Genomic DNA, 57,671 nt, shown 5'->3' with positions numbered 1-57,671 from the left:
GCAGATCACCTTCGGCAGCCAAGGCCACACTGCCCATCGCAGTGCAAATTACTAGAGGCAAAAAAGACTTCATGGATTTTCCCTTCAATGAATTAACCACCGATGTTACTGCCTTGCTTCTTGCAAGTGACCTTGCAACCATCCCCAACATCAACGGTGGAGCTGATGCACAGCGTAAACTGCACAATCGTTCCTGTCCGTCCAGGCGTCGCCAGCGTTTCCGCTTTTTCTTTGGGGAGTTTGCACTGATCCACCACAGCTTTGACGAAATCTTCTTTGGGATCAGCTGAGGCGGCCGAGCTGAGATACCAGCTCAAACCCACCAAGACAAGATACCGTTTCATAGAACCTCCATATGGATCACAGCGTCTACAACCGACACGGGTCGAGGACGGAAACCGGCTGAAAAAAGAGGCGTTTTCAAGGCATTTTCGGACTTTAGAGTTTTAAAAATTTTAAAGTACGCGGTTCACCGAAGCAAGCGAATTGCAACTGGCTGGAATAACTTTAGCTTTCAAATTCCTGGACATGGAGTCACGTTAGGGCGATTTGGAGTCACATAGGCTTTTCAGCAACGCTTTGGGTTGATGGACTCGAGCCGCGCGATGATCGCAAGGTGTTCAACCGAGCGGTGCAGTGGATTTTTACCGGAGTGAACTGTCAAAGCTTCGAACACAAACGTGATCAACGGGTGTAACCACAGACCTACACGAGTTTTGGCAGGCACCGATTTTCTGAATGAAACCGGCAGCCCATGCCCCGCCCTGCCTGAGCTAGGTCTCAACTTGTAAAACAATGGTAAAACCTGCGTGCAACCCGTGGGAAACACTGATGTCCTGACCTATACTAGCCGAAGAGTAGAGGAAGATTGAGTGCTGGAAGGAGAACCTATGCAAGTCGCCGCACAACAAATCGAGCAGACACAAGCCCCTGTCAGGCAGGTTGATTGGGTTGGATCGATACCGTTTATCGTTATGCACGTCGCTGGACTGTGCGCTTTTTTCTTTGAGTTTGATGCCAAGGCTTTTTGGCTGGTGTTCGCGTCGTACTATGTTCGCATGATTGCCGTGACCGCTGGCTATCATCGCTATTTTTCACATCGAACCTATAAGACATCACGCTTCATGCAGTTCGTGATCGCCTTCATGGCACAGACGTCTGCGCAGAAGGGGGCCCTGTGGTGGGCTGCGAATCATCGCCATCACCATAAGTATTCCGATACGGAAGAGGATCTGCATTCGCCCAAACAACACGGATTCTGGTGGGCCCAGATGGGTTGGATCATGAGTCCGAATTCAGTGACGACGCATTGGAAATGGATCCAGGATTTTGCCAAATACCCGGAACTCGTCTGGTTGAATAAGTATTTCCTCGTACCACCAACTGTCTATGCCGTGGGCATGTGGCTCGCATTTGGATGGTCCGGTTTGTTCTGGGGTTTCTTCTTTTCAACCATGCTCCTGTTCCACGGAACCTTTGTGATCAACTCCTTGACTCACCTGTTCGGTCGCGTGCGTTATCGCTCGGGTGATGGCAGCAGGAATAGCTTTCTCCTGGCTTTGATTACCTGTGGTGAAGGCTGGCATAACAACCACCACTACTACCAGTCGACAGCCAACCAGGGCTGGTTCTGGTGGGAGATCGACCTCTCGTATTACACATTGAAAGTGGCTTCCTGGTTCGGTTTGGTGTGGGATCTGCGTAAGCCGCCCGCTCATGTCAAGGCCAGGACCATTGCTTCGGAAAGCAAGGAAGTCGCGGCCTAAACCGTACGGAAAGCTTGCCCTCAGGGCTTTTGACCGCAAGCTGTCGCCCTATCTCCGGCCTTAAAAACATCAGCCGCTCGATATTGCGTCGAGCGGCTTTACTTTTGCTCAATTCAGCACCAGCCTCAACCAGATCCCAAATTACCTGACTCAATTGACTTTCCGCCGATCTTTGCTTTATAAACAAACAACTTTTCAAATTTGCACCAATCTTATGAGGAGTCTAAGGTGAGTAGACGTTTGTTGCGGTCTCATCGCTTGGCATTCGCTGTCTCAGGCGGACTGGCTTCAGGAACCTTGCTCATGCCTATGGCGCGTGCTCAGCAAGCTGACCCGGTCACCAAAGAAGCGGATTCGACCGCTGTCGAGAAGAAGGCAGAGAAAAAGTCCGAACGTATCCAGGTTACAGGCTCCCGTATCAAGCGTACCGATGTGGAAGGCGTATCATCCGTTATCCAGATCGATAGTGAGGCCATTCAAAAGTCAGGTGTATCCTCCGTTTCCGAACTCATGCAGAACCTGTCGGTTTCCATTGATGGCTCGTACAGCAGCTACTCCGTGGAAGACAAGCGCGGCACGGTCATGAACGTAAACCTGCGGGGCCTTGGCCCAGAGAACACTCTGGTCCTTCTCGACGGTCGTCGTCTGCCGGATGAAGGTGGCGAAGGGGTCGTGGATCTTTCAGTCATCCCGATGGCCGCGGTCGAGCGCATCGAAGTGCTGAAGGATTCAGCATCGGCGATTTACGGTTCGGACGCCACCGGCGGTGTGATCAACATCATCACCAAGAAAGATTTTGAAGGCAGCGCGGTTTATGCTCGTGGAAGCAAACCCCAGGCTGGTGACGGCGGCGTCGGCACGCAGTTTTCATATATGACGGGTGTGACGAAGGATAACTTCCGTAACCTCACTGTCTTGGGCTACCAGCATCAGGAGCCGATCTATTACCGGGATCGTGAGTGGACCGAACGCGGTTTGAGTATCTATGCATTCCCCGCCAACCTTCAGACCGTAGGGCTGCCTCTCCAGGCTCACCCCAACTGCGCGGATAATCCTGATAAGCTGTCGGAAGAGGGCCGGACCCTTTGCGCGTATAACTACGGCGAAACCAGTGCATTCTCGTCAGAATTCACGCAGGTCAGTATCCTGAACAACTTTGAATATCGCCTGAACGATAGCCTGAGTCTGTTCTCGAATCTGCGCGCGAACCGTAACACCAATTCCTGGAATCAGGCACCCAACGCCGGTGAATTCACTATTCCCCAGGCGATTGCGGCGGCCAGGGTCAACGAACTGAAGCTCGCCCAGTTGGGCCTGACGACGGTGGAAGGCCCGGTGGATGTTTATTATCGTGGCGTTCCTTGGGGCCTTCGACGCTTTGAAGAGGAAAACACGGTTTTCGGTGGCAGCATCGGTGTGCGTGGTGAACTCGCTGGCAGCTGGGAATGGCAAGCCGTTGCTGGTCGCACGGAAGGTAAAAAAGATCAGGTGAATCCCACCGGCTTTATGCTTAAGAGCGAACTCGTGAATGCCGTGGCCTCAGGTGAATTCAACCCGTTTGAAACCAACCTGGCCGATCCCAACCTGGCCAACGTGGTCAGTCGCGCCTCGTATCAACCGTTTGTGATCACCGAAACACAAATGATCACCTACGATGCCAACACCACAGGCGAGCTCTTCGATCTGCCAGGCGGATCGGCGGCACTGGCGCTGGGCGTGAACCGGATCGAGCAGGACTATAAAAAGACCATCGATACACAATCCGAAAATAACAACGTCTTCGGTATTGTGAATGACCAAGGCGATCAAGGCGACCGTCAGGTCAATGCGCTTTACGCCGAGCTTAGCCTGCCCGTCCTCAAGGAATTGGAACTGCAGGCTGCCGTGCGTCATGACCAGTACAGCGACTTCGGGGGCACAACCAATCCCAAGTTCGGTTTCAAATACCGTCCTGTGGATCGGCTCATGTTCCGGGGTAGTGCAGCCACAGGCTTTAAAGCGCCGACATTGCGTCAGATCTATAAGGGCAAATCCGTTGGTCTGGATAACCTGAAAGATACGATTCTCTATGCAGGCCAAGCTGATATTCCCACAACCACCGAAGTGGAAATTGAAACCTCAGGCAACCAGGATCTGCAGGAAGAAACGTCCACATCCTACAGTTTCGGCGTCGTTGCCGATCCTTTCGAAGGCTTCTCGGTCGGTGCTGACTACTGGTATATCGAAATCAACGACATCGTTCAGGATATGGATGCACAACGCGTTGTGGATTCGATCGCCTCGGGTCAGTCGTATGAAGGCGTTGAAATCATCCGCGCAGGCAACGCTGCCGATGGCCGATTGGAGCGCATTATCATCCCCACGATGAACCTCGGTGAGTCTGAAAACTCCGGTATCGACACCAATGCCGAGTACCGCTTCCGCGCCGGCACCACACGCGCGTCGGTGGGTTCGGAATACTCCAGGAAATTCTATTCCCGCAGTGTCCCCTTCCCAGGCCAGGCGCAGGAAGACCTTCTGGGCGAACGCGGCAGACCTCGCTGGCGCATGGTAAACACGGGTACTGTCGCATTCGGCAACCAAAGCGTCCTTCTGCGCAATAACATCATTGCCAAGCAGCAGTCGGCTCTGGATCCGGATCTGGACATCGGGAGTTTCACAACCTACGATGCTCAGTACGCGTGGAGTCATCCTTGGAACGGTTCCATCGCGCTGGGCGCATTGAACGTTTTCGATACCGATTTCCCTCGTGATAACAGCGAACGCGCGGGTGATGACACCCGTGTGAAAGAGCTGTTCTCTCCAGATGGTCGCGTCCTTTACGTGAACTTGAATCAGGTCTTCTAAGACGTCGCAAAATCGAAGGGGTCAGCTTCGGCTGGCCCCTTTAATTTTGCCTAAAAAAACCGGTTTTTCCCCCTATTTGTCACACCCTCCATTTTATGCCTTAAGACTCTTCATTCTTTCGTCCGAGAAAGAATAACAACATCACTTCTGGAGTCGATTGTGTTCAGGCATGATGTATTTATAGGCAGCCTCCTCGGAACTCTGGTGTGCACCCTCGGTTGCCAACCTCACAAGAAAAACATGCCACGGGATCTGTCTTCGCAGTTTCCCGATATGAAACGCGCTTTAGGACATTTTTCCATTCAGCTCGAAAAAAGCCATGAAGCTCACGTGCTGTCTCAGGCTCGCGTGAAACTGGAGCAAGGTCCCACCCATAAACATGTGACCTTGCAGTTCAAGATGATTCACATCCAGGAACAGGTGACTTTGAGCTTCCTGCATCAGAGCCAACCCAGGCCAAGGATAGGGGACGACCGCGAGAGCGCCCCGGGTGCCTCACGATGCATGCCGTCAACAGCCCATATTACGGACTCAGTTGCCCCGCAGCTGGAACACCGGGCGCCGCCTCTTGATCATGCTGCCCTCTTTCGCATGCCCCTGCCCCACTCCATTCAGCATGCTTCAGCCGTGAATGTTATAGGCGTGGGTGACGCCTGGAATATCGCACAGGGTTCACTGCTATGGCAGCCCAACCACGAAGGGTCCCCATCCATTACTTTGAATTGGACGCGGGACCAGGCCCCTGAAGTCCGCTATCCCTTGGCCTCAGAGCTGGCGCCACTTCATCTTCAGGCTCGGCGCATCGATGCGGCCGGTGAGCACAGAATTCCAATAACATGGCACGATGGATTTGTTTGGCTGGAAGAACAGCAAGAGGAAGGGAAAGCGGAAGCCTGGCTTGAATTGCAGTATGACGTGCCCGGCACCGAACCAGCTTTCGTACTGCCGCAGCTCCCGGCTTTCGACACCTTGAAAACCCTGGTTATGCTACCGAACTGCGACCGCGATCAATTTGTTCTGGAAAAAAATCACCTCGTCTGGACCTGCCCTCAGCAGGATGGACCGGTGTGGGCCGCTTCCTATTCCTTTCATCAGACTACGGGTCACATGTCTCGGGACGACTGGCCCGAACTCGCGACCCATATCCCCAACGCTGTGATCGCTTTTGGAGATGCGGGTGAAACGCTGGACGTTGCCACCTACGGACCCCATCACGTGTTGCACAATATTCCGGAAGAGGCGTCACATGTCTGTATGCAAGCCACCTGGACGTCAGACCCGGCGCACTAATCCATGCCCATTCCCATGGGGTAAATGCAGTTCCGCATGGCAAGCATGCCACGGGCTTTCCTGGGTCACACGCTCTTTGAAAAAGAAGGGCGTATCAAGATCCGCATAGGTAATCGCTTCCGTACCACAGGCCATTTGTAACGACAGGCCCATGGCCACCTCACTCTCCAGCATGCCACCGATCATCAGGGGACAACCCCCACGTTGAGCCAGCGCTATGATACGCAGGGAGTCTTCGATACCCGATTTCATGATCTTGATATTCACAATCGGTTTGAGCCCCAGTTCAAGCAAACGCTGCAGATCCTTGTGGGAGCGCACGGTTTCATCCGCGCAGATGGGAATCGGCAATTTTTGCGAAAGCCGAACGAACCCGGCAAAGTCGTCTTCAGGCAGTGGCTGTTCGAAAAACAGAGGCTGAATATCCATGCTTTGCAGCCGTGTCACCAGCATTTCCGCATGAGTCACCGAAAATCCCTGATTGCCATCCAAAATATAGCGAGTGTCCTTTGGAACGGTGCTTTGCAGGGCGCGAATCATATCAAGGTCCTGATCCACATGGCCTGAAACTTTCACCTTGATCGTGGAAAATGCAAAAGTCCGATACAGATCCCAAAAACTCGTCACGGAATGGGGATCCATGATAGGCAGCGTGATGTCGGTCATCAGCGTCCTTTGCTGACCGGTGCCCCAGATCTGGGATAAGGGCTGCTTCAGCTCGCGCGCCTGCAGGTCCCATAGGGCACCTTCCACACCAACATAACCCGTGATGGATTGGGCCACTGCCTCCTGCTTCAGCTTACGCAGGCGTTCAAAGGCTTTGTGTGTGGTGCAGCCGTGGATCTCATCCAGGAGGCCGCGCGCAACGTCCGCAGCTGATGCCATGGAATCACGGGTTAACGAAGGAAAGGGCGCGCACTCGCCCAGGCCGACGAGGCCATCCTCATTACGTATTTCCACCAGAATAATGTGTGCTGTGGCCAGGCTTTCCCTGGATATCGTAAAAGGCACATGAATAGGAATATTCAAAGGGTAAAGCGCGCTTGAATCAAGAGCAGCATGAACAGCATGTTCGGCAGGCACCAGGATCTCCGTTTCTGAGTCCAAATCATGGTCTTATTTTCCCACGTTGCTGTTCAAGCCGCCAGCAGGAACTTCGCGTCAGTTACCTGTCTTCGGAAAAATTTTCCAAAGGTCAGCCAGCGAAATGACCTTGTAGTTGGCAGGGGCCAGAGTGCCGTCAGGCTGGGTATTTTCATCATCGTGCACCACAAGAACACCTTCGGGATAGCGTTGGCCTAAGGCACCCGATTGAACAGCCAGCCCATCGGTGAACGTAATCGCGTCACTTGCCCCAAACGTGATCTTGAAATTGCCGAGCCATGTTAAGTTTGTGAGGTCGTAAAGGGTAAATTCCGAGATGCCCTGGCTTGAAAAGAGTAAATAGGAACGACCGTTGGCATGCAGAATATCCATGCCTTCAATATCGTCCGTCACACGAGGTACGCCTGGCTTTCCCCACTGTTCAATATCAGTCCATGAACCTTGGACAGGGATAACCAGCTTGGGTATAGGTTTGGCGGCTGCAGTCGAGAGAGACCAGATACCAAAATTTTCCATGCCCACATAGAGTTTTTGAGTGCGGGCATCAAAAACGCAACCTTCGAGGATAAATCGCTCATCTAAATTTTCTTGCAGCTCATCCATTTCCCCTTCCGCCTGGGTTTCTTTCGTCACAACACTTTGAATAAAGGCATCCTGCACCGGTCGGACCAGAGCCGCCAGATCATAAGTCGCCTCCAGTTCAGCCTGGTATTCGTCATCGAACGTATATTCATAAAGCAGACCCGACTTTGTTGGCAGGTACACACGGACATCATCGTCATCATCAGCCGCTTCCGCCAGGCATAAACCGTAGGGCTCAAAAGCCTTCCCTTGGCTGTCCTTCAGCACGGTCCGCGTAAGAAAATTGACCTTCCCTTGCCGAATGCGATAGATATCAAGAGCGTTTTCGCTGCGATTCGAAGCGACAGCTACATTTTTTATAATATCAACGCTGTTGAGTTTACTGCCAGCAAAGAATTGTAACTGTCGGCCTTCAAGATCATAGACCCCAAGACCCCCCTGCCCGTCTTCATCGTATTTACTGGTGCCGAGGATTAAACTCTTGTTCGAATCCTTGGGATGTTTCCAGATCGCAGCATCATCGCTATCGGAAAAACCGGCTGGGATCGGCGTTGTTTCCACCAGAGCTTCCAAAGTGGAAACCTGGGCCGATAATGACATTGGCAGCAGACAGGACATACAGAACAAAATGCGCATGAAAACCTCCTCATGCTGGCGTGAACTCATGAGGAGGATGGAACCAAAAAATCTGATAAAGATCCAGTATGAATGGAAAATTCACGGAACCTTTATCAAAGTTGGTGGGTGGAGGGGCGATCCGTATGGTCCAGCATGCTTTCCAGAATTTCACCCGCGAGGGCGTGATCCCTGGCATGCGAGGAAAGGTCGCAGAGCGACAGAATACCGACTAACCGCTTGTCGCGATTCAGCACCACCAGACGGCGAATCTGCTTCACCTGCATCAGGCGCGCAGCTTCCAGTTCATCCTGATCCTCGTAGATGAAGACAATATCCCGGCTCATGACATCTTGAACCGGGGTCTCATCCGGATTCATGCCATTGGCGATACCGCGGGTGGCGATATCACGATCCGTAACAGCACCTAATATTTTTTCGCCATCGGTCACAGGAATGAAACCAATATCACTGTCACGCATAATTTCACACGCCGTCCGGATATTGGTTTCCGGACTCATCAGAACGGTTTCCTGAGTCATCATTTCAGAGATCTTCATCACGAGATTCCTCCATTACAGACAAAGCCAAGTCTTGCCTATTAATAGCAACAAATACCGTGCGGGTATCTGGCTTTTTTTATGTAAGGCTATTAAACATATGGTTTTGGCGCAACGTGAGGGTTAAACCAATAGCCGAAGGAGCATGATCGATGACACAAGAACGCCAGGCCATAATTTTGGTCATTGAGGACGATGACTACTGTCGAGATCTGCTGGATCAAATCCTCACCATGAACGGTTACATAGTAAAAGTTGCACACAACGGCCTTGAAGGCCTGGATATGCTTCACAGAGTGCGCCCTGATCTGATCCTGCTCGATATGAAAATGCCGGTCATGAATGGTTGGGAATTCAGCCGGCGCTTGAGGTTGGAGAAAAACAACACGGTTCCGTTCGTGATCGTTTCGGCTGCCGAAGATATTCAAACCCGTGCCCAGGAAACAGGTGCAAATGGTTGGCTGGAAAAACCTTTTGAACTGGAGAGCCTTTTAACCATAGTTGAGAGTCATCTGAAAAAGGCGCTTAATGGGAACGATGGAACCAGGGAATGAAAGGCCCTCGAAGGATGCCTTGTGCGGCTTTCAATTCCTGCATGGGATAAAACGTTCCTCGCCACATGACCCCACCTTGTCTCGTCATGATCCACGCGGACCGACAGAAAGTTAAAAACTGAATCATGATCGCAGGCACTAACGTCAGCCCTCGTGTCCAATCCACGGCATGGCGGCGGCAGCATTGTATGAAGAGCCCGTGGGAAATAAAAGTGGACAGAAGCCACGGAACCCTGGTCCAGCCAGTTGTTGTTAACGACAAGAAGGGCGGCAGGAAGAAAATCAGAGTCTGGACAGCAATGGAAAGCCCGAGCAGCCACCAGGAAAAACGCAAGCCCGCAAAACTGTTTTTCTCGAGTCCCCTTATATATTGCCAAAGACTCGAATACCAACGAATCGAAGCCAGATTTTGCCCCAGAAAGAAGCCCGATCGCCCTCCCCCACGCTTGGCCAGCATGCCGAGAAAAACATCATCGACCACTTCCAGTCTCAGCTTTGCATGCCCACCCACTCGTTCGTAAAGGTCACGCCTCACCATATTAAAAGCCCCCACACCCATATAGCTGTGGACCTTGTTACGATCAAAGATATGCCGAGGATCCTGGAAGAGATAAAAGAGGAACGACAGTGAGGCCACCACCGCATCCTGCCAGAAACTTTGATTGAGCATACGCGGTGCAAGACAAAGGTGATCCAGATGCTCAGTTTCGCACGTTGTGACGACCGATCGAATCGTATGGGGCTGCATGATCACGTCACCATCACAGAAAACCAGCCAGTCTCCGGTGGCTTTTCGAGCCCCAAGAGACAAGGCCCAGCACTTACCCAACCAGCCGGACGGCAGCTCGTGATTATGGATCACCTGCAGCTGCGGAAACCTTGTCGACAGATCATCCAGGATTTCACTCGTGCCATCCGTGGAACGATCATCCACAACAATCAGTTCCAGATTCGGCCAGTCCTGCGAAAGAAGCGATCGCACACTGGCCGCGATCCCTGCCGCCTCATCCCTGGCTGCGACGATCAGCGAGACGCGGGCATGATGCGGCGAGGTCCAATGCTCGGGCAGGAGGCGTAAACTCTGTGCCTGATAATGGGGAATGCGACTGACCCAAAACAGCAAAATAACAAGGCCAAGAGTGAGCAGCATAGGATACTCTCTGCAGAAGGGCTGACATGACCGATTCTGCAGGAAAACTTCTCTTCTGTCACGGATCCTTTTTGGTTACCGACCGGCAGATTCAAGTATCGACTGAATCATTTCCACAGTCTGCCCTCGGCCCCTGAAAAGTTCCAACTGCTGATGGCGCATATGACCTTTCTGATCGAGCACAGTAAAAATATTGGAGTGCGCATAGTCTTCCGATTCCATTTTTTTGTAGCGAAAGTTTAAAACAGCGGCAAGTTCCTGAACGTCGTCAGGCGATGATCGTAAAAAGCGCCATTTTGGGTTCAGGTGACGGGCTTTGGCATACGCCGCAAGCCGCCCTTGCGTGTCCCTGTCGGGATCAAACGTAAAAATCAGAACCTGAACCCTATCCTGCAGATGGCTTGGCAAAGCTTTCTGAAGAGCGCTCAGCTCCGTGATAATGAGCGGGCAGGTTTGTTCGCAGCTGGTATAAACCATACTGAGGAGAACGACCTGGCCTTCCATATCTTTCCAGGCAAAAGCCAACCCATTTTGATCCTTCCAGGTGCTGCCAAGCTCATGCAAACTGCCTGGCGCTTTCGCCAGAAGGTCACCTGAAGCCCACAACGTGATCATCACCAAAAGAATACACTTAAGGCGCCACATCACGGGCGCACCGGAAACCAAGATTCGCAAGGGAAAATCCTCCTTTTAAGCTGCTTCGAAAAGCAAAGCGCATATAGCTTGCGTAGTTTGTAGGATCCTTGCCGCCCAATGTGGCCGCACCACAAAATTCGGCCGCATCAGGTGACGAATTATCGCGAAGTTCCGTCGATGCAATATTGGAACTGAAATCGCTGGTCCATTCCCAGATCAGCCCATGGAGGTCCTGCATACCCAGGCGATGCCTGGTGGGTTGCCCAACCGACTGTAAAACCAGGGGCGAAGGCCGGGCATACCATTCCAGGATGAGTTGCAGAAAATTCTCACGATCCGCTTTGGTCTGGCCGAAGAACTCAGGACCTGCAACATACTCCCATTCAGCCGTGGTCAAAAGACGCTTATCCAGGGAACGACAGTAAGCTCTTGCGGCAAACCAGGAGACGTTGACCACAGGACTCGTCAGTGGAGCGCCCGGTCCCGTTTTAAGTCCCTCTTCCCAGTGCAAAAGGTAACCCGGTTCCGTAAAAAGCCCGCTGGCCTTATCACGTTGCCAGGCCGGATTCTGCAAAACAAAACTCAGAAACTGTCCATTGGTCACAGGGGTTCGATCCATATCAAAGGTCTTCACAAAAAGCACCGGCGCTTGCAGAGGAGCACCGGGTGTCTTCTTCTCCGGCACAAAGGATTCATAGCGACCGGACGGTACCCGGGCCATCGTGCTATCGTTTGCCAGCACGCCGTCGATTGAGGCCGAAATCAGCAAACCAGTGAAGCAGACCTTGGATAGAATCATGGCGATAACCTCAGCAGTCGGAGATGTCTTACTTCTTTTGGGCCTTGGAAGCTTTGACTTCAGACGCGCTGACTTCCTTACCACTGTTGCCCCAGGCGCTGTAGATGAAGGTGAGCACGTTGGCAACATCATCGTCGCTCAGCGACCAGGCTGGCATCACACTGTCATATTCCTGGCCGTTCACCATAATTTTGCCTTCCAAACCATGGACGACGGCATCAACCGACCGCTTCTTATCAGCATTCAAGAAATCAGATTTGGCCAAGGGAGGAAAGGCACGGGGAATACCTTCACCATTGGGCTGATGGCATGCGGCGCAGTTGGTGTCATAAACTTTTTTACCGACAGCTATGCGATCCGCCTTGGATTTGGCCGCAGGAGCTGCCTGGGTTTCCGTGTTGATGGTTTGGATGCCCGAACCTTCCGGCAGATAAACTTCATCCTTCTGCTTACCGGAATACACCTCCTTGTCGTCAGCACCTTCGACTTTGATCTGAGCCAAGGCGCCTTTGTTAAATGCCCGAAAGATCGAGTGATCAACGATAATATAAGTCCCGGGAACATCAACTTTGAAGTCCACGATAGCGGAACCGCCTGATGGAATTAAAGTGGTCTGGACATCCTTATTCACGAGGGATCCACCTTCGATATAGACACGGTCAAAGATCTCTCCGATCACGTGGAACGAGGATACAAGGTTCGGACCACCGTTCCCAACGTAGAGACGGATCGTTTCACCAGCCTTGGCTGTCATGGAGCGCGTTCCAGCAGTAGCCCCCACAGAGCCGTTGAAGACGACATAATCAGGTTGTTCCTTGAGCGCCTTGTCCATACTAAAAGACTGAAGACCGCGGTCCCCGTATTTGCCTTTGGTATAGAATTCACTTTGCATAACATAATACTCGCGATCCACCTTGGGCAGCCCAGCCTTGGGTTCGACCAGGATCAGGCCATACATACCGTTGGCAATGTGCATTCCCACAGGCGCTGTCGCACAGTGATAAATATAGAGACCTGGATTCAGGGTCTTAAATGAGAACGTCGACTTGTGGCCAGGCGCAGTGAACGACGAAGAAGCGCCACCGCCAGGGCCTGTGACGGCATGAAGGTCGATGTTATGAGGCATCTTACTGCTGGGATGATTGCTGAAATGGAATTCCACGGAGTCGCCTTCGCGAACACGGATAAATTTCCCAGGCACTTCGCCGCCGAAGGTCCAGAATGTGTAGTCAACGCCGTCTGCCAGACGGGATACGACTTCTTTCGCTTCCAAATGAACAATAACCTTGGCCGGTGTCCTGCGCTGCAGAGGCGGCGGAACTTCCGGTGCAAAGGTGAGTTTGGCCTCCTCAGTGGAAAGCTCATCGGCGTGGACGTAAGGGGCAGTGGAAGTCAAGAGCAGTAGAGCTCCCAAGACCCAGATAGATCGCCGAAGGTGGGTCGAGAGGGTTGGCATAGCAGACTCCTTTGAAGGTGATGGACGCAAATCTTTACTCGAAAGATTTCGAACTTTGAGTTCGCATCATCACCAATGCAATCGGAAGGCCGCATCATAATACCTTGAAATCTCAGGTTTATTTGAAAGCGGCCGCAGAATAGAGGCCGAGGTCCCCAAAATATTCGCCAAACCTGTGGCAAATAACGCGAGCGAAGGGCTTGGGCACCAATGGCTTCAAACATCGCGGCCATGAAGCCGCGATGCAGGAACCCAATCTTACTGCTCAGGCAGGCCGTAGCCATTGGTTTGTGGGACATCGTGGGAGAGGTTGTGTTGCTTGATAACTTCAACAGCGAATGCCCGGGCAGCTTCCTGACTTTCAGGATTTTTGCTCTGCATGCGCAAGATGAATCCGTCGGGTCGTGATTCAAGGCGAACGTCGATAAGCGGATTGTGGATCACATGATCCAGTTTTTGAGAAAGTATCGTGTCATCGACTATGGATTCCGCTAGCAGCAAAGTGGACGAAAAAAGGCTTATAATACCGACTGCGATTACGAAAGCTTTCATGACTTCTTCCTCCTCCAGTTTAAAAAGGCAAACACTGAGACAACACAAAGGGTTGTTGCAAGAGGTCAGCCATTTTAGACCTAAATTTCAACTCGCAGTAATGATTGAAATATGACGAGACGTCGAGGTGGGCAACCTGGCGCAAAACGATCAGGTTGCGCCAGGAGACAAAACGCGCCGCGTGTCAGGAGGGTTCAGGAACCAGAATCGTTGGTGTCTCATCAAACCGTTGGCTTGCTCGTTCCACAATGCGACTGGCAACGGACAAAGCCTGCTTGGGTTCGCAGATACCGACAATGGAACCACCAAATCCGCCTCCTGTAAGTCTGGCTCCAAAGACCTGAGGTTCGCGCAGGGCTTCCTCGACAAGGATATCAATTTCGGGAACCGAGACTTCATAATCGTCACGCATGGATGTATGGGATTCTCGCATCAACTGCCCCAGTCGCTTCATATCCCCGCTTTCCAGAGCTTGAACGGCGTCGAGCACGCGTTGATTTTCCGTCACCACATGCCGCGCTCTTTTTTGATAAAGATCCGGCAATCCTGTTAAACGGTGAGGCGCTTCAATATCGCGCAACTGTTTGACATTCAAGAGATGCGTAGCTTCCTCGCACTCGGACCGGCGGCTGTTATATCCACCGCCTTCCATCAGTCGATGGCGGACTCCTGAATTGATCACAAACAGATCCATCTTATCCCAGGGCAAAGGAATGCGTCGCGAACTGAGATCACGAGTATCCAAAAATAAAGCATGATTGTGATCACCAAGGCTGATGGCCATCTGATCCATAATGCCCACACGTGCACCGACGAATTCATTCTCGACCCGCTGGCACAGCAAAGCGATCTGGACATCATCCAGATCCAACGAAAACGCCTGCCTGAGCGCGCGAGAGAAAGCCACCAAAAGAGCCGCACTGGAAGAAAGGCCTGCGCCCATGGGCACATGCGAGCTGATAAGAGCATCAAATCCCTGAATGGGTTGACCTTCGCGGGCCCATAACCAAGTCAGTCCCTGAACGTAATCACCCCATCCGTCCTGAGCGGTTTCTTCCCCAAGATAATAATGAAAGCGACGGATGCTCCCATCGCGATCCATCGTGGCAAGATGAACTTTGCGATCCGTCCGGGGTGAGAGACTCACCAGCGTTTTCTGCGGAATCAAGGTCGGCAGGACAAAACCACCGTTATAGTCGGTATGCTCGCCGATAAGATTCACGCGACCAGGAGCTTCCGTCGTGCATGCAGGCATGCTGCCATATAACTTGTGAAACGCATTTTTCATAGCTTCACCAAAAAGTCAGGCCGTTTCCGGTCGGCAAACTCAAATGTCGGCCAACGCGGATCCACGGTAAGGATATCCGTCTGGGAACCTCGAATCAAAATCGTATCTTCAATCTTGCCGCCCTTCACGCTGGGATTCCAGGCCAGGGCGGTGTTATCACCGAGTGGATCACTGCTTTGCGGCGAAGCCACTTCCTCGCGCGCCAGATAACCCGTAGGGCCGCCTTGATGATGCCGCGAGGGTTCATCCGCATAGCCCATGCTTTCATAACTGCTGACGATACGTTCATAGATCTTACTGAGCGGCACACCCGGGCGGCTCGCCTGCCAGGCGACCCATTCCACCTGGGCGAGATCCAGTTTGCGTTTTTCCTCATCCTTATCAGGCTGACGAAAATAGACAAAACGTGTGAGGTTGGCATAAAGGCCATGACGTCGCGCACAGAAAACCAACATGGCTCGACTGCCAAGTTTTTCCGCAGAAGCCACGGGATGCCGGTACCGCGGCAATCGATTTTCACCGCCCGCCATAGTCAATGCCGGATGAATACCGCGCTTCCAAAGAGCCGCAGCACCTTCCGCAGCCAGTTGATATTCAGTCCACTCCGGATGCGCGGCTTCCATAACATCGGTCATGGCTTCGGCCGACTCTTTACAGAGCAATCGATAGCGGTCCTGTTCCTCGGGCATCAATTCCCGACGCAGAAGCCAGAGCTCGCGAGGCAAGGCATATTCCACGCCCCGCGGTCGATCACTGGCGAGCAGTCCCCCGCGCGTTTGATCCAGTATAAAAGCCTTCCGAGCGAAAGGATCCTGCCAAGGCGCACTCCAGACCAAATAAGGCTGAGCCGCCTCTTCATTGAGAAAGCGCTCGGCTTCGATGGAATCGGTGAGGATATAGGCGTCACGCAAAGTCACGAGGACTTCAGCGACCCCTGTTTCAGCTGCCAGCAGAACGGTATTGGAACTGCCCCCGGTTGCCCAGGCAAACCAATCCGTACCTCGCAAGAGAAAACCCGCCATGCCCTGACGAGCCAGTATTTGGCGCATGGTCGCCAATTTTTGATCTATTTCATTCAAGAGTCACCTCCACGCCCTGCAGCTCTTTCGCCTTGTCTTCAGGCAAGCTGTCGTTGGCAAACATGCCGGCTCCCAATTCCGTTCCGGCCAGGAATTTAAGTCGATCTGAACTGCGATAAGGCGGATTAAATTCAAAATAGAAATGGGATTCAGGGTGATCCCGGCCATCGGTCGGCGCCTGATGCATGGTCATTAAATAAGGGAAGGGGCGGGACCATAAGGCATCAAATTTCAACAGTACCGTTTTCAAAGCCCGGGCCAGGTCCGCACGTTCGTGGTCTTCCAGCCTGTCCATGGTCGGTACGGGCCTTTTGGGTGCCACCCAAACTTCATAAGGATAGCGCGCGCAGATGGGAACCAAGGCTACGGCATGCGGCCCTTCATAAATAAGTCGAATGTGATCCCGCAGCTCACGCGCGATAAAATCAGCCATAACACCGACGCCGTGTTTTTCGAAGTAGGCCTTCTGCTGCGCGACTTCACGAGCGGGAACGGGAGGAACAAAGGGATAGGCATAGATCTGGCCATGCGGATGATGGAGCGTAACACCGACTTCCACACCGCGATTTTCAAAAGGCATCACATACTGGATACCATCCCGTTGACCAATCTCCCGGGTCCGATCCCCCCACACTTCGAGCAACAGCGCGATATGATCCAGCGGCAGGCGGCCCAGTGTCATGTTCGGATCTTTGGTAAAGACCACCACTTCACACACACCAAGGGCCGGGGCGGTCTCCACCCCGGGAAGCATCGGTGGATTGACAGCTTTTTCGCTCAGTGTGGGAAACATATTTTCAAACACGGCCACATCATAATCCCCGGCCGGAAGTTCAGTCGGAAATTCAGGTGAAACCGTTGGAGCTAAAGGATTGAACTCCTTAGGGGGCAGGAAAGTTCGATTTTGTCGGTGCCGCGCATAGGCCACCCACTCGCCACGCAAGGGATGCCAGCGCATATGGGATCCCTCCAAGGCCACCGGATTGGCTTGCGGACTGGTGGCCACGATATTGGCGTCGATGGGGCGGCGGCTATAAAGAAGCAGCGTGCGACCGTCAGGTTTGTGGAATCGGCTCTTGTACTGCATAACAATCAAAGCCCCATTTGCTGTGGATTTTGATCGAACTCATCCAAGGTGATCTCAGCACGATCGCGTTGGAAACCTCGGGTAACAAAAGCGATAGTTTTCATATCGATCTTAGGTGTCCGGTCTGCAAAGAGTAGACCGTTGGCCTCCTGAAAGGTATCGGTAAATTGCGTATAACAGAATCCACGGAAGAGCTTGAGCTGATGGACTACTCCGAGCAACTCCGTATACTGCGCCTTAAGGTCGCGAGCGGTTGAGCTGACGGCATAACCCCAGGCATTGCTGGTCCCTGGTTTTTCCTTGGTGAAGGCAATACCACCGAATTCCGTCAGCATGATCGGTTGATTCTCGCGGTCATAGCCTTCAATGGTGATCATTTTGCCGGCCGGACTGCGCCTTTTAAGGATTTCATTCGTGGTGAGCTGGGCGTCATAACGTTCTTTAAAGGCCTCGGGGTGGTTATCGTAATCATGAATCCCGATGATGTCGGTGGCCGTGCTTTCCCACCCATCATTGCCGATCACTGGGCGTGTGGGGTCCAAAGTTTTGGTCAGATGATAGAGGGCCTGCACACAGCTGCGATGGGTCGCCTTTTCGGCTAGATCCGGCACCCCCCAGGACTCGTTAAAGGGGACCCAGGTGACGATACAAGGGTGACTATAGTCGCGATCAATCGCTTCTATCCATTCCCGCGTGATGCGCTCGACGCCTTCATGGGTAAATCGATAGGCGCTTGGCATCTCTTCCCAAACCATCAGTCCCAGGACGTCGGCCCAAAACAAATAATTGGGGTCCTCAATTTTTTGATGCTTGCGAGCCCCGTTAAACCCCATGGCTTTAATAAGTTCAACGTCGCGTTTCAAGGCCGTGGCATCCGGAGCCGTCATGAAACTTTCCGGCCAATAGCCCTGATCAAGCACCATGCGGAGATAGTAAGGTCGACCATTCAGCATGAAATCGCCATGCTGAATAGAGACAGAGCGAAGCGCAGTATAGGAATGCATGCGATCCACACACTCATTATCGGCGTAGAGCTCGATTTCTGCCTTGATCAATGTCGGCTTTTCAGGGCTCCAGAGCAGTTCGTTGCGAAAATCGTCCACGCCTGGGTCAGATAGCGCGATTCTTCGATGCACTTCGCCCAGGATCACTTGATAACTATCATTGACCAGCAGGTGGTCGCCTACGCTCAAATGCAGGCGGATTTGCAAATTCCTGGTCAGGCAGCCTTCAATGAAGGCCTCGAAGCCAATTTCCCAACGCTCCAGATGAGGCGTCCAGCGGACATTGCCAATATAAGTTTTGGCGACGGGTTCCAACCAGACCGTTTGCCAAATGCCAGTCGTACGGGGATACCAAATGCTATGCGGTTCAAGCTGCCAATCCTGTTTGCCCCGTGGTTTGGCAAGGTCCTGCGGCTTATCTTCCACCTGGACCGTCAGCACCTGAGGTCCGTCAGCTTTCAATGCATGGGTAACATCAAAGTGAAAAGGGGTATGGCCGCCTTCATGCTTGCCAACGAACTGATCATTCACCCATACATTCGCCACGTAGTCGACCGCCCCAAAGTGGAGAAGCAGCCGCTCACTCTCATTCAACGGCAGTTCAAATTCCCTCTGGTACCAGCAGACGTTGTGAAAGCCTGTGTCACCAATCCCGCTCCGTTCGGTCTCGGGAGCGAACGGAACTTCAATTACATGGTCCCATTGCGATACATCTGAAGGTTGGCGACAGAGCATCTCATCATCAAAGCAGAACTTCCACGGACCGTTCAGGGAGTGCCACTGCTTCCGGCAGAACTGAGGCCTTGGATGAAACTGGTGTAAATCCAAGTCCAGCGACGTTCTGTGCTTCTCCTTCATATCTTGCCCACCATGTGAAAGAAGAAAAAATGTGCTCATAGAGAACTGTGCAGCATCCAGCGAAAAGATAACACAAGGTAAATTCCCAAAACAATAGGACCGGCTCTTCTGGCAAACAGTCTCTTTCTTAATAATTCAATATTGCGCGGTGAAGACTGCGTAGCTCCATTAAGCAGATAAGTCAATGGGTGAAGATTATGCGTTTCTGAGACCCTACTGATTTTATTATGTCAGTTCAGCGAATTGGGACGTCCTCGGGTTTGGTTGTCGCGGTACAGCTATTGCAATGATAGTGCCTGTTGCGAGGAGTGAACGATGAAAAAATTTCAGATGTCAGTAGCAAGCAGTTCTCCCGACCTTATTTGTTTTTCGCATCTCCGCTGGAATTTCGTCTTTCAGCGCCCCCAACATCTGATGAGCCGTATCGCCAATGAAGGGCGCGTGTTCTTTTTCGAAGAGCCTATCTTGAGTGACAGTGAAGTGCCTGAGCTGCAGGTCAGAGAGGAAGCGGATAATCTGTTTGTCGCCACTCCTCATCTGCCCCGGGGATACGGCGAAATGGAATCCAACCTTTGGATCAAACGTTTTCTCAATCAGATGATGGATGACCATTCGATCATCAGGTACATCACATGGTATTACAGCCCCATGCACCTGAAGCATTCCAATCATTTGCGGCCTGTCGTGAGCGTCTATGATTGCATGGACCAGCTCGCCAATTTTAAAGGCGCGCCGCAGGAATTGCCGCTTTTGGAGCAAAGTCTCCTGAATCGCGTGGACCTGGTTTTCACCGGTGGATTCAGTTTGTTTAACGCCAAACGTCATCTCCACCAAAGGGTCTACCCGTTTCCCAGCAGCGTGGATGTTGCCCATTTTGCCAAGGCCCGCGATCTGACCACAGATCCCGCAGATCAAGCTGGGATTCCTTCACCGCGGCTTGGCTATGTTGGTGTTATCGATGAACGGATTGATCTCCAACTTCTGGATGAAATCGCGGAAAAGCGCCCGGATTGGCACATTGTGATGGTGGGACCGGTTGTCAAAATCGATCCATCCACACTGCCTCAGAGGCCGAATATCCACTATCTGGGGGGCAAAAATTAAAATGAACTGCCGCATTATCTGGCGGGCTGGGATATTGCGATCCTGCCCTTTGCCCTGAATGATGCGACACGCTACATCAGTCCTACCAAGACGCCCGAGTATCTGTCAGCAGGATGCCGCGTGATTTCCACCTCGATTCGTGACGTTGTTCATCCGTATGGAGTGAAGAATCTGGTGGCGATTGCTGATGATTCAGACAATTTTATCATTCGAACGGAAGCCTTGCTGGCGGACGCTGCGGGACATGCAGCCTGGCAGGAACGAGTGGATAAGTTTTTGGTGGATATTTCCTGGGAAAAAACCTTCGCATCGATGTGGAAACTGGTCAATGACCAGTTTGTCGTGAAGGACGTCATGGTCACCAGCACAGTGTATGGCACCCAGGCCTGACTATTCGGCCCAAATTGTCACGCGTTGAAGCCAGGCGGTCTCGCCCACTTCCTGGCAAAGCGCTTCGAGTTCTTTGCGTCGTGCGCCGCGCCAGGCAAGGTCGTCTAACCTTTCCTGGAGTGGCACATCTTCGCGCAAAGTCGCCAATTTCCGATAAAGCTTCGCGTCCTGACGATGATGACGAAGACTGATGGCTAACGCGTCGGCTCCGCGGACTTTCACGGACCACTGAGCTGGCTGATCGGGAATATTGTCAACTGATCCATACACCGCGAGTAGCGTCGAGGCCGATTTGGTTCCCCACTTTGGGACTCCTGGAATCCCATCCGCGGTGTCACCGACCAGGGCCAACCAATCGACTATGGATGACGGGGCCACTCCAAATTTTTCATGCACACCGTTTTCGTCGATCTCAAGATCCTTGTGACGATCATACATCACAACTTTTTTGCCACGCACGCATTGCGCCATGTCCTTGTCCGGGGAGCAGATCAGGACCTTCTCCACACCCGGCGCATCACGGTATAAATAGGCTCCCGTCGCCAGAGCATCGTCGGCTTCGAACTCAATCATGGGCCACACGACCAAACCCAGGGCATAAGCGGTACGTTCCGCCAATGCAAATTGAGCGTAAAGCTCGGGATCCATACCTTCACCAGTCTTGTAGCCTGTAAAGAGATCATTGCGAAAGGATTCAATCACATGATCGAACGCGATGGCAGCATGAGTCACTGCGCCCGTCTTTAAAAAAGACCAAAGGCTTCGAAGCAAACCCCGCGTGGCACCGACCTCACGTCCATCGGGTCCTTTGGCCGCTGGAGCCCCATAATAGGCGCGAAACAGTTCATAAGTGCCATCCATAAGGTGAACCTGCATGCGTTTTTCCCTCCCCGTGAAGTCCGACTCTCCCATCATAACCCATTAGCGCGAGTTCAGAACCTTGTCAGTATTAACAAGAGCTTGGACCAACTTTTGCAAGAACATGGACGAATCAAAAACTTAGGCTCCGCAACGTCGAGGGACTTCCATGAGAAGCTTCGCATTTTTGGCTTTGGCTTTGACCTTAAGTCAGCTGGCAAGTTCTTGCAAAACCCCAGCTTATGAGCGGCAACGCTTGCAGGCCCGGTCCCTGGACCGCGACGTTTCCCTTGCGAGCTGGCGTGATCAAGGTTTGGACGCTGCCATGACAGAAGACATAGAAAACCTGCCTGGCTTGGGGCTGGGCCAAAGCGGAGACCGCTTGGGAAAATCCGCGTGGACCACGGGTAAATTTAAGGTGTCCGCCAGCTGCCGCGACACCTTTCACTTGACCATAGAAGGTCTAACGATTCGCAACGTCACCAATTTCCAACCCTTTGAAGGCTGTGTAGCCCTGGCCAGCCTCATCGATAAATTGGAGCTGCCTTCCGCCGAACCGATTGAAGATACGCCCATTGGGGGTCTTCGTGTGACTTCAAGCTGCCGGGATGAATATTTTACTCTGAGGGTGAGCGAAGGCAATGTTCACATCAGCAGTGATTACCTGGTCCCCAATGCCGAGGCCTGTCAGGAGCTGCGGAATCGCATCAATGGATTGAAACTTTGAATCAGGCGCCGCGCAACAGATGGCGTTGTTCGCGTCCCGATGCCAGTTGATAATAGAGGCGCTGGGCCTGTTCATCATCCCGGACCTTGAAGTCCGAGAGGGATAAGTCCACTTCCACAAAATCGCGTCGTAACGCATCCGAGAGCCGTTCGAACACGGGCTGATGCAGAATAATGATATCATCACGCTGCTTGAGCCAGCGGAACAGGATATCCCGCATGCTTTCGTAGCGATGAGCCAGGATTATGCCCCGACCGAACAGATCATACACCTGAGCACCCGATTCCGGATAAAAAGCTTCCACCGGACCATAGGCAATCCCGATGGAACAATGGATGCTATGCTCAGAACCCACCGCTGCCACATGACGCTGAAAGATTTCCAGAAACTGATGGGCCAGATTCACGCTGTGATCGGCGGCATTCTCAATAGGACAGCCAAAGGGAAAACCCACGCTGCAAAGGAATCCATCGCCCATTTCCTTCACCCGATAACCATTCGCGATCAGCGGCTCGGGTTGATAATTTTGCATCATCAGGTTGGAACACTCGTGAAACACTCCGGACAGGAACGCTCGCGGATCAGCCATCTTCATCTTGCTGCTGGCGACCACATCAAACACGATCATAAACGCGTTCTGCTCACCAACGGGCATGGTTTTGCCAAGCGGCATCCCTTCCCAGATTTGAGCCAACTGATGCGGATAGACGACCGCCTTGAGTTCCGTATAGGCGTGATACATTTTCTTGCGGAGCCACTCCTGCTCCCGATTGATCTTAAAGCCAATGGTCATGGACAAAAGAATCATTTCAATATCCAGAGCCAGAAGCTGGGCACAAATAACAAAAGGCATAGGCAGCCACTGCCCGAAAAAGCTGGCGTTGAAATGTATCAGGGTACCCAGTCCAGGGAGGATCGACGAGATAACAAGCAGACGTGCACCGGGAACTTTTTTGATGACGGCATGGATGCCGATCGCCGTGGTCAGCGGTACAGACAGTGTAAGCAGACGCAGAAGCATGATCTGTGTCGCTGTGATATCAATGAACGAGTACACGACCATAGCAGGCCAGAACGCAAACATGATGAAGAGCGGCCACTTCCAAGCCGGCAGCGACTTTTTCACATCGGCCATATGATAGAGAAACGTCAGGAAAAGATAGGACGACGAAGCATTGATGCTTACCAGGGCCCACTTGGGGATTTCCGGAATGCCAAACTGCTCAGCAAGGACTTGATAGCGGCCTTCATAGTAGAGCAGCAGCGCGATGGTATAGGCGATATAAATAACATGGGCTCGATGGCGCAAAGTCAAAGCCAGGACGAAATTATAAGCGATGAGTGCCAGGCAAATGCCATAGGACGCCGTTAAGAAATGCCGTTCCGGACTATACCGCCACAGGCCTTGCGTGCTTTTCAAATCCAGATTAACGATCGGCATGGAAAATTCATCGGGCGCAATCTCCAAATAGACCTGCCAGCGTCCTGGCGGCAACGAATAAAGCTTAATGGTCCGCCGCAGCTTGTCGTCAAGAGTTATGGTGCGAAAGAGTACGCGCGTATCAGCATTCTGAATAAATACGCGGGAGATGCTTGGCGTGGATCCGTAGTCGGACAGCAGTGAGATGTCCTGGTCTGCTTGATTTTCGACTTCAACACGAACCCAAAAATCACCCGCCTTCGGATCTTTCGGATAGCCGAGCATGGTCCCGTATTTTTCGTATAGCATGAAGGATTCATCATGCTGGCCTGATAGAATCGCAGCGGAATCCCAGCGCGCTATGCGGTTATCCAGGGCATGGAACCTGGAAACATGGATGTGGTCCGCACCATTGGGAAAGACAATAGGATGAAAAGCATAAGCCCTGTGATCGGCTGTGCTGACGAAAAGAAATAGAATGAGAGCCAACAGTGGCATGCTTCCCGTTACCTACCTATGATCCTAAGGGATCGGTATGCAAGGGATTTCACTTAAAAAATTTTGGCTCAGGTTTCGAAATATGTCATTTAATTAACTGATTTTGCTGCTTTTTCGCCGAACCGAACACCGAGCATTTCCGTGGCTTTGTTCAACTCAGTCGCAGCTTCATGGAACGCATCATTTTTTCTTAGGTTGGTGCGATGCGTAAAATTACCCTGCTGCAGAGCCTCAAAGTGACGTTTGAAGGCCACCATGGGGCCGACCAGTCGATGGGTATACCAGATGGAGATGGCTAGCACGATGAGCACGTAAGCTCCCAGCGTCAGATAAACGGCTGTTTGAATGCTCGAGAGATAGCTCATGATGATCGTCTGCACTTCCTCAGGAGCCTCGGTCATCTCGATGATAAACCCAAAGAGTTTACCCAAATGAACATACACGATCGCAGCAATGACACCAGCGAACACAAAGGAAAGCAGAATGCAGTACGCGCCAATGCGGGTCTGTATGATCGGCTGCAAAAGGAAATTGGAGAGGCGCCTTTTCAGTAGTTTCTCGCTGTAAAAACTCATCCACAATCTCCTTCAGTTGCCAGCCACTTGGAATATGAGCGACAGTTCACCGATCATACTTTCTTTAATGGGAAAGCTGAGTGCCATGAGCTTATAATAAAGGCACTCCAGAAAACGTTCATCCTTGATTTCAGCCTGCTTGACCTTGAGCGTCTTCATGCTTTGGGTCTGATTGGAAAGCAGCATCGTATAGGTCACAGTCCCCTGCCCCGTGGCCCCGCGGTCCAGAAAATCGGTGAAACAGGTGCGCAGATCGGGATCGTTACTTTGAATAACGCCGATCACCTTGGGCGCATACTGATTTTGCCGAAACAGATTGAGTTTATAGTACATCCCAATCGTTCGTGTGGATCGAAACACAGCTCGGATTTCGCCCTGGCGTGCCGCAGCTTTCTGCTCGAACGTGGCCTGATCACGTCCCGTCATGCCATCGATTACACGGGCGATGCTGCCTTGAGATTTATTGGCCGTAAAAATATTCTTGCTGGCCTTCAGCAGAATACTCAGCTGCCCCGCCTGCTTCAGTTGGACGAGGTACCAGATACCAAAGTTCGATAAACTCCGGCTTTTGACCAGCAGAGGCGTCCGATAAGGCCCCTTCCAAATCCAACGTTTGCCCTGGGTATCAACGTGCTGAACGAGAGAGATTTGATATTCATCCTCTTTCACCTTCCAGACTTTGTCTGGATGCTGACCGAGTGCGATAGTATCAAACTGCACACTATAAGATTTTTGCTGATTCTTCCCAAAAATGACAAAAGAAAACGAACCGCCCTTGTGCTGAGCGTTGGAATCAATGATCGAACCCTGTAAATAGAAAAGTCCTTCATCCTTTTGCAGGGCTTCCCCATTCCACACCTTGGGCACCAAGGTTGTGACCTGAGCATGGAGGGGAGCTAGGGACAATAGAAAAAGCCAGCCAACGATGGCTGCAATACGTGCCACCCGCGATGTCCCCCTTTTCTGATTACGATTTCAATTGTAACAGAATTATGGGGGCGCCGTCAGGAACCTGGAGTCCGTGCTTACAGACTGCACAGGATGATCGTGAGGTTCCGTGGGGAGTTCGTTCACCAGAAAGGCTTCGAAGCAAACACCCAGAGTCGTGACCTTATGGTGCGCTAAAAATCGATCAAAAAATCCCCCACCATAGCCCAATCGAAAGCAGCGATGGTCGTAGGCTAGTGCGGGAATGATCAAAAGGGTCTTGGGGGAAAAGGTCAGGAGCTGATGAGCGGGATGGGGTTCAGGTTCCTCAAGGCCAAAGCGATTGGTTACAAAAGCGCCGGAGCTGGAATAAAAATCCATGCTCTGGCCCTGGATTCGCGGGTAATAGGTGGCCTGTACAGGAAGCAGCGCCGCAAGTTGTTCGAGTGAGGGTTCACGGCGAAAACTCCGGTACAAAATATAGTGATCAAAGGTCTGACCCTTCATCCAGGTCAGGAGCTGTTGCACCAGCTTCTGGCTCTTATCGCACCACTCAGATTCGGGCATAGCCAAACGTTTCTGCAGGAGCTGCTTCCGGAGCGTGGCTTTATGCAAGACTTCCCCCAAAAATAAAAAAAACGCTTTCCTAATGAAAGCGTTTACGGAAATTCTCAGGGAGTTGCAAGACTATTGGACGGTCACGCTCTTGATGACCTGCCATTCCCAGCGCCCTGCGACTTCCGAGAAAGCACCAACCCGCACATCATAGCTGCCGGGACTCACACCTTGGATGGCTACGCTCGTTCCCGATGCGCCGAAGCGATGCGCGGGAGCGGCAAAGGACTGCCCAGCTGGGGTAAATTCCACCGAATAGCGGGCAATCTTCTCGCCTGCCTGCCAGGAAACGACGCCACCATTACCCGAGATGCTGCCACCGGAAGTGGGCTGGCTCACAGGAAAGGAGCGACGAGCTGGGGCCGAGATTTTAAAGCTACGAACATCACTGGCGCCACTGGAGTTCTTAACCTGCCAGTACCATGTGCCAGGATAAGGATTTTCAAAGCTATAAGTGCTGGCGCCGTTCAAAGTTACAACCTTGACGGCAGGATTCATGGTCTGGTTGCGCGAGAAGGTGATTTGATCCGCCGGACCTTCCCACTGGAAGTCAGCAGTGCCCTGGGTTTCGTCATAGGACTGTGCGGCACCATCCGGAGGCGACGTTAACGTAATGGCTCCCGTGCTGGTTGCTGCAGCGCCAGCGTCAGCGACAGGCTTGGCCGCTTCCATGGGGGCAGCCTGCTCTGCAGGCTTGGCTCCATCTTCGGGCTTATCGCCCATCTCAGCCATACCTTCTTCGCCCATGCCTTCTTCGTCGGTCGCTTCCTCAGCGGTCGTGACCTCGTCTTCAGAAGGTTCTGACATGAAGAAGTAAGCGGCACCAAGGATACCGATCGCGGCGACGGCGCCCAGGATCAGTTTGGTTTTGTTTTCCGAAGCGAAGCCACCGCTCTTGAAAATCTGCGAAACGGCGTTGGTATTGGTGCCGAAGTCGCTCGAGAACTCGCCTTTCAATTCGCCCGTAAAAGGATTGGATTGCGCGCCTGTATTCTGACTGAAGGCCGCATTCGAATTCGGATCGAGGTTCGTATCGTTCATCCTTTGTCTCCCTGGAAGCAGCAGGGCGGGCGCCCAGAATAATAAGTCTATAGAATGATGCGTGTGGCAGTCCTAGAATTATTCTAAAACCTCTCAGGGCAGGACGCAAGACAGCCAACGCTGTCAATGTTTTGGCAGTCAAGGCGAATGCTGGTCGTCGATGAAACGATGAATGCGCGAATCCTGGAAGAGATGGTTGTAGGATTCGAATTTCCTTACGATTCCTGCTTCCACAAACCAGATCTCATCAAAAAATGGCAGCTGCTGGAGTCGATGGGTGACGAATAAAAGACAAAGATTATTTTGGTGACAGCGTTCAATCAGGCGACGCGTGATGGCCTCTTCCGCCAAAGGATCGATCGCAGCCGTGACTTCATCCATCAGGAGCAGCGGCTGAGGCCGGAGCATGGCTCTCGCAATGGTCAGACGCTGCATTTGCCCACCAGACAGTGGGGTTTGAATAAAGTCGATGGGACTGTCGAGGGTCTGCGACATCGCGCTTAACTCACCACCAAGTCCGACGAAATCCAGTTCTTTTAGCAAAAGCTCATCCGAACATCCTGTGGGATGACCATAAAGCAGATTCTCGCGTATGCTCGCCGAAAAGAGAAACGGTTTCTGGCTCACAAGAGTCGCCGCGCGCACAACCGACTCAAGACTGCAATCCGCATCCCAGGCCTCGGCATGCAAAAGTCCCGACAGAACCTTGATGAGACTGCTTTTACCCGCCCCACTCGGCCCAATCAGAGCCACCGTTTTGCCCGGCACCAGCTCCAGGTCTTCGGCAGTCAAGCGAAAGCCTTCCTTGTAGGCGACCGACATACTTTTAATGCGAAGGCCCTGCCTGGCCTCCCAGGGTTGAACATGGGGATCCCTATCCTTCCGGGACTCAGCCAGTTCTTTTACGGTCGCGAACGTCTGCAGACTTTGCTGCAAGATACCTTTGGTCTCATGATAACGAGCCAACTGCTCTCCGACGCTTTTCAAAGGTCGAAGCACAATGCCGAGCGCCGCAAAGAACTGCAGCAGCTGACTTGCCTCAAGTCGAAACCCTTGAACCCTATTGGTGACAGCCCAGAGTATGACCGCAAACATCAAAAAGCCCATGAGCTCCATACTAGGTGCCAGGGCGGAACGGATGAAAATGGAACGTCGAATCATGCGATAGTAACCATGATTCATGTGCCGAAAGCGTTCCTTCTCCAGCGATTCGCCGCGTTGAGCTCGAATAAACTCAAAACGTTTGCGAAGATCCAGAACGGCGCTGACCATGCGGCCCAATTCTCGCTGCCAGAGCTCAGCGAAGACCGCGATGCGCTTGCCTGTGCGGCCCGTGCCAGTCATAAGTGGAATGGCCAGCAAGGTCAGGATCACAGCCGAAGGCCAGTGAATAAAATATAAAGCCAGAACCGAGGCCACGACCATGACGCCGTCGCGCAAAAGTCCGGTCAGCAAATCGGATAAACGCATCTGCAGGAACGCGACGTCGTTCATCACCACCGACATCCACTCACCGGGAGCCTTCGCCGTCGCTTTTTGAAAGGGCAACTGCAGGATGGCCGCAAATAATTTTTCCCGGTAACGGCGCCCCAGGTGCAGGGCCATCACCTGCTGCTGGTGCTGGTACACGAAACCAGCAAAGCCATTCACGACAGCAGCGAAAAAAATCATGAACGGCAGATATTGGGCCAACTTCAGGCGGGTCACGCTCAGCTGTGCAAAATCAGGTAACCAGCGAGCAATGGAGGAAGGCAAAAGGGAGTTCAGGACAAAGCTGCCATCGACCGGGGTGTCGAACATGGCTTTGAAGAGTGGGCCAATGAGCAGAAGAAAAAGACCCTGCGCAGCCGAAAGAAGGCCCAGAGACAGCACGATTTGAATGAGGCAGGATTTTATTTCGCTCAGCGGTTCAAGCACTAAAGGCTTGAACCAGGTTCGCAGGCTGATCCGGGGATTCATGCAGTTTTATTGCTCTTGGCAGCGCGTTTGCCCTGCTTCCATTGACCGATTTCGCGGCCAATATAGTCAGCAGCGTTGTCGGCAGCGAAACCCTGCAGGCTAAGCTTCACATCCAGCAGGTCTTTTACCATCTTATCGCGCTCAGAGCCAGCAGCGATCAGCTTTTTAGCGACAGCCAGCAACTGATCGGCGGGCATATCGGATCCATATTCGGCGACCACAGGCTTGCCCACGGTTTGGTTCAGCAAACTGCGCGGTCCGGTCTGTGGAATATGGCTAGGATAAATAGGCATGAGGGGCACCTGGAACAAGCCGCATTCCATGGTAATCGCACCGCAGCCTGTTATCGCCAGGCTTGAGAGGGAAAGCAGCTCCAGATGCATACCGGGCATGACGCGGAGCGCCTGCGCCTGGCTTTTGCCCTTCTCCATATGATCTTTAAGGGACATAGTACCGATCTTAACGCTGGGATCCTCGATCAACTGATCAGCCACCGAAAGAACGACCTGCAACCCTTTTTCGCGAGATAAGGTTTCAGCCAGCTGCTGAAAAACCGGAAGTGTGGCCTGAAAGCCTTCCACGCGAGCGCCTGGAAAAATGGAAACCACCGGCACCTTGGGCTTTAGACCCAGCGAAGGAGCTTCGACGATCACGCGATCGACCCGATCCTTATGGGGACTGCCGATATAATAGTATGGAACGCCCGACTTCTGGACCAGCTCGCTGCCCTGTGGGCTGATACCCAGGGCAATCTCCAAACGCTGACCCACGGTGGCGAAGTCGATGCCTTTGATAGCGCCGACCGGCGTGATTTCATACAGAACAACAGGTATATTTTGCGCTTTAAAGAAACCGGCCAGCTCATGATGCAAAAAAGAATAACCCACCAGGATGGCAACCTGCGGTGTGGATTTTTCCAGGTCCTGAGTCAGCTGGGTGTAAAAGGCCAAAGCCTCTTCCGACATTTGCGCTTTATCATGAAGGCCGAGGCGCAAGCAGTTTTGGAGATCACCAAGTTTGGAGGATCGGGTACGACCCGACCATTCGCCGAAAATCCCCAGGCACTCGACCTTGGGGAATTGGTCGTTCATTGCCAGGACCAGTTCAGAAGCCAAAATATCGGCAGACGCAGAACGGGCGGAAATGAAATAGCTCGACCTTTTCAACGACAGACTCCCCTTTCACTGCGTTTGAGGAACTCGATAAATTTCCGTCGCTGCTCGGAATCCGGAATTTCCAATTCCATGCGGCTGACGGCATCCTCGATCGTAAGATTCTCATTAAAGAGGATTTTGAACATATTCTTTATATCAGAGATGCGCGTCTTAGGTAAATCAGAACGACGCAAACCGACCACGTTGAGGCCAGAAATACGGGCGCGATCACCCTGGACCATACAATAGGGCGGCACATCCTGCACCACGATGGCTCCCGCTGCGACCATGGCTCTCTCGCCGAAGCGACAGAACTGATGCCCGCCGGACATACCACCGAACACCACGAAATCAGCCACTTCCACGTGACCAGCCAGGTGCACACCGTTGGCCAGAATACAGTTGCTTCCGATGTGACAGTCGTGAGCGATGTGGGAGTAGACCATAATCAGGTTGTTATCACCGAGCGTGGTCATACCACCGCCGTTGACAGTTCCTGTGGAGATGTTCACATACTCGCGCAAGCGATTGTTGCGGCCAATGACCAGCTCGGTGTCTTCCCCACGATATTTCAAATCCTGAGGGTCCGAACCAATACTCGCCATCGGATAAATCTCCGTGGCTTCCCCGACCGTGGTCTTGCCTTCGACCACAGCGCCTGCACCCACCTTTACGTGTTTGCCGAGCTTGACCTTGGGTCCGATCACAGCCCTCGGACCGATGCTCACACCCTCATCAAGCTCCGCACCCTTATAAACCAGGGCAGTCGGATGAATGTAAGTTCCGTGAGGCGCCTCTTTTTGCTCTTCCGCTCTGTAGTCCAACATTGATTCTACTCGTTAGCTCAGCTTGGCAGTAAATACACAGGACGCAACCAATTCACCAGCAACCTTGGCTGTGCCGTTAAACCAGAAGAAATCCTTCCGTTGCTTGTCCACAAGGATATGAAGTTCCAGGGCATCACCCGGAACCACCTGACGGCGAAAACGGGTTTCACCAATCTCGGTGAGCAGGCAGGTATTTTTTCGTTCGGGGAAAGTGAGACGGCCCAATATTCCGGAAGCCTGGGCCATGGCTTCGACGATCAAAACACCAGGCATCACGGGATTACCAGGGAAGTGACCTTGCAGATAGGGATCGAGGCTGGAAACCATCTTAAGCGCACGGATGAATTCACCCGCGCGATAGTCCAAAACTCGATCCACAAGCAGAAAAGGATAACGATGGGGCAACCAATCTTGAATGGAACCCAGGCCGGCCGCGGGCGTGGAACTGTTTGCACTGCTGTTTGCCGAATCTGAATTCACCATAGTGGTTGCTGCTCCTTATTTCTTAGCCGTATTGCCTTTCTTGCTTTGTGCTTCGAAAGCGGCAATCACATCCTTGGTCATATCCACAGGATCCTTGAGATAAAGCAGACCCGCGCTATTGGTTTCAAAAACCATATCCACGCCTCGTTGCTTCGCCATATCATTGACCAGTTTGCTGACGGCGATCGCGATCTTTTGCGTGGCGGCCTGCTCTTTACCCTTGATTTCGTTCTGGAATGTCATCTCTTCATTACGAAGAGACATGAACTTCTCTTGAAATTCTTTTTGTTTGCCCATACGGGCTTGTTCGTTCAAAAGGGGAGCTTGTTTTTCCCACTCTTGATTCATCTTGTCGAGTTCTTCCTTTTTCTTCATCAAATCTTTTTCTTTGGCCTTGATCTGTTTCTCCAGATCAGCCCTTGCAACCTTGCCTTCATCAACATTCAAGATGACGGCTTGCATATCAACAACAGCATATTTGCCGCCAGCGCCTGGGGTGGCCACGGCCTGAGCCTCGCTTGTTCTGGCATAGGTAGTACAAAGAACAAGCAGTGGCAACCACTGACGAACTTGACGTAGAAGTCCCGAAACATGCATGGGCGACATCCCTTTTGACTAAGTTGAAAAAAAGTATCAATAACCTAAATAGAAAATGAATTTTAGATCACCGGGTCGACCATTTTCAATGGGATAAGCCCATTCGAAGCGGAAAGGCGCCACAGGCGTGATCCAGCGGAAACCAAAGCCGACGTCCCGATTAAAGCCCGAGAGTTCCATCTCCTCGGTCTCATCATAGACACGGCCCATATCATAAAACAAAAGACCCTTGATATTGGCTTCCTTGATAATAGGCATGAAATACTCGGCTTGGAACAGAAGTTTTCTGTTACCACCCTTATTGATGACCTTGGCCTCGCTATTGGGCGCCTGAAGAATACCGTATTTCGGTCCCAAGGACAGGTTATCGTAGCCGCGCATGTTCTCAGCGCCACCCAAACGATAACGGGTCAGCATGGGAATAGGCTTATCTCCGTTCGGCCATAGCAAACCGAAATCACCGAAGAAGCGGAAGTAGGTCCGATAGGTCTCGGAAAAATCAACGGGCAGGAAGACGGCGGCCGATGCCGTCGTTTCCAGGAACTGACGGGAACCGCCGAGGAGGCTGCCGCCGGTGAATTCCTGAGCGAAGCGCACATCCGAACCCTCGGACGGATCGATATAGTTGTTGGTCGCGTTACGGGCCACGCCCAGGATGATGCTGTTTTCGCGGCCGGCTTCCACAAAGCTGCCGACCAGCGCGGTCTTCGACTCGATATCGATGATCGACGTTCGATACGTGATCGAAGCGCGGACCAATTCGATAATCCGTCGACCGACGGTGAGACTGCCGCCGCGGCGACCTTCCTGGATATCCACGTCATCGGCGATCAAACGCACTTCGTTACGGACAAAGGCTGAGAAGCCGAGCGACCAGTACGAATCGTTCACGCGCGGATCGGTCAAACCCAACTCAAGGGAGTAGTTCTTGCCACCGTTCCAACGACCGGTGACATTCGAGCGCCAACCCTTACCGCTTTGGTTTTCTTCCGAATATCGGCCTTGACCAAACCATTTGTTCTCAGCAGCTTCCGCCCCTGGGCTGAAACCCAAGGCCGCCTGCAGCTGACCGGTTGGCTTTTCTTTAACTTTGAAGCGATAGTGCAGAATCTGCGGTTGGTTTTCATCACGCTGACGGACGGTCTGCACTTCCTCAAAGAAGCCGAGTCGTTCCATGTTGGCTTTCGATGTCGCCAAACGTGTGCCGCTATAGAGTTCACCGTCCGCAACTTCCAATTCACGCCGCAGAACGTTGTCGCGTGTCTTGGTGTTGCCGATGAAGGTGAAGTCCCCGAAATAGACTTTCTCACCCTTGGCGATTTCATAATTCAGGTAGACCAGCTTCTTCTCGCGGTCGTAGCGGTGCTTGGGGTTGACGTCAACGAAGGCATAGCCTTTGTCACCGTACTTATCGATCAGCATCTCGACGTCCTTGCGGAAGTTCGAGAAACGGAACAATTCATTCGGCTTCAGCTGCATCCATTCACGGATTTCCTCGACCGGATAAAGCACGTCCCCGCTGACTTCGATGCCACCCACGTTGTACTGGATGCCTTCTTCCAGCTCGAACGTCAGACGCACGAAACGGCGATCTTCCTCGATCACCTTCACCGGCGCGCCGACATTCACTTCAGCAAAACCCTGGTCCTTGTAAAGGTAACCGATGACTTCCGTATCGCGTTTGATGAATTCATCATTATAAACCGAACCCGGAGCCGAAATATTCGACATGCGCGTGAAAGGCCGCGAGAAGAAATTGCCGATCAGTTCCGCATCCGAAAAGAAGTGATTGCCCATGATGTGCACGTCGCCCACCAGGACTTTGCCGCCTTCTTCAATATTATAAAGAAGCGTGACTTCATTTTCGTTGTTGGGATTGACTTCGATTTTATAAGAAGCTTTGGCGAGATAATAACCTTTTTCAAGGTACTGCTTCTCGATCATCCGCAGGTCATTGTTGATCGCCGCTTCATTGACGATCGTATAGACCTTGGTTTCAAGCTTGTCCTTGAAATCGTCTTCTTTCAGTTCCTCGATGCCATTGAATTTGATGGCGACGATAGCTGGCTTTTCTTTGACATCGATAATGACGCGAACGCCACCCGAGATCGCTTCGCTGAAAACTTTAATATCGGAAAAATAGCCGAGTTCGTGCAGCTTTTTAATGTCTTCGCGAATGGTCTTGGGATCAAGATTTTCGCCCTTGGTCGACCGAATGCTCGTAAGGATGGCATCAGCCTCGACCTTTTTATTGCCGCGAACAACCAGTTCCGATATGCGTTCCGCAGCCGAAAGGCTTGGCTGTAAAGCCGCGAGCAGTGGAAGTGCGATTAACAATCGTCTCACCAGGATCCCCCAAAATCCACAATATTTCCGTCTTCCATCACCACCTGGTAAGGCAGTCGTTTGGCCAGCTCCCCGTCGTGTGTTACGAGCAGCATGGTCACCTGATTCCGTTTACCCAACTCCACCAAGAGCGATTCCACCAGTTCCCCGCTTTTTTTATCGAGGTTTCCAGTGGGCTCATCGGCTAGAAGAATCGGTGGCTCCATGAGCAAAGCGCGGGCAATGGCCACTCTTTGCTGTTCACCGCCGGACAGTTCTGCCGGACGATGATTCAGTCGATGGCCGAGTTCCACCGACTGCAAAAGCTTGATAGCTCGATCACGCAGAAGGCTGCGATTGCCACCGGCAATCAGTCCCGGCATCATCACGTTTTCAATCGCCGAGAATTCCGGCAGCAGATTGTTCATCTGAAACACAAAACCCACTGTACGATTGCGAAAGGCTGACGCTGTCTGATCGCTAACGTGCGACACATCCTTGCCGTTCAGCCTCACCGTGCCAGCACTTGGAGTATCAAGAGTGCCGATCACATGCAACAGCGTACTTTTCCCGGAACCAGAACGGCCCGTTACCCCTACCATCTGGCCCTTGCGAATTTTGAGGTTTACACCCCTTAAAGCCTGGACGTGTTGCTCGACAACTTGATAGGTCTTAAAGACACCTTGAAGCTCAATAATAGGGGTCGAATCCGTCACGAATACCTCAGTCCCTGCGAAGGGTTTTGTCGGGCAGCGATGGCAGCTGGATAAAATGCGCCGAGAAGGCTCAGAATCCAAGCGGCACCGCAGATAATCATATAATCGAAGGGTAAAAAGCGAACGGGCAGACTGCGCAGAGATAGAAGGTTGACCGGCAAATCAGCAAATCGCAGTTGTTTCAGAAGAAAACAGAGTCCCAAACCTAAACCCAGCCCTAATACGATGCCGACGGTACCGATGGTAAAGCCCTGCACCAGATAGAGTCGACCGATATCGCGCTGCGTCATGCCCAGCGAACGCAGAAGGCTGATCTGCTGTTTTTTATGGAAAACGGTCATCATCATGGTTCCGCTAATGGAAAACGCGGCCACGAGAATGATCAGCATCAGGATCGCGCCCATCGTATATTTTTCCAGCTGCAATGCGAAGATCAGAGCGGAGTTCGTGTGTTTCCACGTCTTTCCGCTCAAGCCTTTAACTTCCTTCAAGCGATCGGCCAGCGGATCGATGTGCATGGGATCTTTGGTATTCACGCCGACCCCAATCACAAAATTCTCATCATCCAGGGACGGTTCGTAGTCGGACATGAATTTGCGGCCTTCATCCAGTGAAACCACCGCTCGCTTCGAATCGTAGTTGAAGAGTCCCGAGTGGAACACGCCGACCAGCACATAAGAACGAGTCACCGTCCCACCGCTCATGATGGTGGATGTAGACGCTGCCTGCGGACTGAGCACGGTGATCTCATCGCCGATGTCGGCGCCGAGTTGCCCGGCGAGACTGTCCCCGAGGACAATGCCTGGCCAACGGCTGCGATCCCCATCGGTGGTCACCAAAGGAGCATGTTGGCTTGCGATATCGGTAAGCTTGCCCTCGGTCATCGACGAACTGATCGACCAAAGGTCGCCACCAATGTTCGGGTCAATCCCAAACAGCTCAACCGCAGAAAGGTGCTTGCCTTGTTTCAAGACCACATCGGCCTGAATGAAAGGCGCTACCCCCGTTGCTTCCGGAAACATTTTTTCAAAATTGCTCAGGGGATATTTTTGCAAACTGAAACCAGCCAAGGCATTCTCGGCAAGAATTTCTAGATGAGGCTGACCACGCAGCATTTTGTTTTTGAGATCCTGCTCAAAGCCACCCATAACGGACAGGACGACAATCAACGCGGCAACGCCGATCATCACGCCTATGATGGAGAAAGTGGTCATGAACGAGAGGCCATGCCGCCCTTTGCGAGCTACAAGATAACGCCAGGCGGCCCACTGAATAAAACTCAAACCGGCTCGATCTGCCACGCATTCATCCCCGTTTACCCGAGGCGATTGTGCATGTGCCCCCGAGGTTTAGGGGACATAGTATGTTGAATTCGCGTTAGATTTCAAGGATTCGATACAGGAACTTACGAGTGCAGGTTTACCCCGCGTCTTTTCCCTGTCAGTGGGATCTGCTATAGTAAAGGTAACTAAGCCATTGAGCATAGGAAGTGCCCATGTATAGAGTGCTGATCGTCGATGATGACCAGGAATTGGCGCTTGTCATTCAGGACAAATTGAAAGACCTGGGTGAAAGCATGACGGCTTCGGCCGGCTATGAAGCCATCAATATCTTGAAGACCCAGACATTCAACCTCGTCATCTCGGATTACAATATGAAAGACGGCGACGGGGCTTCGCTGGCCCATTACTGCGTGAATCATGGGATTCCGGTGATTGTCGTTTCTTCATTTCCCGAAAACCACATCAAGCCATATCTGCCCGAAAATGTTGAATTTGTCAACAAATTCAATGCCATACGAGGCAAATCCCTGGAAGAGCTGGTCAGGCAAAAGCTGAGTAAAAAAACCGCATAAATCTCCCTCAAGTAAAGCGCCGGTTGACGTGCCATCAGGCTTCGCGTAACACGATGGTCTGTCCATCCGGAGCTTTGATGACGTTCGAACATTACCAATCCCATTGGCAAAAATCACGACTGGCTGGCCTGGGCATGGCCTTTCCTGTCACTGTGGCACCTATGGTCGGACTCAGTCATGTGGCGTTTCGCCACTTGATCCGCCATTTCACGCCAGAGGGACTCCAGCCCCTCCTTTTTACTGAGATGCTATCGACCCGGCGCCTCCCCTTTGAGCGCATTGATCAAGTCGATGAACTGCGGGTCATGGATCAGGAAACCCATTTTGTCCCGCAACTCCTCGGCAACGAGGAAAGCTACATTGCCCGTTCCATTGATAAACTCATGCCTTTGAATCCATGGGGCTTTGATATCAATATGGGCTGCCCCGCGCGTCAGCATTTGAAACACAATTGGGGTGTTCGCTTGTTAGGCGATCCGGACTACGCGGCGAAAATCGTGGCCATGACCAAACGCAGCTCCACCAAGCCCGTCAGCGTAAAAATGCGCTGTGGGCAGGACAAGGCGGATCCCGATTTTCTGGAACGTTTTACCGGGGGATTGGAAGAAGCCGGCGCTGACTGGTTAACCATTCACGCCCGGACGCAATCACAGAGGCATAAAGGCGAAGCGGATTGGACGCTGGTCACAGACCTGATCCCCAAGCGCAAGATTCCGATTGTAGTCAACGGCGACATTCAAACCGCCGATGATGCTCTGCACCTGCTGCAGGACATCAAGGTCGATGGCATTATGATCGGCCGCGCTGCAACCGCGCGCCCATGGCTCATTTGGCAAATTGCTTTCCGCTTGGGATACGAAACGCCACCAGCTGCGTTTCCAGGGCAGAAACCGCCGGAAACCCCCGAAGAGGAAGGTCAGGCTTTTCTGAGGGCCATGCTGCGATACTGTGATTTACTGGACCAATATTTTACGGATGATGAGAAAAAACTCAGACGTTTGCGTTTTCATGTCGTGAATGCCTGCAAGTGGCTGCTTTTCGGCCACGCTTACTATTCCCGCTGCATGAAAGCTAAATCACTGGACGAGGTCCGAGCGATGACCCAGCACAGTCTGGACAGCTATCACTTCCCCATGAGCCAGCGCATTAACTTACTTTAAAACCGCCCGAGGCGTGATGCTGTAAAGCGCCTTGCCGTATAAACTCCCTAGCCAGAGCTTGCCGTCCTTTTCTTCGACCGACGTGATCCCGGGCACGACCTGCCCGTTAGGATCGTGCAAACTTTGCAGCCAATGTCCCTGGTCATTGAAAGCGGCGATCAATCCATACGGTTTGTCCTTCGGCAAGAGGCTGTCGGGCAGACCAGCAATAAAATTCTTAAAAAACGGCCTGGAATGCAAAGTATCGAGCAAGGTATTGCGCGGCGAAATAAACGCGACCCAATATTTCCCATTCGTCATACGGCTGAGCCCATCAGGAAAGCCAGGCAGATTATCCATGAAAATAATATTTTTGCCGGCTTCAGGTCCGGTTAACCAGACCTTGCGAATGCGATAACGCGAAGTTTCCGAAACCAGCACATAGCTGGCATCAGGCGCAACGGCCACACCATTGGCAAAACCTAATTGATCGACCAGGACCTCGGTACTTTTGCGGGCCGGATCAAAACGAAAGAGTGTTCCGTTCTCAAATCCTTCCAGGACATCACGCACGTGCGTGTCCATAAAGTACTTCGACGTCGCCTCACTGAAATAGACAAGGCCATCCGCCCCGACCTTCACATCATCCACAAGTCCGAGTTTGCGTCCTGCATGCGATTCGACCACAAGTTCGGCGCGACCTTCAGGATTGACCCGCCAGAGCCCGCTGCGATCCACGCAGGCATACAAATTTCCGACGGCATCAAAATCAAGGCCCAGGACCTGTCCTGGCAGCGTCACAAAAAGTTCTGCAGGATTGCCTTCCTGAAAGCGTTGAATGCGGCCACTCGCAGACCCCGCATAGATAAGCCCGGACCCATCAAGGGCGATGTCTTCAGGGGCATCCCAAGTGCCGCGCCCTACGACGTCAGCTTTCACGAGATCCTGATTGGGTGGCAATGTTGTGAGCAGACCAGGGTTATGTGGCGGATTCCAAGCTTTGGCGTCAAAGCCTTCGGGACGGCAGCCGGTCAAAATCCAGAACAGGGGCATCAGGTAAGAACGAAAACCTGTCATGGCAAGCTCTTTATCCAAGAATGAGTCGAGCCCCGAGATTAGCAAAGCGCGGCTCAATTGCAACCTTAGTTCGGCAGCATTTGGATCTTGGCCATGTTGTTACTGGAGATGACGGTTTCTTTGCGCTCCACGCGTATCATGTTATTCGGACCTAAAAATGCCCCTTCCAAAATGATTCGATCCTGGGAAACGGTATGGGGCTTGGGCGCGGTTATATTCTGCGTCTTTGTTTTGCTGGCGCAGATGGCAGCACCCACCAGATTGTAGGCCATGCGGCGCTGCATAGCGGGTGGAGTCGCACTGGGATAGTTTGGCAGCTGAACACCGGGTGGCGGTGCTGGAACATTGATAGCAAGACTGGGATACGTACCAGGAGCGCAGTTGAGCGCCTTGATACACTGGCTCGTCACCTGATTGAAGCTCAGTCCCGCATACACCGTGTTCGATGGAAGCGGTTGACAGGAACTGATGTAAGTCACATGGTAGGTCCCATGGCCGCCGGGAGCCAGTCGATCAATACTCAGTTGCGTACAGAGAGCGTTGGGACAAAGGTCGGCGGGACTATTCACTTCGCGAAATTTCAAATCCTTTTCCAGAAGACTCGTCAGAATGGAAAGCTCGGCCTGGGCTTTGGTCTTAGCGCTCATTTCGGCATCGCTCTGGTTCATTCTTGTGAAAAACTGTGTGGCAGCAAAGGCAATGATCGACAGAATACCGACCCCAATCATGAATTCAATCAAAGTCATTCCACTTGCGTCTTGGCCCAAATTATTCCTGTTTTTCCCGCTCATTGAGTCCTCTTTTTTTGGTCCTGTCCAGCTCTAACTTTCGGTATAATGAGGACAAAAGCTGAGCTGTTCGGCTGTGGGGTTTGCGCCGCAATTATAAAAGAATGAATCTGGTTATGGTAAGTATTAGGTAAGGATTGCAAGGTCTTTGGGTCTGCCTCCGAAGGTGCTACAGAATGTTTGGCATCAAGACTTTAGAATAACCGCACAATTTCTCGATTATTAAGTTTACGCCCAAGAGCGCCGATCAGTCCTAACAGATCATCTTGGAGATTTTATGGAACTGCTGGGGCACAGGCCATTAGGCTTCATGCTTTCGATTCTTCTACTGTGTGCTTGCGATAACGGCACGCAGGTGGAGCAGCGTCGTTCCATTTCACAGACCAATACTGATAGCCGCAACGAAACAGTGGATGCCACAGCCAATGGCACAGGCACGGATCCTACTTTTGGAACCGTGGACCCTGATTTCCGTCCCGAAGATCCTAATACATTTCCCCGGAAACCCGGTGTATCCTTTCCCGCGGTAAACTTTACAGTCGAAGGCGTGCCTTCGGGCCCATCCGATCGTTATAATTACACCTTACCAGTCAAAGCAGATTCCAGCATCAGCCATTATGCATATAAAGTTGATTCGGCACAAACCTGTGATAAAACCGGAGGCTATACGGTTGGTGAGGCCAAAAACCCCATCACCATGAGTCTCGATAAGATGCCCATGGGGCCTCTGTATCTTTGCGTCATCGCCTTTCATTTCCCCACTCGTCAATGGCAGGATATGACCAAGGCGCTGAGCTTCAATTGGGAAAAAATTGTCTTCAAACGGACTTTCGACAGCTACTATGAGTTTGTGGATACGGGCTGTAAGAATAACGCTCGCGTCACCGCCAAGCTCACAATTGAAGGTGAAGGCGGCAGCTATGTCTGGCAGCAGCTCTCCATCCCTGGCTGTCGTAGCGATCCGACCTCGTACACAGACCTGATGTCGCTCATCAAGGTCAGCGAGACCACCATGGAAGGCGCGTGGCACGAAGGCGCCACCGTCGCTGGCTGGTTTAAATTTACCTGGACCAACCCGGAGCGCACGTCCTTTAAGGGCTCCTGGGGTTATGGAGCGCCCGGCGTCAAAACCGAAGGCGTCTGGAACACCATCGATAACTAAGCGTCTGGCCCAGATTCTGCCGCCCGGTAAGACGCACATCCCCCAATTCTGTACATTCCCCTTCCCTTCTTTCGTTTTTCCCTCTTAAAAAATTTCAGTTCCGCGACTTTTTCTCGCCTTAACCGCATGATATTTCAATCGTTTAAATTCATACCAAAAACGCATTAAACTTCGTGCCGCGCAATCACGAAGGTCTGTTTATCTTGTGCTTCTCATGCACAAACTTGCTTCTGAATATGATGGAGATCCGTTACATGATTATCAAGCCAATCCTCAAAAAAACCGCGATACTGGGTGCTGCATCACTTCTGGTGGTGGCATCCTGCGGTAAGAAAAAGAGCAGCTCAAGCGCGTCAAGTACCGATGGATCTGTTGAACCCAACGAAGATACGGTTGTAACCTTGGAAACCGGCGCTCTCCAACTTGCCGGTGAAGTCACGATTCTCAAAGGTAAGGACGCCGGCGCGTCTTTAGCCATGAAAGAAGTCTCCTTCAAACTCGCCGACAGTCGCACCGTTCGCCTGCGCATGACCAATGAGGCTTTCGAAGAAGTCGAAAGAGCTGGCGAAATCATGTGCTTCCTGTCACAGACCAAGTTCTGGGAACAGGCTAACGCCGGCATTTACCAGGCCCAAGTTGATGAAACCAAATGCAGTCGTGAACAAAAAGGCGGCGACAGCGGTGGCAGCGGTGGCGGCCAGCAAGGCGACTCGAGCGCCAACCAATCACCTTCCCTCGTGACTGTCTACGTGAACTCGACCCGCGAAGAAAACAAGCCTTTGATTGCTGAAATGCGTCTCATGGAAGGTGACGACGCTCAATATCATGTTAAAGTCATTGTCGTGGAACCACCCTCGGACGAAGCTCCAGCGGGTGTCTTTGAAATGCGCTACACAGGCCATGTCGCTGGTCAGATCGCAGGCAACGGCTTTATCCGCACCAAGCGCACCGCCGGCGGAGCTAAATTCATTTTGGAAACTGGTTCCAATGAATCAAAAGGCGATCGTTCAAGCCAAGGCCAGGGTATCGCCGAGCTGGAAGTTCTCGATGAAGAAACCATCATTGGCTACATACACAGCAGCAGCAAGAACTCTGAAGGGACGACTTACAGCCAATCCGCTGTGGGCCAAGCCCGCTTTGATGCCAATTACCTCAACGTCGATTACAAAGTTGCCTTCTCACACCCAGGTGGAAGCGGCGAGGAAGCCTTGCTCGGTTGCTACGATCTGAACAAATACAAAACAGCCATCTATCGCTATGACCTCGTTGATGCGTCCGGCGCGACTGTGGCACTGAATTCCGGTTTCCCCGTTGAACTGAGCAAAGACGGTAAAGTGCAACACGGTTGGGCTGGTTATCATGGTCTCTGGCTGGGCGACAGCACCAGCGTTGCAACCGGTGACACAGTAAACAAAGTCGAATGGACCAACGGTCAGAAAGCATCCACACCTTACACAGTGTTTGCAGCGCCTGGTAAACTCACCAAGCTGACCAAGGCCACTGTGACTTTGGGCTCGTTGAAAGGTGTCGACATCAATTTCTACGACAACGGTAGCAACTACATCGTGAAATGGGATGGCTCGACCCTGACCAAAACCGCAAAAGTCACCTATGGCAACAACGGACCGGAAGAAGAAGCGGCCACCGGAACTGTGGAAATTCCACAGTGGGGCGCGAATCTGTGGATTCCAAGCTTGAATGCCAACATTCAAATTTCGCCATCGATGCCCCTCAGCGACAGCCTGTCCCTGAGCTATCACTCACAGAAAATCGTTTCCGGTACTTCAGATGTTCCAACTTGTAGCTTGGTCTGCTTTTCGAACTGCCCAGAAATGACTCCTGCTGCAGCCGACTTCGAACGCTCCCAGGGTGGTCAGATGGGTCCCATGTCCTCGAACCTGTATAAAACCACATCTGTGACCTGGGGTCAGACCTCCTATACTACGAACCAAACCCAGGACATCGAAGAGCCTCTGGCAACCTACACCTGGGATGCAACCGCTCAGAACCTGAAAAATGGCTCAACAGCTTTCACATTGCCTTCTGGATTGTCGACTGATCAGGAATCCTCAATGCAAATGCAAAGCGTTTACTCAGGTGCGCTGGTTTGCTCGGACGTCCATGCCGCCATCGCGGACAAGACCATTGACCCTTGGCGCCTGACCAACCAACTGGACACCTACTACATGTTCAATGCCGGTCCTATGCCCTGGACCAAGTTCATCGCTCTGAAAGGTTCAAATGGTCAATTCGTGACCTTCGACGCTCCTCTGGAACTGTCTTATACTCACACCACAGCCAATGACTGGGACGGCAACACAGATGCATCCATCATTGGTAAATCGTACCGCCTGCAGTATGCCGGCCCAGGCCAGCTCCAGGGTATCCCCTGGAAAATGGCTAAAGACGTCGGTCACCACATGCCACTGTTCAGTATCCGCAGCGGCGCTCAAATCGGTAACTACACTGTGTATGCAGTCGACGGCGAGCAACGTCTGGCCAAAGCCGCTGATCAAAACAGCTGCTCGTCCATCGCTCTCGACAGTGCTCCTGCACTGCCTGCGATCGACGCTTTGCCAGTCATCACCCACACCGCATTCGGTGATGCTGATTCGGAACTCCGCTATGTCGGTGGCGTAGCTCAGTAAGTCAACACTGAACTCCAAGTTTGCAAAGGCTGTAAGGGATCTCCCTTACAGCCCTTTGTTTTTCCATGGTATAATGCCCAGGATAACCCTTATTCTGAATTCATCAACGGGCGATGCCATGCGGATAAATCGATTGGATTGTTTAGCTTTGGGCCTGGCGCTTGTCGCGGCTCCTCTAGGCGCGGCACCTTGCGCGCAGCCGGGTTTTGACCCCAAAGCGTGGAACGATGTTCCAACCCCACCGATCGACGCCCATGATCAAAAGCTCATCGATTTCATGCACAAGCCCACCTGGGTTGATGGAACGTTGCAGCCTGACTGGCAAACCGATGCCATTGTCATCGCGCATCGGGACCGGATCGAACTTGAAGCCTACTTCAACGGCTACGGTCCGGATAAAAAACACCTCCTCTGGTCTGGCACCAAAAGTATTTTCAATGCGCTGGTGGGGATAGCCGTTGCGGACGGCAAACTTGATCTGAACACATCCATAGCGGATTACATGCCTCGCTTCGCCCATCTCAAGGATGTGAAGGTTGATCATTTTCTTAGCTACTCATCGGGTTTGGATTGGAGGGAATCCTATGAGGAAGGTCTTCTACCGCAACAATCCTCGATTACCGGCCTGCTCTATGGCTTCGGACCCAGAAGCATTGAGCGCGCTCTTGAACCCTATCATCCCAAATATAAACCCGGGACACGCTGGAGTTATTCCAGCGGAGACACCGCTTACCTTTCCGTTCTATTGAAAAAAATCTATGGCCTCGAGTATCGGGACATGCCTTGGAAAAGGCTTTTTGAACCCTTGGGAATCACCTCAGCCGTGCTGGAAGCCGATGCTGAGGGCGTATACTATGGACCGTCCTACGGCTACATGAAGGCCCGTGATTTTCTCCGCTTTGGCGAACTCTACCTGCACGATGGCTGTGTCGCTGGACAGGCTCTGCTTCCTGCCAAAGGTAGCATTCCAGGTTTCACTCATCTTTCCTGGACTGAATTCTCCATGGCACCCACGGAAGCTATTCTGAACCGCATCCAAGGCAAGGTTCCGTGGCCGGATCAAACCGGACGCCATTTCTGGATCAACCTGCCCCGTGATGCCAGTGGCAAGGCACCTCCCTATTCAAACGCGCCGGTGAATATTCTCATCGCCATGGGCCATTGGGGGCAAAGACTCTATATAATACCAGCCTGGAATATGGTCGTCGTGCGATTGGCCAATGATCGAACTGAAGAATTCTGGGCCGAAGATAACTTTTTTGCCAAACTTGCCAGTTGGCGAGAAGCCAAGGGGTTTCTATGAAACGCTGGACAGTCCTGATTCTGGCTCAAGTTGCGATTCTAGTGCTCATTCTGTGGCCGGATCATTTCACCAAACTGCGCATTCTCGATATTCTCAATCTTGGCAGCGGCTATCGCGCCAAGGAACTTTGCACCTGTCTTTTTGTTTTGGAACGTAGTGAAGAGGCTTGTAATGACTGGACCCGCGACATCGCGCTCAACGCCGCCTATTCCGTCGATGCCACTCATAAAATCGTGACCAGCAGCTATCAATGGCTGGGATCAGCGCTGCCTCTCTTCCTATCAACGGCCAGTTATCAGGATGAAAAACGCGGCTGTCTCCTCTTGCGTTAACGAATCTTTTCCGCCAACTGCAATCGAGGAACGGCACCCACCGCATCCGGCGCAGCCTGCCAACGTTGAACGATGATCATCCAAATTTCATCCACCGCACCCGGCGAAAAAGCCAAACGCACCTGTGACTCGAGAAAAGTGCGCATCCAAGGAAAAACTGCAAAGACGCTTTGAGTCTGCGTCCGGCGACTGCGTTCGGGTGCATATTTCGGTGCGACAACAACTCGAGTCATACTTTGGTGGGATGCAATGCGCACAGCATAACCTCCCGCTTTTGGCAAAAGTCCTTTGATGAAAAGAACATAGCTGCCTCGTTCCAAGGGACGCGCCTCATCCCGAGCGAGTGGCTGAAAATCGCGCCAAGGCTGACTAATCTCCAGCAGGAGCTCCGACCCCACTTGCCTTTGGCCGGGTTCCAGCAACTTTTGCGCATGAAACTCCCAAAGCCCGCCCAGAGCCAATTCTGATTGTTCGGCCGACCAAAATTTTAAATCCAAAATTCTGTCAGCTCGGACAGGGCTGCTATAGAACGCGCAGAAGCACAGCCAGGGAAAAACCCAAGAGCAGGAAATCTCTAAACAAAAGGGCAAAGATCGGCAGATGGTCATTCCATGCATCCGTGCGAAGGTTCGGGAGGCCCTGTTGAATCAATGTTTTCAACCTGTATCCTTCATTCTATCGCACTGCATAATTGGCGCGGAAGTCCCGCCGAGACAACTTTTCAAACTAAAAACACGCGGATTAGCCTAAAAAAACTGTTCGTAGGAAACCGTTGGTTCCTGTAAGAATGTAAACATCCTGACAGGTGAGTGGCTTAAGATAGGAAATGGAATCTATGGGGTCACACGCCCTTTCCCGCAGAATACTATCCCTTATATTGGCGACTTCGACGCTGATTACCACCGTTCTCACTTGCATCAATCTTTATCTGGATTATCGGTCAGAGCTAGGTTTGCTGGAAAATGCGTTTCATCAACTGGAGCGTTTGACGCTGAATCCACTCAGCGCAGCTGTGTGGAGTTTTGATGATGGGCAAATTCGAAAATTTCTCGATGGAATTGTGGCGACAGGTGATTTTATCGAAGTGACCGTGAGCGATATTGATGGCTCACCGCTTTACATCATGCAAAGGCCATCGCATCCTGGACCCGGCTCCTGGTGGGAAACGCTGATTACTGAGCCCAAAGTCACCCGGCGCTACAATCTGAACCTGCAGCAAAACCCAGAGCCACCAAGAATCGTTGGTTTTCTGACGGTCAAGGCTTCGAAAATTAATATCATCGAACGCCTGATGGAAAAATTGCAGGTGATTTTTATTATGCAGGGCATCAAGACCTTCCTGATTTCGCTCATTATTCTGGCGATTTTTCAAAACTATGTTACGCGCCATTTAGTTCAAGTCGCACATTATTTGGAGTGCTATCGGAAAAACGGCTTTCGCGCCGGCCAAACTCTGAACCTCAAACGTCGACCTGGGCGAACGGACGAGCTGGATTCCCTGGTCACAAGCTTAAACATCGTGATCAGTGAACTGGACCGGCATCACGAGCAGAATGCACAACGCCTGCAGGCCACCGAGAGGGAATTGGAAACGCAGCGGATCAGTGCGATTCAATCGGCGCGATTGGCCAGCCTTGGCGAGATGGCTGGCGGTATCGCTCACGAAATCAATAACCCACTCGCGATTATCATGGCATCGGCGCAAAGGCTATCACGCGAACTCGGAAGGCAAAACCTTGAACAGGTGCAACGCTGCACCCAACAGATCCTATCAACCGGGGACCGCATTGCTCAAGTTGTCAATAGCCTGCGCAAACTTTCGCGTGACGGCACCAATACGCCACGCTCGGAATTTCGCGTTCGCCAGCTGATCGATGAAGTGATGGGCTTATGTGAGGAAAAAATTCGGCGGAATGGCATCAACCTGGTGGTCGATGTCCCGGAAGATGTGATGCTCTATGCGAATGAAGTGGAACTTTCGCAGGTTCTCTTTAATCTTCTCAGCAATGCCTGCGATGCCATTGATCAACAGGAACAACCTTGGATTCACCTGCTGGGCCGCCGCGAGGGAGATCGCTTCACCCTATCTGTGGTGGACTCTGGCAGTGGAATTCCACCGGCGCTGGCCGACCGTATTATGGAACCCTTCTTCACGACCAAGGAACTCGGCAAAGGCACCGGCCTCGGTCTCAGCATTTCCCTGTCGATCGCCAAACGTCATGGCGGAGATTTGCGCCTCGATCCGGCGTCGTCACATACCAAGTTCGATCTGCAGCTCCCCCTCAGGCCCATGCAGCAGCAGGCGTAAAATCAGTCATCAGGTCGAAGACCCGCGAAGACTGGCGTCGCCCGCGAACTTTTCCGATTCCTTGCCGCAGTCCGGCAACGATTTCTTTTCGCCATCGAGCGAACACAACGTGGTGCGGACATAATAGTATTCCAGAATTTGCTTATAGGTCCAGGCACGTTGGGCAGCAAGGGCTGCGGCCCCCATCTGGCTCATGCCAACGCCATGACCATTGCCCAGGCCTTTCACTAAAAACTGTCCCGGCTGACGATCGCGTTCAATCGTAAAAAGATTGGAAGGCAGACCCGGCACCGAGCGTTTGAAGGCATTGACCGAAATCAGCTTATAACGACCTTTGTGGTCGATGATAGCCAAGGACCGCACTCGACCCGTCGGCGTGCGACCGACCATGGGAACCACGATGTTACGCACGCTGCGATCACCTTCAAGGGCGCCGGACGCACGCAGATCGTGAGTCAAGGAAGCCAGGGTAAAGCCTTTTTCCCACATTGTTTTGTTAAGCTTCATATCACTGACTTCCGGACGAGCCACCGTGAAGGGGACCGACTGGCTCCAAACGGCCAGCGCCTCTTCGGTCTGGCCACCGCTGTCGGCGTGATAATAAGCTTGAATGACTTTGCCATGATAGGTCAGGATCTGGCCGTCCGTTTCGCGAACCGCAATATCAGTCCGCTCGGAAATCAAAGAGGTTCCTGTGTAAGCCTGATAATTGATCGTGTCATCCACATCCCAATGACGGGACGCTTCAAAGCGACGAGCATAAACGAGGTGATAGACGGCATAGGTACGGGCCGCAACGGCCTGAGTTTTCAAGGCTTCCATGGCCCATTCCCGATAGACTTCGGAGGGGACAACCCCGCGAAGATACTCGCGAAGTCCGATCAGGTTGATCGCTTCCAGTTCCCGAGCGCCCGACGTATGGGTCACGGGGCGGACATAAAGGCGACCCTCGTAAGTGAAATTCGGCGCTCCACCCGCCCCTTTACGCTCCAGGGTGAATCCCCCTGGGCAGTGGATCATAACCGGCTGCTGCATCTCGGCAGCGTTCAGCGCTATGACCGGCTCTTTGGCCGTTACAGGGCCTTGGGCGACGGCCCGATCGGGGCTGGCGCTATATATAGAACATGGACGTTCGGAACGGACCGTGATCTGGTCCCGGACCGAGTCCAGGCCTTGCGGGGGGTAATTCCGCTCATGGGGAAAAACCTTAACCCGAACCACAGTTTGCGACGTAATACGCTGCGAACCCAACTGCAACATCACAGAAGAACCATCATCAACAGCAGCCCGTCCGGTGTTTGTAAAGGCTAAGGCAACAATCGCACAGCCCTTGATTACCAAGTGTTTCATAACATTCACCCCCGGTCTGTCCTTAGTGCCCGCCTATCTAGCATCCGATTCCGATGCCTGGCAAGTCTGGGGTTGCGGACCGGCGATAATGACGGTGAAATCATTGTCTTTTTAATTTTTTACCAAAATGACTTGACTGGAAATTCTGGCATATGTATAAAGTGACTGACCTGCTCGATCCCGGGCAGACTTACTCAGTGGAGCCGACTATGCTGTACGCCGAAACTTTGTCTACCCCTGCCTCGCAAACTGAGTGGCGTGAAGAGAACGCCCCTAAACTCATGGAAATCCTCGATCGCTATATCATTGCGAACATAGGCGAAGACATGACATTGGAAAATATGTCCGATGCTGTCAAAATCTCCAAGTTTGCTTTAACCCGACTCTTTCACAAGCACTATAAGCAAGCGCCTATGCGCTGGCTGTGGTCGTTCCGGGCTAACCTGGCCAAGGACGTCATTCAAATGGATTTGGGTTTACCGCTCATGGACGTGTTGACCCTCTGCGGTTTCAACAGTCCTCAGCACTTCTCGCGCTTCTTCCGGAAGACGTTCCAGCAAACGCCATCCGCGTTGCTCAAGAACCTCAATAAGGAACCTACAGGTCCACGCGACGTTCAGCGTCAGCAACAGGAACTGTATGAAGCCTTTGATCGGGTTGTGACGGCTTCTCTGGAACGCTACAAAGCGTCGTTCAAAGAATCTGCCCCTGTTTAATCAGGCGGACATCATTCGTTCAAAGTCCTCACTAGATCCCATCGAATTCTCGTATCTCACAAGGGAGCCCTCTCAGGGGGCTCCCTTTTTTTGTACCCCCTCCCCATTTTGGGCTGCGAGGCCTCACCTTTTCCGTTACTATAGTGGCCAATTCCTGTGGTCAGAGACATAGTCCTTGCTGGTTGAGGTGCACGTATGCGATTCCTATCCCTCCTCGTCCTCATGACGACAAGCCTTTCGCTGTCCAACTGCTCGCTGAAAACCATGGCTGTCCAGCAGATGGGCGAGATCGTCGCCGACGGGGTCCCTGCGTTCGAGAAAGATGATGATCTGGAACTGATACGGGATGCGATTCCAGGCAATCTGAAACTGCTGGAAGCGATGCTGGAAAGTGATCCTGGTAATCGCAAAATACCGACAATTCTCGCACAAATGTACGCAAGTTATAGCTTTGCTTTTTTAGAAGGGGATCTGGAAACGCCGGGCGTAGGTGATAAAGCGATGCTGAAAGAACGCATCAACCGCTTCTATGAACGCGGTCAACGGTACGGTGAACGGGCTTTGATCGGCAGCAATAAAAAATGCGAGCAGGGTCTGAAAGTCCTCACCGAATTGGACAGCTGCCTGAGTGGTCTCGACAAGGATGATGTGCCGGCCCTCTATTGGTATGGTTTCAACATCGCCGCATACATGAACCGTAACCTCGATTCGATGGCAGCTCTGGCCCAGGGTCCGAAGATGGAAAAAGTCATGCAACGGGTGGTCGCTCTCAACGAATCCTACAACTTTGGATCGGCTCATCTCTTTCTCATGCTTTACTACGGCGGGCGCTCGCAAATGATGGGCGGCAATGCTAAGAAGGGGGATGATCATTATAAGGCCATACAAAAGCTTGCCGGCACTGACTTCGTGCTGGCTGACGTCTTCTATGCCCGCTACGTGCTGGTGCAAAATGATGACCGTGAGGGCTTTGAAAAAATGCTGAAAGCCGCGATCGCCAGGAACGTCGACACGGACAAGGCTCCTCAGCTGCGGCTTTACAACAGTCTGGCCAAATCCCGCGCAAAACTGTATCTTAACAGCGTTGAAGATTTATTTTAATCCGGATCATACTTTGAGGAGACGATTGGCATGCGCTTACCTTCACTCATGACAAATTTCGCTGTCTACGTCGCAGCCTTGCTGGTGACCAGTACGCTGTCTGCCAAGCAGATCAGCTTCGGGATCGTGACACCCAAGGGCAGTACCTGGACAACCATCGTCCAGAACATGAAGGAAGACCTGGTAAAACAAACAGGAGGCAAACTCGATCTTTCCATCAAGGCAGGCGGAGTGAAAGGCGACGAGGTCGATATGCTGCGCGCCATGGAACAGAAGACTCTGCATGCAGCGGCTCTTTCGGGCGTCGGTCTAGGACAACTCGTGCCGTCCATCCGTATTCTGGAGGCCCCGCTCCTTTTCAAAACCAATGAAGAGCTGGACAAGGTTAAAGAAGTCCTCTTCGATGACTTTGCCAAGGAGTTCGACAAAAAAGGCTATGTTTTGCTTGGTTTCGCCGAAGCCGGTTTCGTCAACGTCTTCTCGAAGCAGAAAATTGATAACGAAGCCGCCCTGAAGAACATCAAGATGTGGGTTTGGACTGGCGACGACGTCGCCGCCCGGTTCCTGGAAGAATTCGGCATTCGCTCCACCCCCCTGGCCCTGCACGAGGTCGGCATGGCCCTCGACCAGAAGTCAATCGACTCGTTCTATGCTCCTCCTCTCGCCGCCTTGGCTTTCCAATGGTTCTCGAAAGTGAAGTACATGATCGATTATCCCTTTGTAAATTCCACCGGCGCCTTTATCATGAAAAAAGACAAGTTTAATTCGCTGCCAGCCGATCAGCAGAAGATCCTACGTGATACGGCCAAAGTTTATAGCCAAAAGGTGATTGAAGCCTCTCGGAAGGATAATGAGATTGCGAGGGGCAAACTCACTGAAAGCGGCATCATGTTCCTGAAACCTTCGGACGCCGATATCAAGAAATATCAGACTTACGCAGATAATGTTTATAAGAAGAGTATGCCTGTTATATACTCCAAAGAGCTTTTTGACAAAGTCCAAGGTATCTTGAAGAGTATGCGGAAGTAACTAAGGTGGGTTCCATGCTGAAGAGATTAGACGATTTTCTGGAAAAGATCGAGAGGGTCGTGATTGTAGGCCTTTTTGCGGCCTTGATCATTGTCATGACCATGAACATTATCCAGCGCAATGTATTCGGGCAATCATCCCACGAAATCCTCGAATACCTGCCTACCATGGTCATGTGGATTTCCCTCGTTGGCGCCTCGCTCGCTTTGAAAGAAGGCAAGCACATCAGCATGGAATTTGTACTTCGCTTTGTTCCGCAAAATAGCAAGGATCTCCTGCATCGCCTCGTAGCCGCCTTTGGCTGCGTGGTGATGCTGATCTGTCTTTATCTGTCCCGGGACTTTATGGTTGGTGAGCTGAAGATTTTCGGCGCCAAGGGCTATGTTTCATCGGTCATCCCCATATTTTTCGCTACCGCTGCCTTTCGGTATTTTATTCTGATCCTGTATCCCCTTCATCAGAACAAATAGAGGCTGACCGATGTCGATTCTAACGATTATCCTGATTCTGATCGGTGTTTTTGCTCTTATCGAAGTTCCTCTCTTTACCATATTCGGCGCTCTAGCCTTGGTTTGTCTCTATTTTGTCGATATGGACATCGACAACATGCAGACGGTGTTGATCGAACTGAACCGCCTGGCTTCAACCCCGATCCTGGTCGCCCTGCCTCTATTTACTCTGGTAAGCTGTATTCTCAAGGAAACCAAAGCCCCCCAGCGTATCATGGCGTTTATGGAAGCGCTCGTAGGCTGGGTCCCGGGTGGTATGGCTATTGCTGGCCTGCTTTCCTGCGCACTTCTCACGACCCTGACCGGTGCCAGCGGAGTGACGATAATCGCCCTCGGCGGCATCCTTTATCCCATGATGCTGGAAAAAGGTTACAGCGAACGCTTCACACTGGGACTGCTGATCACCGGTGGCTGCGTCGGTCTCTTGTTTCCGCCCAGTCTCCCTATGATCCTTTACGGTGTGGTGGCCCAGACCGATATTAATACGCTTTTTGCCGCAGCGTTCGTACCCGGCGTTCTGATGCTGGTCATCATCTTCATCTATTGTTTCATCTATGATTTCCGGCGTCGGAAGGCGCTGGGTCTGAAGCTATCGGACGCACCCTTCAGTTTTACTGAACTCTGGCGGGCAACCAAAGATGCCATCTGGGAATTGCCGATCGTTTTCATCATTATGATAGGTATCTACGGCGGTTTTGTAACCGTGAATGAGGTTTCGGCAGTTATCCTCGTCTGGGTCATCGTGGTTGCTGTTTTCATCAAAAAGGAATTCAAACTTTTCTCGGATCTCCCCCGCACCATGATCGAAGCGGCAGTGCTTGCCGGCTCCATCATCACTATCCTCGGCTTCGCGGTCGGCTTTACTGGCTACATGATCGACGAGGATGTCCCAACGACGATGATCGAAAGCCTGAAAACCGTCACCGAGAACAAATTGGTCTTCCTTCTGGTCATGAACCTCTTCCTTCTGGTTGTCGGCTGTGTCATGGATATCTTTTCGGCAATTGTCGTCGTCGTGCCGATTCTTATTCCCATTGCCGCGCAGTTTGGAATTGATCCCATTCACCTCTGTATCATCTTCCTCGTAAACCTGGAGATCGGGTTTGTGCATCCACCGCTGGGCATCAACCTTCTAATCGCGAGTACGCGCTTTAAGAAGCCCATCCCCGAACTGGTGATTGCAACCCTTCCGTACCTGGTTCTGCTGGTGATCTCGCTTCTGCTGATCACCTACATTCCATGGTTTAGCCTTGTCGGGGTTGGTGGCGGTAGCGCACCCACTCCCTAATTAGGGGGCTACTGCTCGATCGTTTGTCCCAAAAGCTGGGTGCCTGCGGGCAAACGATCATTGTCGCGAAACATGAAGTACGAAACCTTGATCAGGCTATCGAGCCCTTTCACGCTCACCAGCTGTTCGTTTGACTCGACCCAGAGCCCATAGGTCACTTCCTTGAGGTTCTGAAGTCCTGTAAAGTCACTGATGGCCAGACCCGAAAGCACCAGCTTCTCCACCCAAATCACACCTTCCAGTCCAGTCAGAACTGTCAATTTCGGGTTGTAGGCTATTTCCAGATTTCCGACCGACGCCAGGTTTTTCAAACCCTTAACATCGCGAAGCTCTTCATGATGGGTGACGCGAAGCTTACCCGCTCGCGTGAGCGCACTTAAAAAATCCAAGTTCGTCATCGTACCCATGTCTCCCAGCCAGAGCTCATCATCCACGGCCTGGAGCTTGCGGAAAATCCGCAGTTCTTTGGCATTTTGTATATTCGCCAGCCTGCCACGTAACAACTGCGTGATCTCATTGAATGCCTTAACGGACTTCCCCCCCATCGATAGGCGCAGATTCAATTCCTTCAATCGGCGGAGCTGGGGAAAGGCGACAAAGTCGGCTTCTAGTTCTGCTGCCAGATTAAAATCAATAGCAAGCGCCGTGTTCAAGTTCTGAAACAGTGGAATTGATGTGGTTGTTTCGCTTTTATACTGAATACGACCGGTCACCTCAATGAACTGATCCAGCACGGGAAAGGTCTTTGGGTCCATCATAGTGAGATCCAGGTCTCCTTCCAGAATCTGACAGTTCAATGGATTGGCGACCGAGACGGACTGTAGAAAGTCACTGACTTTGCAAGCAGTCCGCGACATGATGGAGAGCGACTGCCAATTCTCCGAGGAAACATTGCCTGCTTCATCGAAGGCTCGATAGACCAGTTTTGAGGCTCCACGCGACACGACCAGCGGGTTTTCACTACCATAAATCAATGGGTTGGGACAGACGAGCAACGGACTGTCCTGAGGCACAAGACAGTATTCGATATGAGTGCCTACCAAGGTATCATTGAAAGATAAAAACTTGATGGGATATCCCGCTTCCACAAAGTAGGTTGGCCGCTCGAAGTAAGAGATGGAGGAAAGACGCTCCGTAAAGTCCGGAATGACTTTGGGTGCCGTATTATCAATCGAAAAATCGAAAGGGTTGAGGCTTAGGCTTCCATCCCGAGCTTCACTCAGAACATGAAGCCTGTAACGCCCTTCCGTAACAGGAAGCTCAATGGATTCTGTGAGATTCAAAAATTCTCGACTGGAAATCGTGGTGTTCAAGTCACTGCTTTTGATACAGCGCACTTGAGTTACCTCTTCCAAACAGTATCGTGATCTGGATTTTTCCGAGCTCCTTATGCGCACAGAGCTCTCACCCTGATAGACAGACTTGGCGGGTTCTAAGTGGACCTTGAGAGGGACGTCCAAAGATTGAACAGAAAGCAGCTGAAAGGCTTGGTCGCTTGGTTCGAGGCTTTTGAACAGAGCCTTTTTGCCTGGAATGCGTACTATAAATTCCTGCCGTTGCGGGACGCCCAGGCAACCTTTGGAACTCACTCGATAGGCGTTGCTGGGAAGCGGCTGCAAAGCGCTATCGACGACGGAAAAAGCCGATTGATTCAAGTCCAGAACCTCGGCCTTGTCATTTTTAATCTGAATCCAGGAAAGATTCTGCAGATCACCATCCATGGCGCCGCAAGCGAGCTCTCTCTGATCAATTTTGTTTTGCAATGAGTCGCAAGAGACTAAAGCAAAGCCACCCAACCCGATCAGAAAGATCAAGAGGCAGTGCCGAATTTGAAAAGGGACAAGCAGTTTCTGCATATTAGATATCCTGTGGACTTGTGTAAGACGGGAGCGCATTTTTAGACGCTTCCAAATCAGCTTTCACCACAATGTTCAAGTTCTGCTGTTCGTTGAGATTGCCAAAACCTTGAAGGCTTTTGAGCTTCCTATTTCCCTGGATGTCAATGGAACGCTGCAGCTGTTTCAGCCCTGGTGCAAAAACGATAGACTCAAGGCTCTCGTTATCCTTAATGCTCAACTCGTATAACTGAGTGAGATTCGCCCAACCAGAAATTTCTTTCAGTTCAGCATTCCCCTCGATTCTAAGGGTTGGCGCATCATCGGTCTGAGAATCAAATCCTTTGATACTAATCAGGGCGTCATTCCCCTTGATTGTGATTATCTGAGTATGCTCGTCCTGCGCTTGCCAATTGATCTCCTTCAAGCTTCCGTTGCCCTCTATGGTGACACGCTTGAGTACGCGGAGGGATTGAAGGGCATTGACGCTTGTTAATTCAGAATTACTATGAATGGTAAGTTCGTCCTCAACACCTTCAAGTTTCTCAAGACCGGCCAGTGAGGTAATACCAAGATTCGAAAGCCACACCTTACGGAGAATCTTCGAACTTTCAAGACCCTGTAAATCTTTAAGAGAAGGCAAATCGCTCAATTCAATACTGTTTTTTATGACACATGACTTCAAGGCCTCCAAACTGGATAGACCACTCAAATCATTGAGGCTAAGCGAGTCAATAGATTGGATAGCTGTCAGAAAACCCAGATTTTTCAATCCACCTAGGCCATCCAGACTCAATTTGGCCTCGACCGATTTCAAAGAGCCGAAAGCCTGGAGTTCCAATGAGTCACCAAACAAGAGGATGTTGAGATTGCGGAGGCTTGTAAGTTCATGAAAGCCCGATAACTTCTCGAGTGCGTCGTTCTCAGAAATTTTGATGTCCTCGACACTGATTAGGGATGCTAGCATGTCGATCGCTCGCAATTCAGGATTGAGCTCTATCTGTAAACTGTTGAGTCGGCGCATGTTGGGAAAGGATGGTAGAGTCTCGCGATCGGACTCGAAGAGGAAAATTTTCCCGCTAACTCCAACCAACGTCCTCAGTCGCTCATAGTTTTCAACAGCTACCCGGTTTACAGATAGATCACCGACCAGCTCTGTACAGGTAATGGCTTCGGGCTGCGCAAGAGCATTCAAAAGTTCCTGCTCTGTACAGGTTGATTTGGCGAGAATACGCAGGCGATCCCAGCCAGGAGCACGGTTGCCGGAAAGATCCTTGGCTCGATAGAGTAAAGTCCAAGCACCGGGCGGAAGGGCCTCTGGGTTTTCCACACCAAAGACACGGATGGCGTCGGGCTCGCAGGATTCGCTTTCATCTTTTTTTGAAGATACGAGACAGTATTCGATTTTAACCTGGCTCAAGGGTTCGCTTTTGGATCGAAAGCCCAAGCGATAGCCCTGCTCCAAATAGAAGTGAGCCTTTCCATCATAGAGAAACGATTCAGCCTGAGTAAAATCGACTTCAACGATAGGAATCGTGCTGTCCACTGTGAAATTTTGCAGGAGAAGTCCACTCAGACCATTGCGATTTTCTGCGACAATGCTGAGTCGATAGACGCCTTCCGCATCTGGTATGCGAAGGGTCCCGTCAAAGTCTTGAAAACTGCTGGATGCAAATGCCAATCCTGGCCCATCCTTTAACTTGCAGCGATCCTGTCCTGCAGCTTCAACACAAAAGCGTGTTCGGCTGACCTCATCAACGCGAACTTCTAGAGTCTCGCCACTGCGAA

Annotated in this window: 54 protein-coding genes (2 of these 54 cut by a window edge); 19 read left to right on the top strand and 35 right to left on the bottom strand. The window is 51.9% G+C overall.

What is annotated here, in order from left to right; translation table 11 throughout:
* Positions 1-73: the 5' portion of a DUF3373 family protein gene (locus VE954_RS26720; RefSeq protein WP_324958628.1), read on the bottom strand. Its footprint begins 1,229 nt before the window's first position; only the first 73 of its 1,302 coding nucleotides appear in the window; its start codon is at positions 71-73; the stop codon falls past the left edge of the window.
* Between the two features lie 19 nt (positions 74-92).
* Positions 93-344: a hypothetical protein gene (locus VE954_RS26715; RefSeq protein ID WP_324958626.1), complete on the bottom strand. Its 252-nt coding sequence runs from the start codon at positions 342-344 to the stop codon at positions 93-95.
* A 546-nt stretch (positions 345-890) separates the two neighbouring features.
* On the opposite strand from VE954_RS26715, the gene VE954_RS26710 reads away from it, so the two are divergent.
* From VE954_RS26710 to VE954_RS26700, 3 genes are all read left to right on the top strand, one after another.
* Complete coding sequence (locus tag VE954_RS26710) at positions 891-1,766, top strand: acyl-CoA desaturase (RefSeq protein WP_324958624.1); 876 nt, start codon at positions 891-893, stop codon at positions 1,764-1,766.
* Between the two features lie 228 nt (positions 1,767-1,994).
* Positions 1,995-4,613 carry a TonB-dependent receptor gene (locus VE954_RS26705; protein ID WP_324958622.1) on the top strand — a complete coding sequence of 873 codons (2,619 nt, stop codon included), beginning with the start codon at positions 1,995-1,997 and terminating at the stop codon, positions 4,611-4,613.
* 159 nt (positions 4,614-4,772) lie between these two features.
* Entirely contained in the window at positions 4,773-5,903 is a 1,131-nt protein-coding gene (locus VE954_RS26700; protein WP_324958620.1) for a hypothetical protein, read from the top strand.
* Here VE954_RS26700 and VE954_RS26695 read toward each other — a convergent pair.
* From VE954_RS26695 to VE954_RS26685, 3 genes are all read right to left on the bottom strand, one after another.
* The gene (locus VE954_RS26695; protein ID WP_324958619.1) at positions 5,886-6,986 is read right to left on the bottom strand and encodes a dipeptide epimerase; all 1,101 of its coding nucleotides are present in this window, start codon (positions 6,984-6,986) and stop codon (positions 5,886-5,888) included. The two genes, VE954_RS26700 and VE954_RS26695, sit on opposite strands and share 18 nt — an antisense overlap.
* Before the next feature lie 78 nt (positions 6,987-7,064).
* Positions 7,065-8,225 carry a phytase gene (locus VE954_RS26690; RefSeq protein ID WP_324958617.1) on the bottom strand — a complete coding sequence of 387 codons (1,161 nt, stop codon included), beginning with the start codon at positions 8,223-8,225 and terminating at the stop codon, positions 7,065-7,067.
* Positions 8,226-8,320: 95 nt separating this feature from the next.
* Entirely contained in the window at positions 8,321-8,764 is a 444-nt protein-coding gene (locus VE954_RS26685; protein ID WP_324958638.1) for a CBS domain-containing protein, read from the bottom strand.
* A 152-nt stretch (positions 8,765-8,916) separates the two neighbouring features.
* Here VE954_RS26685 and VE954_RS26680 point away from each other — a divergent pair, with 152 nt between their 5' ends.
* The gene (locus VE954_RS26680) at positions 8,917-9,318 is read left to right on the top strand and encodes a response regulator (protein ID WP_324958615.1); all 402 of its coding nucleotides are present in this window, start codon (positions 8,917-8,919) and stop codon (positions 9,316-9,318) included.
* Here the strand turns inward: VE954_RS26680 and VE954_RS26675 are convergent.
* The 9 genes from VE954_RS26675 to VE954_RS26635 form a co-directional block, all read right to left on the bottom strand.
* Positions 9,290-10,468, bottom strand: a complete 1,179-nt coding sequence (locus tag VE954_RS26675; RefSeq protein ID WP_324958614.1) for a glycosyltransferase family 2 protein — start codon at positions 10,466-10,468, stop codon at positions 9,290-9,292. The two genes, VE954_RS26680 and VE954_RS26675, sit on opposite strands and share 29 nt — an antisense overlap.
* Positions 10,469-10,543: 75 nt before the next feature.
* A complete protein-coding gene (locus VE954_RS26670) occupies positions 10,544-11,143 on the bottom strand; it encodes an SCO family protein (protein WP_324958612.1) in 600 nt (199 codons plus the stop codon).
* Complete coding sequence (locus tag VE954_RS26665; RefSeq protein ID WP_324958610.1) at positions 11,100-11,903, bottom strand: formylglycine-generating enzyme family protein; 804 nt, start codon at positions 11,901-11,903, stop codon at positions 11,100-11,102. The genes VE954_RS26670 and VE954_RS26665 overlap by 44 nt, the downstream gene beginning before the upstream one ends.
* 28 nt (positions 11,904-11,931) lie before the next feature.
* Positions 11,932-13,359 (bottom strand): copper-containing nitrite reductase, encoded by a 1,428-nt coding sequence (gene nirK, locus VE954_RS26660; RefSeq protein ID WP_324958608.1) that lies wholly within the window; start codon positions 13,357-13,359, stop codon positions 11,932-11,934.
* Between the two features lie 258 nt (positions 13,360-13,617).
* Complete coding sequence (locus tag VE954_RS26655; protein WP_324958606.1) at positions 13,618-13,911, bottom strand: hypothetical protein; 294 nt, start codon at positions 13,909-13,911, stop codon at positions 13,618-13,620.
* Between the two features lie 184 nt (positions 13,912-14,095).
* The gene (gene galK, locus VE954_RS26650) at positions 14,096-15,199 is read right to left on the bottom strand and encodes a galactokinase (RefSeq protein ID WP_324958605.1); all 1,104 of its coding nucleotides are present in this window, start codon (positions 15,197-15,199) and stop codon (positions 14,096-14,098) included.
* Complete coding sequence (locus tag VE954_RS26645) at positions 15,196-16,278, bottom strand: M24 family metallopeptidase (protein ID WP_324958603.1); 1,083 nt, start codon at positions 16,276-16,278, stop codon at positions 15,196-15,198. The genes galK and VE954_RS26645 overlap by 4 nt, the downstream gene beginning before the upstream one ends.
* Entirely contained in the window at positions 16,271-17,365 is a 1,095-nt protein-coding gene (gene galT, locus VE954_RS26640) for a galactose-1-phosphate uridylyltransferase (RefSeq protein WP_324958601.1), read from the bottom strand. The genes VE954_RS26645 and galT overlap by 8 nt, the downstream gene beginning before the upstream one ends.
* Positions 17,366-17,370: 5 nt before the next feature.
* Positions 17,371-19,227, bottom strand: a complete 1,857-nt coding sequence (locus VE954_RS26635; protein ID WP_324958599.1) for a glycoside hydrolase family 2 protein — start codon at positions 19,225-19,227, stop codon at positions 17,371-17,373.
* A gap of 315 nt (positions 19,228-19,542) precedes the next feature.
* Between VE954_RS26635 and VE954_RS26630 the strand changes: the two genes are divergently transcribed.
* On the top strand, positions 19,543-20,331 hold the full coding sequence (locus VE954_RS26630; protein WP_324958597.1) for a hypothetical protein: 789 nt from the start codon (positions 19,543-19,545) through the stop codon (positions 20,329-20,331).
* 120 nt (positions 20,332-20,451) lie between these two features.
* Positions 20,452-20,721, top strand: a complete 270-nt coding sequence (locus tag VE954_RS26625; RefSeq protein ID WP_324958595.1) for a hypothetical protein — start codon at positions 20,452-20,454, stop codon at positions 20,719-20,721.
* Here the strand turns inward: VE954_RS26625 and VE954_RS26620 are convergent, their stop codons facing one another.
* Entirely contained in the window at positions 20,722-21,597 is an 876-nt protein-coding gene (locus tag VE954_RS26620) for a 5'-3' exonuclease (protein WP_324958593.1), read from the bottom strand.
* 151 nt (positions 21,598-21,748) lie between these two features.
* Between VE954_RS26620 and VE954_RS26615 the strand changes: the two genes are divergently transcribed.
* Positions 21,749-22,306, top strand: a complete 558-nt coding sequence (locus VE954_RS26615) for a hypothetical protein (protein WP_324958591.1) — start codon at positions 21,749-21,751, stop codon at positions 22,304-22,306.
* 1 nt (position 22,307) lies between these two features.
* On the opposite strand, the gene VE954_RS26610 is transcribed toward VE954_RS26615, so the two are convergent.
* From VE954_RS26610 to VE954_RS26550, 13 genes are all read right to left on the bottom strand, one after another.
* Positions 22,308-24,224, bottom strand: coding sequence for a 7TM diverse intracellular signaling domain-containing protein (locus tag VE954_RS26610; RefSeq protein WP_324958589.1), 1,917 nt, complete (start codon positions 24,222-24,224; stop codon positions 22,308-22,310).
* Between the two features lie 89 nt (positions 24,225-24,313).
* Complete coding sequence (locus VE954_RS26605; protein ID WP_324958588.1) at positions 24,314-24,799, bottom strand: hypothetical protein; 486 nt, start codon at positions 24,797-24,799, stop codon at positions 24,314-24,316.
* 12 nt (positions 24,800-24,811) lie between these two features.
* Complete coding sequence (locus tag VE954_RS26600) at positions 24,812-25,744, bottom strand: hypothetical protein (protein ID WP_324958586.1); 933 nt, start codon at positions 25,742-25,744, stop codon at positions 24,812-24,814.
* Between the two features lie 45 nt (positions 25,745-25,789).
* Positions 25,790-26,341 (bottom strand): 5-formyltetrahydrofolate cyclo-ligase, encoded by a 552-nt coding sequence (locus VE954_RS26595; RefSeq protein WP_324958584.1) that lies wholly within the window; start codon positions 26,339-26,341, stop codon positions 25,790-25,792.
* Positions 26,342-26,413: 72 nt separating this feature from the next.
* The gene (locus tag VE954_RS26590) at positions 26,414-27,382 is read right to left on the bottom strand and encodes a hypothetical protein (protein WP_324958582.1); all 969 of its coding nucleotides are present in this window, start codon (positions 27,380-27,382) and stop codon (positions 26,414-26,416) included.
* 138 nt (positions 27,383-27,520) lie between these two features.
* Entirely contained in the window at positions 27,521-29,341 is a 1,821-nt protein-coding gene (locus VE954_RS26585) for an ABC transporter ATP-binding protein (RefSeq protein WP_324958580.1), read from the bottom strand.
* On the bottom strand, positions 29,338-30,507 hold the full coding sequence (locus tag VE954_RS26580; RefSeq protein ID WP_324958578.1) for a hypothetical protein: 1,170 nt from the start codon (positions 30,505-30,507) through the stop codon (positions 29,338-29,340). The genes VE954_RS26585 and VE954_RS26580 overlap by 4 nt, the downstream gene beginning before the upstream one ends.
* Complete coding sequence (gene lpxA / locus VE954_RS26575; RefSeq protein WP_324958576.1) at positions 30,504-31,322, bottom strand: acyl-ACP--UDP-N-acetylglucosamine O-acyltransferase; 819 nt, start codon at positions 31,320-31,322, stop codon at positions 30,504-30,506. Before lpxA ends, VE954_RS26580 begins: the two co-directional genes overlap by 4 nt.
* 12 nt (positions 31,323-31,334) lie before the next feature.
* Positions 31,335-31,805, bottom strand: coding sequence for a 3-hydroxyacyl-ACP dehydratase FabZ (fabZ, locus tag VE954_RS26570; protein WP_324958574.1), 471 nt, complete (start codon positions 31,803-31,805; stop codon positions 31,335-31,337).
* A gap of 15 nt (positions 31,806-31,820) precedes the next feature.
* Positions 31,821-32,402 (bottom strand): OmpH family outer membrane protein, encoded by a 582-nt coding sequence (locus tag VE954_RS26565; protein ID WP_324958572.1) that lies wholly within the window; start codon positions 32,400-32,402, stop codon positions 31,821-31,823.
* A gap of 36 nt (positions 32,403-32,438) precedes the next feature.
* Positions 32,439-34,748 carry an outer membrane protein assembly factor BamA gene (gene bamA, locus VE954_RS26560; RefSeq protein ID WP_324958570.1) on the bottom strand — a complete coding sequence of 770 codons (2,310 nt, stop codon included), beginning with the start codon at positions 34,746-34,748 and terminating at the stop codon, positions 32,439-32,441.
* Positions 34,745-35,443 carry an ABC transporter ATP-binding protein gene (locus VE954_RS26555; protein WP_324958568.1) on the bottom strand — a complete coding sequence of 233 codons (699 nt, stop codon included), beginning with the start codon at positions 35,441-35,443 and terminating at the stop codon, positions 34,745-34,747. Before VE954_RS26555 ends, bamA begins: the two co-directional genes overlap by 4 nt.
* Complete coding sequence (locus tag VE954_RS26550; protein WP_324958566.1) at positions 35,440-36,744, bottom strand: ABC transporter permease; 1,305 nt, start codon at positions 36,742-36,744, stop codon at positions 35,440-35,442. Before VE954_RS26550 ends, VE954_RS26555 begins: the two co-directional genes overlap by 4 nt.
* 194 nt (positions 36,745-36,938) lie before the next feature.
* Here VE954_RS26550 and VE954_RS26545 point away from each other — a divergent pair, with 194 nt between their 5' ends.
* Positions 36,939-37,298, top strand: a complete 360-nt coding sequence (locus tag VE954_RS26545; protein WP_324958564.1) for a response regulator — start codon at positions 36,939-36,941, stop codon at positions 37,296-37,298.
* A gap of 77 nt (positions 37,299-37,375) precedes the next feature.
* The gene (locus VE954_RS26540; RefSeq protein WP_324958562.1) at positions 37,376-38,458 is read left to right on the top strand and encodes a tRNA-dihydrouridine synthase family protein; all 1,083 of its coding nucleotides are present in this window, start codon (positions 37,376-37,378) and stop codon (positions 38,456-38,458) included.
* On the opposite strand, the gene VE954_RS26535 is transcribed toward VE954_RS26540, so the two are convergent.
* Complete coding sequence (locus VE954_RS26535; RefSeq protein ID WP_324958560.1) at positions 38,450-39,514, bottom strand: SMP-30/gluconolactonase/LRE family protein; 1,065 nt, start codon at positions 39,512-39,514, stop codon at positions 38,450-38,452. The two genes, VE954_RS26540 and VE954_RS26535, sit on opposite strands and share 9 nt — an antisense overlap.
* A 65-nt stretch (positions 39,515-39,579) precedes the next feature.
* Positions 39,580-40,305 (bottom strand): PulJ/GspJ family protein, encoded by a 726-nt coding sequence (locus VE954_RS26530; RefSeq protein WP_324958558.1) that lies wholly within the window; start codon positions 40,303-40,305, stop codon positions 39,580-39,582.
* A gap of 274 nt (positions 40,306-40,579) precedes the next feature.
* On the opposite strand from VE954_RS26530, the gene VE954_RS26525 reads away from it, so the two are divergent.
* From VE954_RS26525 to VE954_RS26510, 4 genes are all read left to right on the top strand, one after another.
* The gene (locus VE954_RS26525) at positions 40,580-41,464 is read left to right on the top strand and encodes a hypothetical protein (RefSeq protein ID WP_324958556.1); all 885 of its coding nucleotides are present in this window, start codon (positions 40,580-40,582) and stop codon (positions 41,462-41,464) included.
* 254 nt (positions 41,465-41,718) lie between these two features.
* Entirely contained in the window at positions 41,719-44,112 is a 2,394-nt protein-coding gene (locus VE954_RS26520; RefSeq protein WP_324958554.1) for a hypothetical protein, read from the top strand.
* A gap of 118 nt (positions 44,113-44,230) precedes the next feature.
* Positions 44,231-45,415 (top strand): serine hydrolase, encoded by a 1,185-nt coding sequence (locus VE954_RS26515; RefSeq protein ID WP_324958552.1) that lies wholly within the window; start codon positions 44,231-44,233, stop codon positions 45,413-45,415.
* Entirely contained in the window at positions 45,412-45,747 is a 336-nt protein-coding gene (locus VE954_RS26510) for a hypothetical protein (RefSeq protein WP_324958550.1), read from the top strand. The genes VE954_RS26515 and VE954_RS26510 overlap by 4 nt, the downstream gene beginning before the upstream one ends.
* Here VE954_RS26510 and VE954_RS26505 read toward each other — a convergent pair.
* Together VE954_RS26505 and VE954_RS26500 are read right to left on the bottom strand one after the other, a co-directional pair.
* Positions 45,744-46,244 (bottom strand): hypothetical protein, encoded by a 501-nt coding sequence (locus tag VE954_RS26505; protein WP_324958548.1) that lies wholly within the window; start codon positions 46,242-46,244, stop codon positions 45,744-45,746. The genes VE954_RS26510 and VE954_RS26505 overlap by 4 nt on opposite strands.
* Positions 46,245-46,269: 25 nt before the next feature.
* Positions 46,270-46,407, bottom strand: a complete 138-nt coding sequence (locus VE954_RS26500; protein WP_324958546.1) for a hypothetical protein — start codon at positions 46,405-46,407, stop codon at positions 46,270-46,272.
* Positions 46,408-46,582: 175 nt separating this feature from the next.
* On the opposite strand from VE954_RS26500, the gene VE954_RS26495 reads away from it, so the two are divergent.
* The gene (locus VE954_RS26495; protein WP_324958544.1) at positions 46,583-48,055 is read left to right on the top strand and encodes a sensor histidine kinase; all 1,473 of its coding nucleotides are present in this window, start codon (positions 46,583-46,585) and stop codon (positions 48,053-48,055) included.
* 9 nt (positions 48,056-48,064) lie between these two features.
* On the opposite strand, the gene VE954_RS26490 is transcribed toward VE954_RS26495, so the two are convergent.
* Positions 48,065-49,405 (bottom strand): SpoIID/LytB domain-containing protein, encoded by a 1,341-nt coding sequence (locus tag VE954_RS26490; RefSeq protein ID WP_324958542.1) that lies wholly within the window; start codon positions 49,403-49,405, stop codon positions 48,065-48,067.
* Between the two features lie 152 nt (positions 49,406-49,557).
* Here VE954_RS26490 and VE954_RS26485 point away from each other — a divergent pair, with 152 nt between their 5' ends.
* The 5 genes from VE954_RS26485 to VE954_RS26465 all read left to right on the top strand — a co-directional run bounded on the left by VE954_RS26485 (position 49,558) and on the right by VE954_RS26465 (position 54,048).
* On the top strand, positions 49,558-50,121 hold the full coding sequence (locus VE954_RS26485; RefSeq protein WP_324958540.1) for an AraC family transcriptional regulator: 564 nt from the start codon (positions 49,558-49,560) through the stop codon (positions 50,119-50,121).
* Between the two features lie 195 nt (positions 50,122-50,316).
* On the top strand, positions 50,317-51,222 hold the full coding sequence (locus VE954_RS26480; RefSeq protein WP_324958538.1) for a TRAP transporter TatT component family protein: 906 nt from the start codon (positions 50,317-50,319) through the stop codon (positions 51,220-51,222).
* Positions 51,223-51,252: 30 nt separating this feature from the next.
* Positions 51,253-52,251, top strand: a complete 999-nt coding sequence (gene dctP, locus VE954_RS26475) for a TRAP transporter substrate-binding protein DctP (RefSeq protein ID WP_324958536.1) — start codon at positions 51,253-51,255, stop codon at positions 52,249-52,251.
* A gap of 14 nt (positions 52,252-52,265) precedes the next feature.
* On the top strand, positions 52,266-52,721 hold the full coding sequence (locus VE954_RS26470) for a TRAP transporter small permease (protein WP_324958534.1): 456 nt from the start codon (positions 52,266-52,268) through the stop codon (positions 52,719-52,721).
* A gap of 10 nt (positions 52,722-52,731) precedes the next feature.
* Positions 52,732-54,048: a TRAP transporter large permease gene (locus VE954_RS26465; RefSeq protein WP_324958532.1), complete on the top strand. Its 1,317-nt coding sequence runs from the start codon at positions 52,732-52,734 to the stop codon at positions 54,046-54,048.
* A gap of 8 nt (positions 54,049-54,056) precedes the next feature.
* On the opposite strand, the gene VE954_RS26460 is transcribed toward VE954_RS26465, so the two are convergent.
* Together VE954_RS26460 and VE954_RS26455 are read right to left on the bottom strand one after the other, a co-directional pair.
* Entirely contained in the window at positions 54,057-55,904 is a 1,848-nt protein-coding gene (locus VE954_RS26460) for a hypothetical protein (RefSeq protein WP_324958530.1), read from the bottom strand.
* Between the two features lies 1 nt (position 55,905).
* Positions 55,906-57,671 carry the 3' portion of a hypothetical protein gene (locus VE954_RS26455; RefSeq protein WP_324958528.1) on the bottom strand. 400 nt of this gene lie beyond the right edge of the window, so only the last 1,766 of its 2,166 coding nucleotides appear in the window; the start codon falls outside the window, past its right edge — the gene reads right to left on this strand; the stop codon is at positions 55,906-55,908.

It is taken from the genome of Oligoflexus sp., from assembly GCF_035638955.1.
GTDB lineage: Bacteria > Bdellovibrionota_B > Oligoflexia > Oligoflexales > Oligoflexaceae > Oligoflexus.
This window is presented reverse-complemented; position numbering and strand designations above follow the sequence as displayed.

Excerpts from the sequence above, each read along its gene's own strand:
- VE954_RS26715 (WP_324958626.1), bottom strand. The coding sequence starts at position 344 with ATGAAACGGTATCTTGTCTTGGTGGGTTTGAGCTGGTATCTCAGCTCG.
- VE954_RS26710 (WP_324958624.1), top strand. The coding sequence starts at position 891 with ATGCAAGTCGCCGCACAACAAATCGAGCAGACACAAGCCCCTGTCAGG.
- VE954_RS26690 (WP_324958617.1), bottom strand. The coding sequence starts at position 8,225 with ATGCGCATTTTGTTCTGTATGTCCTGTCTGCTGCCAATGTCATTATCG.
- VE954_RS26685 (WP_324958638.1), bottom strand. The coding sequence starts at position 8,764 with ATGAAGATCTCTGAAATGATGACTCAGGAAACCGTTCTGATGAGTCCG.
- VE954_RS26680 (WP_324958615.1), top strand. The coding sequence starts at position 8,917 with ATGACACAAGAACGCCAGGCCATAATTTTGGTCATTGAGGACGATGAC.
- VE954_RS26675 (WP_324958614.1), bottom strand. The coding sequence starts at position 10,468 with ATGCTGCTCACTCTTGGCCTTGTTATTTTGCTGTTTTGGGTCAGTCGC.
- VE954_RS26665 (WP_324958610.1), bottom strand. The coding sequence starts at position 11,903 with ATGATTCTATCCAAGGTCTGCTTCACTGGTTTGCTGATTTCGGCCTCA.
- nirK (WP_324958608.1), bottom strand. The coding sequence starts at position 13,359 with ATGCCAACCCTCTCGACCCACCTTCGGCGATCTATCTGGGTCTTGGGA.
- VE954_RS26655 (WP_324958606.1), bottom strand. The coding sequence starts at position 13,911 with ATGAAAGCTTTCGTAATCGCAGTCGGTATTATAAGCCTTTTTTCGTCC.
- galK (WP_324958605.1), bottom strand. The coding sequence starts at position 15,199 with ATGAAAAATGCGTTTCACAAGTTATATGGCAGCATGCCTGCATGCACG.
- galT (WP_324958601.1), bottom strand. The coding sequence starts at position 17,365 with ATGCAGTACAAGAGCCGATTCCACAAACCTGACGGTCGCACGCTGCTT.
- VE954_RS26635 (WP_324958599.1), bottom strand. The coding sequence starts at position 19,227 with ATGAAGGAGAAGCACAGAACGTCGCTGGACTTGGATTTACACCAGTTT.
- VE954_RS26630 (WP_324958597.1), top strand. The coding sequence starts at position 19,543 with ATGAAAAAATTTCAGATGTCAGTAGCAAGCAGTTCTCCCGACCTTATT.
- VE954_RS26620 (WP_324958593.1), bottom strand. The coding sequence starts at position 21,597 with ATGCAGGTTCACCTTATGGATGGCACTTATGAACTGTTTCGCGCCTAT.
- VE954_RS26615 (WP_324958591.1), top strand. The coding sequence starts at position 21,749 with ATGAGAAGCTTCGCATTTTTGGCTTTGGCTTTGACCTTAAGTCAGCTG.
- VE954_RS26610 (WP_324958589.1), bottom strand. The coding sequence starts at position 24,224 with ATGCCACTGTTGGCTCTCATTCTATTTCTTTTCGTCAGCACAGCCGAT.
- VE954_RS26605 (WP_324958588.1), bottom strand. The coding sequence starts at position 24,799 with ATGAGTTTTTACAGCGAGAAACTACTGAAAAGGCGCCTCTCCAATTTC.
- VE954_RS26590 (WP_324958582.1), bottom strand. The coding sequence starts at position 27,382 with ATGAACGATACGAACCTCGATCCGAATTCGAATGCGGCCTTCAGTCAG.
- VE954_RS26585 (WP_324958580.1), bottom strand. The coding sequence starts at position 29,341 with ATGAATCCCCGGATCAGCCTGCGAACCTGGTTCAAGCCTTTAGTGCTT.
- lpxA (WP_324958576.1), bottom strand. The coding sequence starts at position 31,322 with ATGTTGGACTACAGAGCGGAAGAGCAAAAAGAGGCGCCTCACGGAACT.
- fabZ (WP_324958574.1), bottom strand. The coding sequence starts at position 31,805 with ATGGTGAATTCAGATTCGGCAAACAGCAGTGCAAACAGTTCCACGCCC.
- VE954_RS26565 (WP_324958572.1), bottom strand. The coding sequence starts at position 32,402 with ATGCATGTTTCGGGACTTCTACGTCAAGTTCGTCAGTGGTTGCCACTG.
- VE954_RS26545 (WP_324958564.1), top strand. The coding sequence starts at position 36,939 with ATGTATAGAGTGCTGATCGTCGATGATGACCAGGAATTGGCGCTTGTC.
- VE954_RS26540 (WP_324958562.1), top strand. The coding sequence starts at position 37,376 with ATGACGTTCGAACATTACCAATCCCATTGGCAAAAATCACGACTGGCT.
- VE954_RS26535 (WP_324958560.1), bottom strand. The coding sequence starts at position 39,514 with ATGACAGGTTTTCGTTCTTACCTGATGCCCCTGTTCTGGATTTTGACC.
- VE954_RS26530 (WP_324958558.1), bottom strand. The coding sequence starts at position 40,305 with ATGAGCGGGAAAAACAGGAATAATTTGGGCCAAGACGCAAGTGGAATG.
- VE954_RS26525 (WP_324958556.1), top strand. The coding sequence starts at position 40,580 with ATGGAACTGCTGGGGCACAGGCCATTAGGCTTCATGCTTTCGATTCTT.
- VE954_RS26520 (WP_324958554.1), top strand. The coding sequence starts at position 41,719 with ATGATTATCAAGCCAATCCTCAAAAAAACCGCGATACTGGGTGCTGCA.
- VE954_RS26515 (WP_324958552.1), top strand. The coding sequence starts at position 44,231 with ATGCGGATAAATCGATTGGATTGTTTAGCTTTGGGCCTGGCGCTTGTC.
- VE954_RS26510 (WP_324958550.1), top strand. The coding sequence starts at position 45,412 with ATGAAACGCTGGACAGTCCTGATTCTGGCTCAAGTTGCGATTCTAGTG.
- VE954_RS26495 (WP_324958544.1), top strand. The coding sequence starts at position 46,583 with ATGGGGTCACACGCCCTTTCCCGCAGAATACTATCCCTTATATTGGCG.
- VE954_RS26490 (WP_324958542.1), bottom strand. The coding sequence starts at position 49,405 with ATGAAACACTTGGTAATCAAGGGCTGTGCGATTGTTGCCTTAGCCTTT.
- VE954_RS26485 (WP_324958540.1), top strand. The coding sequence starts at position 49,558 with ATGTATAAAGTGACTGACCTGCTCGATCCCGGGCAGACTTACTCAGTG.
- VE954_RS26480 (WP_324958538.1), top strand. The coding sequence starts at position 50,317 with ATGCGATTCCTATCCCTCCTCGTCCTCATGACGACAAGCCTTTCGCTG.
- dctP (WP_324958536.1), top strand. The coding sequence starts at position 51,253 with ATGCGCTTACCTTCACTCATGACAAATTTCGCTGTCTACGTCGCAGCC.
- VE954_RS26470 (WP_324958534.1), top strand. The coding sequence starts at position 52,266 with ATGCTGAAGAGATTAGACGATTTTCTGGAAAAGATCGAGAGGGTCGTG.
- VE954_RS26465 (WP_324958532.1), top strand. The coding sequence starts at position 52,732 with ATGTCGATTCTAACGATTATCCTGATTCTGATCGGTGTTTTTGCTCTT.
- VE954_RS26460 (WP_324958530.1), bottom strand. The coding sequence starts at position 55,904 with ATGCAGAAACTGCTTGTCCCTTTTCAAATTCGGCACTGCCTCTTGATC.